The 57,671-nt window shown below is 39.7% G+C and carries 57 protein-coding genes (2 of these 57 cut by a window edge); 17 read left to right on the forward strand and 40 right to left on the reverse strand.

Annotated features, from left to right (window positions below):
• A protein-coding gene (locus tag C0T34_RS14230; protein WP_098941644.1) for a DUF4291 domain-containing protein crosses the window boundary here: on the forward strand, nucleotides 1–370 show its 3' portion. It extends 221 nt beyond the left edge of the window; only the last 370 of its 591 coding nucleotides appear in the window; its start codon lies beyond the left edge, outside the window; the stop codon is at nucleotides 368–370.
• Between the two features lie 50 nt (nucleotides 371–420).
• Here C0T34_RS14230 and metF read toward each other — a convergent pair whose 3' ends face one another.
• Entirely contained in the window at nucleotides 421–1,320 is a 900-nt protein-coding gene (gene metF / locus C0T34_RS14235) for a methylenetetrahydrofolate reductase (RefSeq protein ID WP_098941645.1), read from the reverse strand.
• Between the two features lie 278 nt (nucleotides 1,321–1,598).
• On the opposite strand from metF, the gene C0T34_RS14240 reads away from it, so the two are divergent.
• Entirely contained in the window at nucleotides 1,599–1,958 is a 360-nt protein-coding gene (locus C0T34_RS14240; RefSeq protein ID WP_098941646.1) for a DUF488 family protein, read from the forward strand.
• Between the two features lie 116 nt (nucleotides 1,959–2,074).
• Here C0T34_RS14240 and glpD read toward each other — a convergent pair whose 3' ends face one another.
• The 6 genes from glpD to gntX all read right to left on the reverse strand — a co-directional run bounded on the left by glpD (nucleotide 2,075) and on the right by gntX (nucleotide 7,370).
• The gene (gene glpD, locus C0T34_RS14245; RefSeq protein ID WP_098941647.1) at nucleotides 2,075–3,568 is read right to left on the reverse strand and encodes a glycerol-3-phosphate dehydrogenase; all 1,494 of its coding nucleotides are present in this window, start codon (nucleotides 3,566–3,568) and stop codon (nucleotides 2,075–2,077) included.
• 308 nt (nucleotides 3,569–3,876) lie between these two features.
• Entirely contained in the window at nucleotides 3,877–4,635 is a 759-nt protein-coding gene (locus C0T34_RS14250) for a DeoR/GlpR family transcriptional regulator (RefSeq protein WP_006534541.1), read from the reverse strand.
• 38 nt (nucleotides 4,636–4,673) lie between these two features.
• Entirely contained in the window at nucleotides 4,674–5,513 is an 840-nt protein-coding gene (gene glpG / locus C0T34_RS14255) for a rhomboid family intramembrane serine protease GlpG (protein ID WP_098941648.1), read from the reverse strand.
• A 19-nt stretch (nucleotides 5,514–5,532) separates the two neighbouring features.
• The gene (gene glpE, locus C0T34_RS14260; RefSeq protein WP_069369522.1) at nucleotides 5,533–5,859 is read right to left on the reverse strand and encodes a thiosulfate sulfurtransferase GlpE; all 327 of its coding nucleotides are present in this window, start codon (nucleotides 5,857–5,859) and stop codon (nucleotides 5,533–5,535) included.
• Nucleotides 5,860–6,038: 179 nt separating this feature from the next.
• Complete coding sequence (gene nfuA / locus C0T34_RS14265; protein ID WP_023583208.1) at nucleotides 6,039–6,617, reverse strand: Fe-S biogenesis protein NfuA; 579 nt, start codon at nucleotides 6,615–6,617, stop codon at nucleotides 6,039–6,041.
• A 60-nt stretch (nucleotides 6,618–6,677) separates the two neighbouring features.
• Nucleotides 6,678–7,370 carry a DNA utilization protein GntX gene (gene gntX, locus C0T34_RS14270; protein WP_098941649.1) on the reverse strand — a complete coding sequence of 231 codons (693 nt, stop codon included), beginning with the start codon at nucleotides 7,368–7,370 and terminating at the stop codon, nucleotides 6,678–6,680.
• Between the two features lie 37 nt (nucleotides 7,371–7,407).
• Between gntX and bioH the strand changes: the two genes are divergently transcribed.
• The gene (gene bioH, locus C0T34_RS14275; protein WP_109850360.1) at nucleotides 7,408–8,181 is read left to right on the forward strand and encodes a pimeloyl-ACP methyl ester esterase BioH; all 774 of its coding nucleotides are present in this window, start codon (nucleotides 7,408–7,410) and stop codon (nucleotides 8,179–8,181) included.
• A gap of 51 nt (nucleotides 8,182–8,232) precedes the next feature.
• On the opposite strand, the gene C0T34_RS14280 is transcribed toward bioH, so the two are convergent.
• The 6 genes from C0T34_RS14280 to yihI all read right to left on the reverse strand — a co-directional run bounded on the left by C0T34_RS14280 (nucleotide 8,233) and on the right by yihI (nucleotide 14,308).
• Nucleotides 8,233–8,694 (reverse strand): OsmC family protein, encoded by a 462-nt coding sequence (locus C0T34_RS14280; RefSeq protein WP_109850361.1) that lies wholly within the window; start codon nucleotides 8,692–8,694, stop codon nucleotides 8,233–8,235.
• Nucleotides 8,695–8,879: 185 nt separating this feature from the next.
• On the reverse strand, nucleotides 8,880–9,110 hold the full coding sequence (locus C0T34_RS14285; RefSeq protein ID WP_109850362.1) for a FeoC-like transcriptional regulator: 231 nt from the start codon (nucleotides 9,108–9,110) through the stop codon (nucleotides 8,880–8,882).
• A gap of 19 nt (nucleotides 9,111–9,129) precedes the next feature.
• Entirely contained in the window at nucleotides 9,130–11,457 is a 2,328-nt protein-coding gene (feoB, locus tag C0T34_RS14290; RefSeq protein ID WP_109850363.1) for a Fe(2+) transporter permease subunit FeoB, read from the reverse strand.
• A 48-nt stretch (nucleotides 11,458–11,505) separates the two neighbouring features.
• Nucleotides 11,506–11,742 (reverse strand): ferrous iron transporter A, encoded by a 237-nt coding sequence (feoA, locus tag C0T34_RS14295; RefSeq protein ID WP_036914344.1) that lies wholly within the window; start codon nucleotides 11,740–11,742, stop codon nucleotides 11,506–11,508.
• A gap of 398 nt (nucleotides 11,743–12,140) precedes the next feature.
• Complete coding sequence (locus tag C0T34_RS14300; protein ID WP_109850364.1) at nucleotides 12,141–13,586, reverse strand: DUF4026 domain-containing protein; 1,446 nt, start codon at nucleotides 13,584–13,586, stop codon at nucleotides 12,141–12,143.
• A 224-nt stretch (nucleotides 13,587–13,810) separates the two neighbouring features.
• On the reverse strand, nucleotides 13,811–14,308 hold the full coding sequence (yihI, locus tag C0T34_RS14305) for a Der GTPase-activating protein YihI (RefSeq protein ID WP_098941654.1): 498 nt from the start codon (nucleotides 14,306–14,308) through the stop codon (nucleotides 13,811–13,813).
• 188 nt (nucleotides 14,309–14,496) lie between these two features.
• Here yihI and C0T34_RS14310 point away from each other — a divergent pair, with 188 nt between their 5' ends.
• Together C0T34_RS14310 and C0T34_RS14315 are read left to right on the forward strand one after the other, a co-directional pair.
• A complete protein-coding gene (locus C0T34_RS14310; RefSeq protein ID WP_109850365.1) occupies nucleotides 14,497–15,969 on the forward strand; it encodes a glycosyltransferase family 39 protein in 1,473 nt (490 codons plus the stop codon).
• Between the two features lie 2 nt (nucleotides 15,970–15,971).
• Nucleotides 15,972–16,520, forward strand: coding sequence for a GNAT family N-acetyltransferase (locus C0T34_RS14315; protein ID WP_098941656.1), 549 nt, complete (start codon nucleotides 15,972–15,974; stop codon nucleotides 16,518–16,520).
• A gap of 49 nt (nucleotides 16,521–16,569) precedes the next feature.
• On the opposite strand, the gene C0T34_RS14320 is transcribed toward C0T34_RS14315, so the two are convergent.
• The 15 genes from C0T34_RS14320 to greB form a co-directional block, all read right to left on the reverse strand.
• On the reverse strand, nucleotides 16,570–16,881 hold the full coding sequence (locus C0T34_RS14320) for a monooxygenase (RefSeq protein WP_098941657.1): 312 nt from the start codon (nucleotides 16,879–16,881) through the stop codon (nucleotides 16,570–16,572).
• A gap of 80 nt (nucleotides 16,882–16,961) precedes the next feature.
• On the reverse strand, nucleotides 16,962–18,320 hold the full coding sequence (locus C0T34_RS14325) for an NCS2 family permease (RefSeq protein WP_075671246.1): 1,359 nt from the start codon (nucleotides 18,318–18,320) through the stop codon (nucleotides 16,962–16,964).
• Between the two features lie 156 nt (nucleotides 18,321–18,476).
• Nucleotides 18,477–18,731 carry a Txe/YoeB family addiction module toxin gene (locus C0T34_RS14330; RefSeq protein ID WP_075671248.1) on the reverse strand — a complete coding sequence of 85 codons (255 nt, stop codon included), beginning with the start codon at nucleotides 18,729–18,731 and terminating at the stop codon, nucleotides 18,477–18,479.
• Complete coding sequence (yefM, locus tag C0T34_RS14335; RefSeq protein WP_072068851.1) at nucleotides 18,728–18,979, reverse strand: YoeB-YefM toxin-antitoxin system antitoxin YefM; 252 nt, start codon at nucleotides 18,977–18,979, stop codon at nucleotides 18,728–18,730. Before yefM ends, C0T34_RS14330 begins: the two co-directional genes overlap by 4 nt.
• A gap of 230 nt (nucleotides 18,980–19,209) precedes the next feature.
• Nucleotides 19,210–19,962 carry an amino acid ABC transporter permease gene (locus C0T34_RS14340; RefSeq protein WP_109850366.1) on the reverse strand — a complete coding sequence of 251 codons (753 nt, stop codon included), beginning with the start codon at nucleotides 19,960–19,962 and terminating at the stop codon, nucleotides 19,210–19,212.
• A 1-nt stretch (nucleotide 19,963) separates the two neighbouring features.
• Nucleotides 19,964–20,701, reverse strand: a complete 738-nt coding sequence (locus C0T34_RS14345; protein ID WP_109850367.1) for an amino acid ABC transporter permease — start codon at nucleotides 20,699–20,701, stop codon at nucleotides 19,964–19,966.
• Between the two features lie 106 nt (nucleotides 20,702–20,807).
• The gene (locus C0T34_RS14350; protein WP_036933789.1) at nucleotides 20,808–21,647 is read right to left on the reverse strand and encodes an ABC transporter substrate-binding protein; all 840 of its coding nucleotides are present in this window, start codon (nucleotides 21,645–21,647) and stop codon (nucleotides 20,808–20,810) included.
• 214 nt (nucleotides 21,648–21,861) lie between these two features.
• The gene (phoU, locus tag C0T34_RS14355) at nucleotides 21,862–22,596 is read right to left on the reverse strand and encodes a phosphate signaling complex protein PhoU (RefSeq protein WP_075671254.1); all 735 of its coding nucleotides are present in this window, start codon (nucleotides 22,594–22,596) and stop codon (nucleotides 21,862–21,864) included.
• Between the two features lie 14 nt (nucleotides 22,597–22,610).
• The gene (gene pstB / locus C0T34_RS14360) at nucleotides 22,611–23,387 is read right to left on the reverse strand and encodes a phosphate ABC transporter ATP-binding protein PstB (RefSeq protein WP_006534565.1); all 777 of its coding nucleotides are present in this window, start codon (nucleotides 23,385–23,387) and stop codon (nucleotides 22,611–22,613) included.
• Nucleotides 23,388–23,418: 31 nt separating this feature from the next.
• A complete protein-coding gene (gene pstA / locus C0T34_RS14365; RefSeq protein ID WP_109850368.1) occupies nucleotides 23,419–24,321 on the reverse strand; it encodes a phosphate ABC transporter permease PstA in 903 nt (300 codons plus the stop codon).
• A 1-nt stretch (nucleotide 24,322) separates the two neighbouring features.
• Nucleotides 24,323–25,282: a phosphate ABC transporter permease PstC gene (gene pstC, locus C0T34_RS14370; protein WP_098941662.1), complete on the reverse strand. Its 960-nt coding sequence runs from the start codon at nucleotides 25,280–25,282 to the stop codon at nucleotides 24,323–24,325.
• A 77-nt stretch (nucleotides 25,283–25,359) separates the two neighbouring features.
• Complete coding sequence (pstS, locus tag C0T34_RS14375) at nucleotides 25,360–26,400, reverse strand: phosphate ABC transporter substrate-binding protein PstS (protein ID WP_098941663.1); 1,041 nt, start codon at nucleotides 26,398–26,400, stop codon at nucleotides 25,360–25,362.
• A gap of 215 nt (nucleotides 26,401–26,615) precedes the next feature.
• Complete coding sequence (envZ, locus tag C0T34_RS14380; RefSeq protein WP_098941664.1) at nucleotides 26,616–27,956, reverse strand: two-component system sensor histidine kinase EnvZ; 1,341 nt, start codon at nucleotides 27,954–27,956, stop codon at nucleotides 26,616–26,618.
• Nucleotides 27,953–28,675 (reverse strand): two-component system response regulator OmpR, encoded by a 723-nt coding sequence (gene ompR, locus C0T34_RS14385; RefSeq protein WP_036933800.1) that lies wholly within the window; start codon nucleotides 28,673–28,675, stop codon nucleotides 27,953–27,955. The genes envZ and ompR overlap by 4 nt, the downstream gene beginning before the upstream one ends.
• 150 nt (nucleotides 28,676–28,825) lie before the next feature.
• Complete coding sequence (gene greB, locus C0T34_RS14390; protein WP_098941665.1) at nucleotides 28,826–29,305, reverse strand: transcription elongation factor GreB; 480 nt, start codon at nucleotides 29,303–29,305, stop codon at nucleotides 28,826–28,828.
• A gap of 181 nt (nucleotides 29,306–29,486) precedes the next feature.
• Between greB and C0T34_RS14395 the strand changes: the two genes are divergently transcribed.
• The 6 genes from C0T34_RS14395 to hemN all read left to right on the forward strand — a co-directional run bounded on the left by C0T34_RS14395 (nucleotide 29,487) and on the right by hemN (nucleotide 36,247).
• Nucleotides 29,487–31,826, forward strand: a complete 2,340-nt coding sequence (locus C0T34_RS14395; RefSeq protein ID WP_109850369.1) for a Tex family protein — start codon at nucleotides 29,487–29,489, stop codon at nucleotides 31,824–31,826.
• A complete protein-coding gene (locus tag C0T34_RS18155) occupies nucleotides 31,810–31,965 on the forward strand; it encodes a hypothetical protein (RefSeq protein ID WP_162556833.1) in 156 nt (51 codons plus the stop codon). Before C0T34_RS14395 ends, C0T34_RS18155 begins: the two co-directional genes overlap by 17 nt.
• 341 nt (nucleotides 31,966–32,306) lie before the next feature.
• Complete coding sequence (locus tag C0T34_RS14400; protein WP_075671346.1) at nucleotides 32,307–32,981, forward strand: CsgG/HfaB family protein; 675 nt, start codon at nucleotides 32,307–32,309, stop codon at nucleotides 32,979–32,981.
• A 24-nt stretch (nucleotides 32,982–33,005) separates the two neighbouring features.
• Nucleotides 33,006–33,359: a DUF4810 domain-containing protein gene (locus C0T34_RS14405; RefSeq protein ID WP_098941667.1), complete on the forward strand. Its 354-nt coding sequence runs from the start codon at nucleotides 33,006–33,008 to the stop codon at nucleotides 33,357–33,359.
• Nucleotides 33,356–34,012 (forward strand): DUF799 domain-containing protein, encoded by a 657-nt coding sequence (locus C0T34_RS14410; protein ID WP_109850370.1) that lies wholly within the window; start codon nucleotides 33,356–33,358, stop codon nucleotides 34,010–34,012. The genes C0T34_RS14405 and C0T34_RS14410 overlap by 4 nt, the downstream gene beginning before the upstream one ends.
• An 861-nt stretch (nucleotides 34,013–34,873) precedes the next feature.
• Nucleotides 34,874–36,247, forward strand: a complete 1,374-nt coding sequence (gene hemN / locus C0T34_RS14415; RefSeq protein ID WP_098941669.1) for an oxygen-independent coproporphyrinogen III oxidase — start codon at nucleotides 34,874–34,876, stop codon at nucleotides 36,245–36,247.
• 20 nt (nucleotides 36,248–36,267) lie between these two features.
• Here the strand turns inward: hemN and glnG are convergent, their stop codons facing one another.
• The 3 genes from glnG to glnA all read right to left on the reverse strand — a co-directional run bounded on the left by glnG (nucleotide 36,268) and on the right by glnA (nucleotide 40,345).
• Complete coding sequence (gene glnG / locus C0T34_RS14420) at nucleotides 36,268–37,692, reverse strand: nitrogen regulation protein NR(I) (protein WP_098941670.1); 1,425 nt, start codon at nucleotides 37,690–37,692, stop codon at nucleotides 36,268–36,270.
• 10 nt (nucleotides 37,693–37,702) lie between these two features.
• On the reverse strand, nucleotides 37,703–38,749 hold the full coding sequence (gene glnL, locus C0T34_RS14425) for a nitrogen regulation protein NR(II) (protein WP_098941671.1): 1,047 nt from the start codon (nucleotides 38,747–38,749) through the stop codon (nucleotides 37,703–37,705).
• Nucleotides 38,750–38,935: 186 nt separating this feature from the next.
• Nucleotides 38,936–40,345, reverse strand: coding sequence for a glutamate--ammonia ligase (gene glnA / locus C0T34_RS14430; RefSeq protein ID WP_098941672.1), 1,410 nt, complete (start codon nucleotides 40,343–40,345; stop codon nucleotides 38,936–38,938).
• A gap of 359 nt (nucleotides 40,346–40,704) precedes the next feature.
• On the opposite strand from glnA, the gene typA reads away from it, so the two are divergent.
• The 5 genes from typA to rluF all read left to right on the forward strand — a co-directional run bounded on the left by typA (nucleotide 40,705) and on the right by rluF (nucleotide 46,130).
• Nucleotides 40,705–42,540: a ribosome-dependent GTPase TypA gene (typA, locus tag C0T34_RS14435; RefSeq protein WP_088494327.1), complete on the forward strand. Its 1,836-nt coding sequence runs from the start codon at nucleotides 40,705–40,707 to the stop codon at nucleotides 42,538–42,540.
• A gap of 460 nt (nucleotides 42,541–43,000) precedes the next feature.
• Complete coding sequence (gene yihX / locus C0T34_RS14440) at nucleotides 43,001–43,618, forward strand: glucose-1-phosphatase (protein WP_109850371.1); 618 nt, start codon at nucleotides 43,001–43,003, stop codon at nucleotides 43,616–43,618.
• 67 nt (nucleotides 43,619–43,685) lie between these two features.
• Complete coding sequence (gene dtd / locus C0T34_RS14445) at nucleotides 43,686–44,123, forward strand: D-aminoacyl-tRNA deacylase (RefSeq protein ID WP_072064855.1); 438 nt, start codon at nucleotides 43,686–43,688, stop codon at nucleotides 44,121–44,123.
• Between the two features lie 36 nt (nucleotides 44,124–44,159).
• Nucleotides 44,160–45,074 carry a fatty acid biosynthesis protein FabY gene (gene fabY / locus C0T34_RS14450; protein ID WP_098941674.1) on the forward strand — a complete coding sequence of 305 codons (915 nt, stop codon included), beginning with the start codon at nucleotides 44,160–44,162 and terminating at the stop codon, nucleotides 45,072–45,074.
• 174 nt (nucleotides 45,075–45,248) lie between these two features.
• Nucleotides 45,249–46,130, forward strand: coding sequence for a 23S rRNA pseudouridine(2604) synthase RluF (gene rluF / locus C0T34_RS14455; RefSeq protein ID WP_098941675.1), 882 nt, complete (start codon nucleotides 45,249–45,251; stop codon nucleotides 46,128–46,130).
• Nucleotides 46,131–46,222: 92 nt separating this feature from the next.
• Here rluF and C0T34_RS14460 read toward each other — a convergent pair whose 3' ends face one another.
• The 4 genes from C0T34_RS14460 to C0T34_RS14475 all read right to left on the reverse strand — a co-directional run bounded on the left by C0T34_RS14460 (nucleotide 46,223) and on the right by C0T34_RS14475 (nucleotide 50,406).
• Nucleotides 46,223–46,462, reverse strand: a complete 240-nt coding sequence (locus C0T34_RS14460; protein ID WP_098941676.1) for a hypothetical protein — start codon at nucleotides 46,460–46,462, stop codon at nucleotides 46,223–46,225.
• Between the two features lie 87 nt (nucleotides 46,463–46,549).
• Entirely contained in the window at nucleotides 46,550–48,226 is a 1,677-nt protein-coding gene (locus C0T34_RS14465) for an AsmA family protein (protein WP_098941677.1), read from the reverse strand.
• Between the two features lie 100 nt (nucleotides 48,227–48,326).
• Nucleotides 48,327–48,860 carry a hypothetical protein gene (locus tag C0T34_RS14470; protein ID WP_109850372.1) on the reverse strand — a complete coding sequence of 178 codons (534 nt, stop codon included), beginning with the start codon at nucleotides 48,858–48,860 and terminating at the stop codon, nucleotides 48,327–48,329.
• Between the two features lie 154 nt (nucleotides 48,861–49,014).
• Nucleotides 49,015–50,406, reverse strand: coding sequence for a uracil-xanthine permease family protein (locus C0T34_RS14475; protein ID WP_098941679.1), 1,392 nt, complete (start codon nucleotides 50,404–50,406; stop codon nucleotides 49,015–49,017).
• A 241-nt stretch (nucleotides 50,407–50,647) separates the two neighbouring features.
• On the opposite strand from C0T34_RS14475, the gene gltS reads away from it, so the two are divergent.
• Nucleotides 50,648–51,865 carry a sodium/glutamate symporter gene (gltS, locus tag C0T34_RS14480; protein WP_098941680.1) on the forward strand — a complete coding sequence of 406 codons (1,218 nt, stop codon included), beginning with the start codon at nucleotides 50,648–50,650 and terminating at the stop codon, nucleotides 51,863–51,865.
• Between the two features lie 162 nt (nucleotides 51,866–52,027).
• On the opposite strand, the gene recG is transcribed toward gltS, so the two are convergent.
• The 5 genes in view from recG to gmk are tightly spaced (at most 54 nt apart) and all read right to left on the reverse strand, a layout consistent with a single transcriptional unit that may run on beyond the window.
• Entirely contained in the window at nucleotides 52,028–54,115 is a 2,088-nt protein-coding gene (gene recG / locus C0T34_RS14485) for an ATP-dependent DNA helicase RecG (protein ID WP_098941681.1), read from the reverse strand.
• Nucleotides 54,116–54,119: 4 nt separating this feature from the next.
• Nucleotides 54,120–54,842 (reverse strand): tRNA (guanosine(18)-2'-O)-methyltransferase TrmH, encoded by a 723-nt coding sequence (trmH, locus tag C0T34_RS14490; RefSeq protein ID WP_088494336.1) that lies wholly within the window; start codon nucleotides 54,840–54,842, stop codon nucleotides 54,120–54,122.
• 2 nt (nucleotides 54,843–54,844) lie between these two features.
• On the reverse strand, nucleotides 54,845–56,971 hold the full coding sequence (gene spoT / locus C0T34_RS14495) for a bifunctional GTP diphosphokinase/guanosine-3',5'-bis pyrophosphate 3'-pyrophosphohydrolase (RefSeq protein ID WP_098941683.1): 2,127 nt from the start codon (nucleotides 56,969–56,971) through the stop codon (nucleotides 54,845–54,847).
• 29 nt (nucleotides 56,972–57,000) lie between these two features.
• Nucleotides 57,001–57,276, reverse strand: a complete 276-nt coding sequence (rpoZ, locus tag C0T34_RS14500; RefSeq protein WP_006534607.1) for a DNA-directed RNA polymerase subunit omega — start codon at nucleotides 57,274–57,276, stop codon at nucleotides 57,001–57,003.
• Between the two features lie 54 nt (nucleotides 57,277–57,330).
• Nucleotides 57,331–57,671, reverse strand: the 3' portion of a protein-coding gene (gene gmk, locus C0T34_RS14505; protein ID WP_109850373.1) for a guanylate kinase. It continues 283 nt past the right edge of the window; 341 of the gene's 624 nt are visible here — the last part of the coding sequence; its start codon lies beyond the right edge, outside the window — the gene reads right to left on this strand; the stop codon is at nucleotides 57,331–57,333.

Raw genomic sequence — 57,671 nt, forward strand, 5'->3', positions numbered from 1 at the left:
TCAAGCTTCTATTCTTGCGGTTGATATTACGCATGAAGGCTTTCAAGAGATGCTGACACAAGGTGTTGTGAGTCATTTTGATCCAGACCGCTATACTACTGCTGAAGCTTGGAAAGAAGCGTCAGAAAACAGTAATATCCGCATTCAGTGGGATCCTGAACGTGATATTTATTTGAATCGACTCAGTTATCGTACTATCCAAATTGGTTTGCGAGATCAAGCAGTTGAAAAATATTGCAAAGAGTGGATTGTGAATATTACGGATATTACCGATAAGGTACGTAAAATTGATGCTTGTATTGCTAATGGTGATCTCGATACCGCATACAGCCTATTACCAGTAGAAAAACCGTATCACTTTGGTGAGTAATTCATCAAGATGTCACCCCGCTTAATTGGCGGGGTAATTGTAAGATTGGATCAGGCTTGCACAAGTTCAGGACGAACACCTAGCGTATGGCAAATAGCATAGGTTAATTCTGAACGATTAAGTGTATAAAAATGGAAGTCTTTGACTCCTTCACGGCTTAAAATCTTCACCATATCAATAGCAATCGAAGCGCCTACCAGACTACGGGTTTCAGGATCGTTATCTAACCCATCAAACATTTTATGCATCCAACCTGGAATTTTCACATTGGTTAAACCCGCAAAGCGTTTTAGTTGTTTAAAATTCGTGACAGGTAAAATTCCTGGAACAATCTCAACATCAATACCCGTTGAAACACAGCGGTCACGAAAACGTAAATAGCTTTCGACATCAAAGAAAAATTGAGTGATCGCGCGATTTGCTCCCGCATCTACTTTTCTTTTTAAGTTAATTAAATCGGCTTGTGCGCTTTTTGCTTCAGGATGCACTTCAGGATAAGCCGCAACAGAGATATCAAAATCACCCACCCCTTTGAGTAAGTGAACTAAATCTGTAGCGTACATATCAGGTTTTTGAGTATTGTCTGGCAAATCGCCTCGTAAGGCAACAATATGGCGGATGCCACTTTGCCAATAATCTTGCGCGATATGTTGTAGCTCTTCACGGCTAGCATCAACGCAAGTTAAATGCGGTGCAGCTTCTAATCCTGTGCGCTCTTTAATTCCTTTGATAATCGAGTGCGTTCTATCTCGCTCGCCTGAGTTTGCACCATAAGTCACAGAAACAAAGCTCGGTTTTAAGGTATTTAAGCGCGCAAGAGATTGCCAAAGAGTATTTTCCATCTCTTCGGTACGAGGCGGGAAAAACTCAAAGGAAACTTGGATCTGACCATCAAGTTCGGCAAGATTTTGATTTAATGCTTCATGTTGGCTTGCGTGATAAAAGCTCATACCTGTACCTCATCAATCATGTCACTGTGTTGTTATTCTTATTTAAGTATCACTACTTATTTACCCATCCAACCATTTAGACGTCTAGATGTAGATTCTCTTAATTAGGTTATTTAGTCAACAACTATTCACCCTGTTTTTGATGAGGATAATTCAATAGAAATGAGAGAAAACTTCATGTTGAAATCTTCTTTATAAAGAAAATCAGCTTCACCATGCATAAGCTGTATAATTTTTCTTCTACAATTAAACGAATTAACTTATTGAAGGGAGGTGAAATGATCACCTGTAAGCGAGTGTATAACGATAAAGAGGGAATTCATGAAGGTTATCGTGTATTAGTGGATAGACTGTGGCCAAGAGGCGTGAAAAAAACAGACTTTCATTATGATGAGTGGAATAAAGAGGTTGCACCTTCGACCGAGTTACGAAAATGGTTTCATGCTGGTGGCGGTGATTTTACTGAATTTACCCAACGTTATATTGAAGAATTGACAGGCGCTCCTGAACATTGGCGACCTCTTCTTGTAATAGCAAAAGAGCGACCGCTAGTATTACTTTATTCAGGTAAAGATGAGCAACAAAATAATGCAACCGTGTTAAAAGCTTTTCTAGAAAAACAGTTAGCACACGGTTAATAATGAACAATTTGAGCGTTTTGGTAAAAAAAGCAAAAAAAAGTGGCGCAGTATTAGGCGCCACAAAAATTGCTAATAAAAACATCGAACAGAGTCAGAGAATATTTTTACTACTCTTATGCTGTGTGTGTATTTGCCGCTAACCATTGACTAATACGTTGTTTTTGTTCGTCATTTAGCCACATGCCGAGTTTGGTACGACGCCAAATGGCATCATCAACTTCGATAACCCACTCATGTTTCACTAAATAACGTAATTCTGCTTCATACAGATTATGACCGAAGTTTTCACCCATACCTGCTAAATCAGTAATACCTTCAAGCAGTAATTCAGTGTTGCTACCGTAAGTACGGGCAAAACGCAGTGCCAGTGCTTCTGGTAACCAAGGGTGACGTTGACGAATTAAACGAGAATAACCATCACGATCACAACCTTCTAAATTACCACCCGGTAATTGACCATTTTTAGTCCACGGTTTACCCATGTTAGGGAAGTAGCTCACGAGTTTATCAACAGCGTGTTCACCTAATTTGCGATAAGTCGTTAATTTACCACCAAATACAGATAACAGTGGTGTTTGGCCATTATCATCGTGAACATCTAAGGTGTAATCACGGGTGATCGCTTGTGGAGAATCTGATTCATCGTCACATAATGGGCGCACGCCAGAGTAATTCCAAACCACATCTTCTTTCGTTAACTGCTTCTTAAAGTGATCGTTATAGACTTTTAGTAAGTACTGAACTTCGTTGTCATCAATCGCGACATCTTTAGGATCACCTTTATATTCAACATCCGTAGTACCGATGATAGAGAACTCATCCATCCAAGGAATAACGAAAACAATACGGTTATCTTCGTTTTGTAAAATATAAGCTTGTGGTTCGTTATGAGCGCGAGGAATAACAATATGGCTACCTTTAATTAAGCGGATGCCATAAGGTGATTTCAGTTTTAAGCCTTCATCAAACAGCGTTTTAACCCAAGGGCCCGCGGCATTGACAAGTGCTTTTGATTGATAGAGCGATGTTTCACCCGTGCGTAAATCTTGTGCTTCTACCATCCATAAATTATTTTCACGCCAAGCGCGAGTGACTTTAGTGCGAGTACGTACTTCACCACCACGACGAACAATTTCTTGTGCGTTGAGCACCACTAAACGTGCATCATCAACCCAGCAGTCTGAGTATTCAAAGCCACGTGTTAATTCCGGTTTTAAAACAGAGTTTGCACCGAATTTAATACCTTTACTACTCGGTAGGCTGACACGTTTTCCTAAATGATCATAAAGGAATAGACCAATACGGATCATCCAAGCTGGGCGTAAGTGTGGCTGATGTGGCAGGCGAAAGCGCATTGGAAATGCAATATGTGGCGCTAAGCGTAATAATACTTCACGCTCCGCCAGTGCTTCGCTTACTAAGCGAAACTCATAATGTTCTAGATAACGTAAGCCACCATGAATAAGTTTAGAGCTCGCGGAAGATGTCGCACTTGCTAAGTCTTGAGCTTCCAGCATAAGTACTGAAAGGCCTCGGCCAGCTGCATCCGCCGCAATTCCAGCGCCGTTTATTCCGCCGCCGATGACAATCAAGTCTTGAGTTTTCATAACATCCTCCTACGAATGCGCGAAACAATTCTTTAATGTTCGTTTTCGCTCATAATTGTAATGAAGTTTGATGAAAATGCCAACTATATAACTGATAAAAAACATAACCGCGTGATATGGATAACAATTTATTATCATATCCATATATTTTGTGGGTTTATTAAAAATAAACAACATTGTTAATATATTAATAAAAAAGAAAGTCGGTATATCAGAAAAGAGAGTAAATAGAGTGAGTTAACTTAATTTCAGTAGAAGATAGGCAAAAAAAAGTACCTAAGAAGGTACTTTTTGAGGAATTTATTCAATTAACATAATTCGAGTTGAACGTTGTGTTGCTCAACAATTTTTTGGATCCCTGCTGGTGGTTCTTGATCGGTAAATAAGTAGTCGATCAAATTCATATTGCCTAAATTCACCATTGCATTACGGCCAAACTTAGAATGGTCAGTCACCAACATTACACAGCGTGAGTTTTCGATAATTGCGCGTTTAGTTCGAACTTCATGGTAATCAAACTCAAGTAGAGAACCATCCATATCGATGCCACTTATCCCTAAAATGCCGTAATCAAGACGGAATTGAGAGATAAAATCAAGTGTGGCTTCACCGACAATACCACCATCTCGTGTACGCACTTCACCACCCGCAAGAATTAAGCGAAAGTCTTCTTTGCCCATCAGTAACGTTGCCACATTGAGATTGTTGGTCACGATACGTAGGTTTTTGTGGTTAATTAAAGCATGTGCAACGGCTTCAGGTGTTGTACCGATATCAATGAACAGTGTTGCACCATCAGGAATTAAGCTTGCGACTCGTTGTGCGATACGTGATTTTTCATCAGACCACATGATTTTACGATCATGATAAGCCGTATTCACTGAGCTTGAAGGTAATGCAGCACCACCGTGATGACGTTGGATTTTGTTCTTTTCCGCTAATTCGTTTAAATCACGTCGGATTGTCTGTGGGCTGACTTCAAAATGCTCCACCAATTCTTCAGTGCTGACATAGCCTTGTAGGCGTACCAGTTCAATGATGGCATCATGTCGTTGCGTTTGCTTCACAGGTATCCCCTAATGTTAAAAATATCATGTTAATTTTATTATGATCTACGAGATAATTGATGTCGATTATCCCACAAAGCCATCAATAAGCCGATAAGGAAGCCTGCAAAATGTGCAGTATTTCCGATAGAGTCACCTAAAACGCCCATATAACCCGCAACAATCCACAAAATCGAAAAGCCGATTAAGCCCGTTGGAGCACCAATACCCTTCTCTGGATTACGTATTCCCGTTAAGCCTACATAGCCAATTAATGCGTAAACAACACCGGAAAGCCCACCAAAATTAGAGTCTGTAAACAGTGATTGTGCCCAATTACTAAAGAGCGCAGAAACGAGCATGATGACAAATAATTTACCCGTACCTAATCGTTGCTCTGTTTGACTTGCGAGATACCACCACATCGCAAGGTTAAAGGCGATGTGCATCAGTGAGAAGTGAACAAACGCAGGGGTGATATAGCGCCAAACTTCAAAGTTCAGGCTCTCTTTATAAGGCCATGCCAAATGGAGCATAACGTTATAATCGCCTACGACTTGTTGCCAAATAAAAATAAGGACACATAAAATGACCACCAGCACCGTTAATGGGCCTGAATGTTGCACCATATTTTTTATCGAAAAGGTAGGGCGATATTTTATACCCGTGTTTTTCGGATCTCCGGTTTGCCAACTTGCAGCTTGGTAACGTGGGTGAAAAGGCTCACGTAAAAAAGTATTTAGTTCTTTTTCAACCATATCCAGCTGATGTTGGTCTTCTAACCAAAGTGAGATCTGCTGATTTTCATTTTTTGCGTGAATTCGTACACCTTTCGTTGTCATATAATTGACAAACAAATCAGCTACTTGAGGGTTAGAAAGCGTAATAATGTGGATCATTAACAAAACTCATCTGTAGTTATTGCAGAGAAGTTATCGCTTGTGGAAACTCTCTTAGCCATGCTTCGAAACCCCCGTTGATACTATAAACGGTTTCAAAGCCCATATTGACCAGATATTGAGCTGCACCTTGGCTGCTATGACCGTGATAACACATCACCATCACAGGAACATCGAAGTCAGCATCTTGTAAAAATTGGTTTAGCGTATCATTGGTGAGATGAAATGCGCCGGTAGCATGACCAATGCGGTAACTCTGAGGATCTCTAACATCAACTAAGATTGCTGATTGAGATGTCCAGAATTGATAGGCTTGTTCAATGCTGAGAAATTGAAACTTATCCATAATTGTCTTATTTATTATATTGTTAATTGATTTATTTGTTCTGAGCGAGAGAACGATACATTTATCATAACGTCAAATAGGTAAAGATGACGTTATACTTTGTAAATGATTATTTTAATAAACAAATCCCCCATGATATCAGTACAGGTGAGTATCATAGGGGATGTGATACTGAGGGATCAGTAGTAGGAGTGTTCGCCACGTTGGTGTTCAGTTAAATCTTTCACACCTTTCAATTCATCTGGGAACAGGTTTAACAGCTCTTTTTCGATACCATCTTTTAAGGTGACATCAATCATTGAACAGCCGTTACAGCCACCACCAAATTGTAAGATAGCGTAACCATCTTCAGTGATTTCCATCAGACTAACGCGACCACCATGACCGGCTAATTGTGGATTAATTTGTGATTGCAGTACGTATTCAACGCGTTCAATTAACGGTGCATCAGCATCGACTTTACGCATTTTTGCGTTAGGTGCTTTCAGCGTTAATTGTGAGCCCAGTTGGTCAGTGACAAAGTCAATTTCCGCATCTTCTAAGAAAGGTGCGCTGATGTCATCAACATACGCAGAAAGTTTTTCGAACTTAATTTCAGTATCGTTTGGCTCTACGGCATCAGGTGGGCAGTATGAAACGCCACATTCAGCATTCGGTGTGCCTGGATTGATAACGAATACACGAATTTGGGTGTTGGGTTCTTGGTTAGCCAGTAGTTTGGCAAAATGCGCCTGTGCGGCATCAGTAATAATAATCATATCGTCTTGCTCAATAGTTGACTGTTCTGGTTGGTTATCATACGCCCAATTGGCGGTTAACTACAAGGTTCGGCAAATCGCCCATACCTCAACAGAGCGTGCTCCCGCACGAAATAACAAGGGTACAATGCTCTTTAATGTCGCGCCTGTAGTGATAACATCATCAATTAGTGCCAGATTTTTCCCTGATACCGACACTGTGTTATTTAATACAAATGCATTCTTTAAATTTTGTTGCCTTTGTTTGGCATTAAGATGCGTTTGCACCAGTGTAGCACGAGTTCTTATCAGGGTATCCGGTTGATAAGCACAATTTAGCCACCTTGCCAAAGGCTTAGCGATAGCTTCTACTTGTTCAAAGCCTCTAGACCAACGGCGATGATGATGCGAAGGAACGCTAATAATTCTGTCAGGTTTCTGCACTAAATTTTCTCGCCGATGTGAAAGCCATCGCAATAGAAAAAGTCGTGCAAGACATAAAGCTATTTGAGGGCGAGGTTGGTATTTATAAAGGTGTAATAATTTATTTAATGGCGGTTGATAGTCAGTGACTGTCAACATCTGTTTCCATAATGGAGGCGATTGCAAGCAACGTCCACATAGCATCATAGAGTGAGATGAGGGGTATAAACAGCATGGGCAACGGTTATGTTGTTTAGGTAAATGTCGAATACAACTCGAACAAATACCCTTAGTATCATAATGTAAGGGTTGGCGACATAACCAACAATATCCTGCTATTGTTATCCACATAATGAAAATCCCTGTACTAAGAGAAGAGAGCATAACAATGAATAAATTGTATTGGCAGACAATGGGTGAAGGAAAAACGCATCTTGTGCTATTACACGGATGGGGATTGAATGCAAAGGTCTGGCAATCATTAATACCGCGACTAAGCTCGCATTTTACACTGCATCTTGTTGATCTCCCAGGATATGGCCGTAGCCAAAGTTTTCCTGTTCTCACATTAAAAGAGATGGCGGACATTGTTTTTGCCAAAGCCCCCGATAATGCCATTTGGTTAGGATGGTCTTTAGGTGGATTAGTCGCCAGCCGTGTTGTATTAGATAATCCTAATAATGTGCAAGCATTGATTACGGTGGCTTCTTCGCCTTGTTTTGGTGCTCATGAGGATTGGCCGGGTATCAAACCTGAAGTGTTAAAAGGGTTTGAGCAGCAGTTAAACGAGAATTTTCATCGCACAGTTGAACGTTTTTTAGCACTACAAACATTGGGTACGCAAAGTGCGCGTGAAGATATGAAGGCATTAAAGTCAGTAGTATTAGAGCAACCACTGCCTTCTGTCGAAGTACTTAATGGTGGACTAGAAATTTTGCGTACTGAGGATTTACGAGAAGAGTTAAAAACGTTGAGTTGTCCTTTTATTCGTTTTTACGGCTATTTAGATGGTTTAGTTCCTCGGAAAGTGGCTGGATTATTAGATGCTATTTATCCACATTCACCTTCTGTTATTTTCCGTAATGCGGCTCATGCGCCATTTATTTCACATCCAGATGAATTTACTCAAACGTTAATTGAGGCTTGTAAAATAACATTATAATTATCAGCCAGAACTGCTCAGACTTGAAGTTAGTTCTGAGCAGTTCTAACCTTATATTTTCAATGAAGTTTCAACACGATAAGATGTTTCAAGGAGTGGTGCATTTTTTATTGTGTCGGCAACAGGGCAAGTGCGTTCAATAAAAGCGATAAATGCAGCGATCTCTTCCTCACTATTATCTGCTTCAATAAAGAACTCGGTCGTAATTTTGCTAAAACCAATTTTGGCTTCTTTATTTTTTCCGGTAAAACCATCGGTATCTAATTCGCCTCTGACTTCAATGCGAATATTTTTAAGATTAATTTGGTGCATATGTGCAAAGCTTTTTGCCACGATACCTTTACAAGCACCTAACGTACCTAATAGGGCTTCCACAGGGTTCATTGCACTGTCTTTACCTCCCAGTGATACAGGTTCATCAAGTAAAAATTGAAATTGGCGCGACGCGCATTGCATTTGTAATTTGCCTTGCTCGCCTGTGGTGATCGTTGATGAAAATTCAGTTATTGGCATAATTTTTATATTCTTATAAAGTGAAATTAAATAGACGTCTTTACGTCTATAGTTAATGGATTATGCCGTGATAGTTAGGAAAGTAAATCATTAAATAGGAAGATGAAAATGATTCATCTTGCGCATTAGATAAAAAAATCCCCTACATAAAGTAAGGGATTTTCATGATGGTATTTATCAACTTGTTAGACTATTTGATAAAGCTTTGTCTGGCAGGCGGTGGCTTCTGGGCAACTTTTACAGCTACCCGTAAGACAATCCTCGACATCGACTTCTTGAAGCTTCCCCATCAATGTGAGCCGCTCTAACATTGCTTGCACCAACGCTTCAGGCATATTGAGTTGATGGCTGATAAGACGGGCATCGGCTCGACCATTAAGGGCGATACAATCACGTACTTCTATCAAACTGGCCATCTTACTTTTCCTTTGTCACTTAGTGACAGCTACCTTTTGAACAACATTGTTTAGCCAATGATGGCTTATTGCTTAAGTTAATTGTTAGACGATTACGAGCATTACGCAACAAGATAAATAGAACAAAGTTAAATATCACAACCGTAGCAATGGTGATTGTACTGCTTTGTGGATGCTCGCTAAAGGTTGCGGTTTGATAGAACAGCGCAGCCAGTGAGTAAGCAATATTTAATCCCCAAAGAATAGAGAAGGTCATCCAGCCACGACTGGTTTCACGAGCGATAGCACCCATTACTGAAACACAAGGTACATACAGTAAAACAAAGATTAAGTAGCTATAAGCTGCAATGCCTGAGCCAAATTTAGCACCCATGGTTCCCATTGTGCCAGTATCCATTTCACCATCACCTTTGCTAGCTTCAATTGGGTTAGAAAGTGCAGCTAAAGTGAAGGTCTCTTTTAAGCTATCCCATGTTTCACCAAAGGCATCACCAATTTCTCCCCATAGGTCGAATTCTTCAGGATCAAATGGCTCATTAACGATGCTTTCTGCGGTATAGAGGGTATTTAATGTTCCCACAACCACTTCTTTTGCCATCGCACCAGTAACTAAACCAACCGTTGCTTGCCAGTTATCATTGTGAACACCAATAGGTTGTAGTAATGGTGTGATCACTTTACTGACAGACGCTAATGCAGAATCATTGATGTTATCCGCAGGTTTACCAGAGAAGGTAAAGCTATTTAGCGCACCAATAAACATACTCGCAATAATGATGACTTTACCAGCTCGTACAACGAAACCTTTTAGACGTTGCCATGTTTGCATGAGTAACGTTTTTAGGTGAGGAACGTGATAAACAGGCAGTTCCATCACGAAAGGTGACGCTTCACCGCGCATAATGGTGTGTTTTAGCAGTAAGCCTGTGAAGATAGCAACCACAATACCGAGAAGATAAAGTGAGAAAACAACACTCGCACCGTTTTTACCAAAGAAGGCTGCCGCAAATACCGCGAAGATAGCTAAACGAGCACCACAAGACATAAACGGTGCCATTAATACGGTGATCAATCGTTCTCTTGGTGCATCGAGAGTACGCGCACCCATAATAGAAGGTACGTTACAACCAAAACCGACAATCAGTGGTACGAATGATTTGCCCGGTAAACCCAGAGCCTGCATCAATCTATCCATAACAAACGCGGCACGAGCCATATAACCCGAGTCTTCAAGGATAGATAAAAAGAGATACATCATCCCGATTTGTGGCACTAATGGAAGAACCGTATTGATACCACCACCGACACCTTGAGCAAGGAAAATTGTCAGCCATTCAGGGAAGTTAAAAGTTGCGCCAATCCATTGAATACCATGAATAAAGATAGCTTCAGAGCCACCTTCAAAAGCAGGTTGTAATGCACCACCGATGTTAATTGCGAGTACGAACATTAAATACATGACAAATAGGAAGATAGGCACGCCTAACCAACGGTTTAATATCACTTTATCGATATTTTGTGTCAGGATATTGGGCTTAATGGACTCCATATTAATCACAGCATGACAGATGCGCTCAATATTTTGATAACGGGCATCAGCAATGACTAATTCTGGCTCATTATTATGTTCGTCTTGAATTCGTTGACGAATGGCTTTGATATCTTCACTGGTGACTTGAGCGCGTTGATGGGTATAGATATCCCCTTCTAAACACTGTAATGCCATCCAACGACGTTGCTGTAAATTAAACTCATCATGATTAATTTTTTCAGCAAGTGTTTCAACTTCATTCAATAACCATAGTGGATAAGAAGTCAGTAATTCTTGTGGTTTTTTCTTTTCAGCAGGGAAGGTATCAATGGCTTCTTTGAGTTTATCAATACCAGATGCTTTGGTTGAAATCATCGGAATAACAGGGCAACCCAGTTGCTCTGAAAGTGCGTTGATATCAATTTGCATATCTTGGTGTTCTGCAATATCGAGCATGTTTAATGCCACAATACATGGAATGCCAAGCTCAAGTAGTTGCAATGTCAAATAGAGGTTACGCTCAAGATTTGATGCATCAACCACGTTAATCAGCATGTCTGCTTCATTACTTAAAATGAAATGGCAGGCAATTTGCTCATCAAGAGATGTCTGTTCTGAAATTGTCGTTAAAGAGTAAGTCCCGGGTAAATCGACGAGCTCAATTTTATGATTTGCAGTTGTGAAACGACCAACTTTGCGTTCGACCGTTACACCTGCCCAGTTACCCACACGCTGACGAGAGCCTGTTAACTGATTAAAGAGTGTTGTTTTACCGGCATTGGGATTACCGATAAGGCCTATAGTGAGAGGAGTCATAATAGTGATGCCAATAGTTGTCTTGCCTGGTTGAATGAGAAATAACGATTATTTTTCGTTATGAACCACTTCGCTAAGATTAATGAGTGCGAGATCTTTTTTTCTCAAAATTAAGGACACTCGGTGCGTTTCTATTTGAATAGGATCACCCAGTGGTGCGATACGAATAACGTTAAACACAGCGCCAGGTAACATACCTAAAGATAATAGTTTCTGTCTGTATGCAGGGCTAATCTGAGGTGAGTAGCTCAAGATTTTATAACTGTGATTTGGGATCAGAGACATAATCGTCCTTCCACGAATATTGATACAAAAAATAATGATACTGATAATTATTAACACGTATGAGAATTCACACAATAATAGTCAGGGTAATTATAATAAATATTTTTAATGCTAATGAGAATTATAATTATCCTTATTGGGTATAATTTAGCCTAGTCTACGCTTATCTACACTTGATTTAAATCAACCAGAGAAAAGATATTGAGATGAAAATGGGCTGTTTACCGTATCTGTTACTAGACAAAAACAGAATGTGAAGAGTTGAAATGTCAACGTAGCAACAAAATAACAATCAGTTAATGATGTTAACGAGTAATAATATAAAAGTAGATTTCAAGAATATGAAGGACGCGAGCTTAAGTAAAAAGCTCGCGTTGTCATGGTGAAATACCCGCTAATTAGTGAGTTTGCTGGTGGCTAAAAAGTTGGTAAATATTATTAGGGGTATAACTATCATCTTCGTATGAAACGACCCAATCAGTTATTAGTGCGGTGTTGATAGGATAGGTTTCACCTTCTTGCATATCCTCAACATAAAATGGCACGTTGAGTAATTTCGCATAAATGGTATCTCCATCACGAGATTGTGGCACAAACCACATATGCTCTAGCTCTTTTTCTTCCCCTTCACCATAAGGAATGCCGAACTTGATCATAAACTGCCAAGGGTTTTCGGTCTCTTCAGATTTGTCTTTTCCTAATAACTTAGAAAGGAAACCACTCTTTTTCTCAACAGGTGGTTGATTGTAGTTATCAAACATAGAAACGAAGTATTCCCAGCGTCGCTTGGCTTTTTCAGACATCTCGTAGGTTTCTTCATTACTGCGCAGTAGCATCATCGCTTGTTGTTCTTCATAACCTCTAAAGAAGGTTTCTAAAACAGGGTTTTCTTCATTGGTTCTAAATAGCATAGAAGAAGGATGTTGATGATATTCATCACGATCAGCTAAATCACCCAAGAAAATACCATTTGGTGCGCCTTCCGTGTCATAACGCATTTCCTCTAAAGATCTAAGGTTTTCAAGTGGTGTTGATTGATTAACATGGCGAATACCTTCTTCAAAAGGTAATGCGACAAGATACTCCAAGCCTGATGATGTTTGACCACAAAGCATCGGTTCACCAAATTCGATTTGGCGATGATTAATGCTGTTGTTAACAAAGCAGCGGAAGAGATCAGGAATACCATAGTAAGACTCAAGCATACTTGGAATAACTAAATCGACTTCGGTTAAGCCACAGCGCGCTAACCCATGAGTGTGAAACCAGAACATGGTTGGTGGGTCATTTTCTGTGTCATAGACAGCATGAATAACATATAAGCTTTCTACTTCAGGATAGAGATCTGGGGTCTCTAATTGAAAGCGGATCCACTCAGGCGTTAATGCCTTACCTGCTGCTGATTCATCTAATGCCAAGACTATTTCCGGTGCGATGATATTGAGAAAGTTCAGCTGATGGCGATAACTTGCCAAAGGATGCAAGGATTCAGTAAAGAGTGTTTCTAATAATAAATCTTGAGTTGTCGCATTCGCATGTATCAGTAGTTGTGGTGTGAGTTCGTCAGTCGAATACATTGGACGTATTTCGTAATCTTCATCACGAGGGTAAAGACAGACGAAAAAATGTAACTCGTCATCACCATGCTGGCAGCGATAGAAAAAACCGTCATCAATATTTTCACTTAGATAATTTATCTCACCATCAGTGTAATCGGTTTGTTCTTCTAGGCGTTGTTCAATAAGCGCATAGTTTAGTGGCTGTGCAGGGAAAGCCACTATACGAGAGGGCACTTTTTCTCCTTGCCCGGCTGCGATATCTAAGTACTGCTGTCTGTTATCCATATTTTTTATCACTCGTATATTAAAGATAGAAAAATAGGATATCAGGGATAACAAGGGAGGAATAGATGGAGTTATCTGAGCTTGAGGTGGTTAATTAATCTATTGTTAATGTTGAGGATTAATGAAAAATAAAAAGCGAACGTCTTATAAAAAATAATGGATATCAATAACTTATTGATATCCATTAGATGTAAGGTAATCAAGGCAAATGATTAGCCTTTTGATTATTTACCTTTCAGTAATTGCATGATGTCTTCAGTTTTTTCTTCATCGTCATCATCTTCAAACTCAATACCTAGCTCAACCATTAATTCGTCAATACGATCAAGGGTTTTCTCAGTATAAGTCTGCTCTTCTGCATTGAGTTTTTCACCGTTTTCAAGACGAGACAGTAATTCATCTAAACGAGCATCGTTTTCTAACAGGTCTAATTCTTGTTCAGGCGTTAAACGAACCGGCTCTACTTTAACTGGCGCAGGTTTTTTCTTCACAACTTTTGGTGCATCGCCCACAATCAGAGGGATCGGTTTTTTGCTACCAATGCGTGGATCTTTCGGCGCTGTATTTTGAGCTTGCTGTTTATTTTCCGCTTCCTGCTGACGGTTACCGGCAGGATTGCCACGGTGTTTCTTTTGACGTTTACGTTCACGTCCTTCCGCGTTCAGCTCTTCACGCGATTTTTTACGTGCTTTAGCTGCGGGCTTTCTTTTAATCATATTCATAATGGTAACTCGATAGTGATCTTCTTGGTTGCGCAATCTATCAGAAACAAATTTTCAATAAAAGCGCAAATTTAAGACAATTTAATTTTTGCTCACGTACAATGTGCGGTTCGTTTCACTATACTTTACTGTGTTGTGACGTCAATTAATGACCAAACTAAATTAATCAACTTAAATTTCTATTTATTATGACATTATCATCTACACAATTACGTAAACCAGTATATTGGTGGGTTATTGGTTATGCGGCACTTTGGATCTTAGTGAGTTATCTCTTTGACCCTACTGTGCCTTATGATGCCGTAGAGGCTGTCAATTGGGGCACTAACGGAGGGTGGGGTTCCCCTAAAAATCCTTGGTTTGTTGGCTTTATAATGACACCTGCTATTTACGGCGGTATTGATTTTAGCTTTTATTGGTATTTTATCCACTTTATTGTCATTGCTGTTGGGTTACTAGGGGTTTGGAACTTAGCTTATAAATTGACGCAAAATACTAACTTAGCTTGGTTTGCTATGTTGGCGCTTAATTTATCTGGCGTTATCAACTTTGATATTATCCCTTATAACGATAACTATATTCTAGTTGGTTGTTGGGCATGGGCGTTCTATTTTTTCCTTTGTGCTATTAATGACAATCAAAAATATTGGATTGGTTTTGCGATTACGATGGGTATTGCCACAATGGGGAAATATTCATCATTAGCTTTTATTGGTTCTGTATTTTTATCAAGCCTTTTTGTGCCTAAAGTTCGAGCAAGTTATTGTTCACCTTATTTCTATTTAGCGTTGGCTATTTGGTTTGCTTTTGTTATTCCCAACTTTATTTGGTTATGGCAAACCGATTTTGCCGCTTTTAAGTGGGTCGATTCCCAAATCGAAAACCGTTTTAATTTACGCACCACTCGTGCTGCACTCACTGTTTTTTACCCTGTGATTTTAATGTGGGGGATTTTACGTTTTTATGGTGGACGTGTTAGTTGGTCTGCTTCTAAGGATAGCCAATTACTCAATTTTATTTTTCTGTTTCCATTAATGATTATTTTTATTTGGTTTAGTTTTCATGAAGGGGGGCGTATCAGCGAGTGGCTACAACCCTTTATGTCGATTGCGACTGCGCTTTTTGTTGGCTCAATTAGTGTCATGCCCAAACGTTCATTACGTGGCGCACTATATGGTTTAGGTGTTTTCGGGATGTTGGTTATTTCTGGTTATACCGTCGTTCAAGCCGCTAATGTGCGTAATGCAGGTCAAAAATTTATTGGTGTAAAAACCTTTGTGCAAGATGTTGAACAAGCTTGGTATCAGCATTATCACACACCACTTGTGTATGTGGGCGGCGAGTATATGCATGAGTGGGTAACTTTTTATGGCAAAGATAGACCATTATCTTCACAGCCTTGGATATTAGAAGCGAATGTGCAGCCCCCCAATATTTATAATCGACATATTACACTTCAGCAATTAGAAGAAAAAGGTGTCGTATTGATCAGTAAAGTCGGCTATTACTGTGAGAAAGCACATTTTACTGAAGGTTTAAAGCACTGGCCGAGTTTAAAAATAGCCGATACTCAAGAGATAATGTTTCGCGCTGAGCCCGATGCCATTGCCGAGCCAGTTTGTATTGCTTTTGTGGCGCCCAAAATACATAAGGAAAAGTAGAAATGCGTTACGCTGATATTCAGGTTGAAACAGAAAGATTAAGATTGCGTCCTTTTGAAATGGGGGATGCTGACGATTGGTTTAAGATCATGAGTTCAGCAGAAGTGACGCGTTATTGGAGCCATCTCCCTTGGCAGTCACTGCAAGAAGCGCAAGAAGATATTATTCAAGATATTACGCATATGGAAAGAAAAGAGTATCTGCGCTTAGCGGTGATAGATAAAGCAACAAATGCACTGATGGGCATGTGTGTTTTCTTTAATCATTACCCAAATTCACGACGTGGTGAAATTGGGTATTGCCTTGATACAGCTTATCAAGGTAAAGGTGTTATGAAAGAAGCGATGGTGGCGTTTATTGCGTATCTTCAAACACATCTATCTGTTCGCCGTTTAGAAGCGGATATCCACCCTGATAATAAAGCATCTGCTGCGTTGTTAGCGAAATTAGGTTTTGAGCAAGAAGGGTATTTAAAACAGCGCTGGATAGTCGGTGATGAAGTTTCTGATTCTATTATTTTTGGTTTGCTGTTGCCCACAAAAGCAGAGTAATTGCAGAAAATAGAAAGGCACAAGTGGCATATAACACTTGTGCTTTTAGCTACTTAGCCAAAAAACAGGCTTGATTTTTTAAGCTTAAAGCTTGGTTTACTGCAAAAATATCACCACGTACTTCTGGAATACCAAACGATTTTAACCGAGCGCTGTGTTTCTCTAAATAAGCTTGAGCATTTTCTTTTGAATCAAAAAGATAAATCCCACCTGCTTTTTGGGTTTCTTTATTTTCAGTCCAAATTTTCCAAATAAAGCCAGGCTCTTGATTGATTGATGCAGATAATGCATCCATAGCTTGTGTCATTTCATCACCGAAAGGACCATGATAAGGGAAATCTACTTGTAAAAGTACGTGCATAATCACCTCTTTTCTTATAAAAAACGGCACGTTATTGGTGCCGTTTTGTCTGTATCATGATGATCTTAATTTATTGAATATTAGAATAAAGAATTCAAATCAATCACATGAGTATCAATGAGTAATATTTTTAAAATAAATAGCAGTGAAACAATCACAACACAGAGATTAATTTCTTTCCAGCGGAAAGTACCCACTTTCATAACACAATAAGCAATAAAGCCTAGTGCGATACCTTCGGTAATTGAGAAGCTAAATGGCATCATAACTGCGGTGATAAAAGCAGGAACGGATTCTGTTAAATCATCCCATTTCACGCGTGTAAGGCTGGATGTCATTAATACACCCACATAAATCAGTGCCCCTGCTGTTGCATAGCTTGGCACCATACCTGCTAGTGGTGACAAGAAGATAGCGAGTAAGAAAAGAATACCCACAACAACGGCAGTTAAACCTGTACGACCACCAACTGAAACCCCGGAAGTACTTTCGATAAAGGCAGTTACAGAAGATGTTCCCATTGCAGAGCCTGCAACAGAACTTAAGCTATCGACATATAACGCTTGTTTCATTCGTGGAAACTTGCCTTTGTCATCAGTTAAACCTGCTTTATCAGTAACACCAATTAATGTGCCTGAAGAGTCAAATAGGTTAACCAACATAAAAGCAAAGATCACGCCAGAAAGACCGATATCTAAGGCACCCATAATATCAACTTTACCAACAACGGTTGTGATAGAAGGAGGAACAGCGAAGATGCCTTGATATTGAACATCACCTAAAAGAAGACCAATTACAGTGGTGATAACAATTGAGATAAGAATTGCGGCATGAATATTACGAGCAGCAAGAATAGCGATAATAAAAAAGCCTAATGCACCTAATAATACGTTATGAGAAGCAAAATTACCGATAGTAACGATGGTATCGTTGTTAGGAATAATAATACCGGAGTTTTTTAAGCCCATCATGGCGATAAAAAGACCGATACCACTAGTAATACCAACACGTAAACTCAGTGGAATATGGGCAATTATCCAGTAGCGAATACGAAAGAGAGTCAGTAAAAATAGCCCTACTGCACCCCAAAAAATCGCCCCCATAGCGACTTCCCATGAGTAACCCATAGCACCAACGACTACGAAGGCAAAGAATGCGTTTAAGCCCATCGCAGGCGCAACAGCAATAGGTAAATTTGCCACTAATCCCATTAAAATACTGCCGAAAGCCGCAATTAAGCAGGTCGTCACGAAGACGGCTTTGATATCCATATTGGCAGCAGCAAGAATTTGAGGGTTAACGAAGATAATATAAACCATCGTTAAGAAAGTCGTGATACCCGCAATCAGTTCGGTGCGAGCGTTTGTGCCGTGTTCTTGTAGCTTAAACAGGCGTTGGAGCAAACCCTGTGATCCAGAATTTGGTGATGACATGCTCATAGACAAAAGATCCCAAAAAAAATGTTTTTCGCTTTATCCTACACAAATAAAACAATAACTGCACCTAAAAAAGTAATCGATTGCGTAGAAGGAAAATCTAAAGCTTAAAAATACTTTGAGATCCTTTAAGAGTTAAACTGGATAAATGTAAGGAGGCTAATAGTGGTATCGACATGATGCAATTTCTATAGCGGAATCAGTAATACGGTAGATAAGGCGATGTTCATCAGTGATCCGTCTTGACCAAAAACCTGCTAAATTATGTTTCAAGGGCTCTGGTTTACCTATTCCGCTAAACGGTGTTCTTTTAATATCTTTTATGAGTTCGTTAATGCGTTTAATTATTTTCTTGTCTATTTGTTGCCAATAAAGATAATCACTCCATGATTGCTCAGAAAAAATTAATTTCATTCCGTTATATCCTTTTCTATACCTTTACCTTGGTTCAGTTCATCAATAGAATCGAGCAAATGGCGCGCATTCGCTGGAGATCGTAACAGATAGGCAGTTTCTTCTAGTGCTTGGTATTCATCAAGAGATAAAAGAACACATGGAATACCCTTTTGCCTTGTGATCATGATGGGTACTCTATCATCAATTGTTTCATTCATAATTGAAGTTAAGTTTTGTCTTGCTTCTGTATAATTTATCGTTTTCATCTTGTTATCCAGAGAGTTATATCTACTTTGGTCGAATTATACACGATTTAGTATTTAAGTACAGAAGTAAGTACTTGATGGGTGTGTGTGGAGATTATTTAGTAAGGCATGATGATAGGTATTTAGTTTTGTCTAGCAAATAATAATTAAAGCCAACACACTAATTATATTGGTAATTTTACTTTTTTCTATTATTTAAAGAAGGCCAAATATTTTTAGCCTTCTTTGCATTAACCTAAACTCTTCTCAACAAATTGTCTCTTTTTTATCGGCAACACCATCTGCCAAAAAGGGCGCTTTTCTTTTTGTGTGGAAAATAATTTCGCTACTCTATTGGCAATAATTTCCAATGAAAAACAGAGGATAAAATAGATAAAAGCCACGAACAGAAAAACTTCCATTGGATAAACCATACTGCGGTTATTAACTTGGGTTGCTAAGAAAGAAAGCTCACCTACACCCACCACATAAGCTAGTGAAGTATCTTTAATTAAGGCTATCCACTGATTAATAAATGAAGGCACCATCATGCGTAATGCTTGTGGCAATACGATATGCCATAACACTTGCCAGCGATTAAAGCCTAATGATAACCCTGCTTGCCATTGCCCTTTTCCAATCGCCAAAATACCGGCTTTAACGCCATGTGCAATATAAGATGATGTAATTAAAGCTAACGCACAAATTACCGTGGTGATTTCAGGTATTTCCATCCCTAATACAACAGGCAATAAAAAATAGACCCAAAATATCAACATAATGACGGGAATTGCACGGAAAAAACCTAAAAAAGCCGCAAAAAGGTTAACCCAGACGCCCCTAAACATAGCCAAAGCAATGCCACCTAATGTACCCAAAATAATTGATGCAATACCTGCAATAATACTGATAAAGATGGTTAGTGCTGCACCTTCTAAAGGTCCGTCAGGATAAGCACCAAAGAGTAAGTACTGCCAGTTATCAGCAATAACAGTAAAGTCCATATTAATACCCTTGTGCTAGTTTACGTTGCTGATGCCATTGTCCCCAAGCTTCCATCAATGCGATTGCTGCAATATAGAGAACCGTTGCAACACCAAAGGCTTCAAAGGTGCGTAAAGACTCTGTTTCAACTTGTCTTGATGCGTAAGAAAGCTCTGCAACACCAATAGCCATAGTCAGTGATGAGTTTTTTATCACATTCATGTATTGACCCAATAAAGGGGGCAGAGCAATACGAAAGGCTTGGGGTAAAATCACATAACGCATAGATTGCCATTGCGTTAGACCTAATGCCAAAGAGGCATACTTTTGCCCTTGTTTAACACCTTGAATACCGGCTCTTAGCTCTTCGGCAATAAATGGCGTTGAGTAAAATGTCAGACCCACAATGCCCGCTAAAAACTCAAAAGAAGGCCAAGAAAGCGTTATACCTAAAAATGCAATCTCATGAGACGTGTTTAACCATATCATGGCGCTTTGTGGCAGAATTTCGCCTGATGCGAAATACCAAAAGAATAACTGTACTAACAGCGGAGTATTACGAAACAGTGAAGTATAAGCCGTGGCTAACCAGCGTAATGGTGCAAAAGCGCTATCTCTTGCAGCACTAAGGGCAAAGCTCATTAATGTTGCAATGACAATAGTCCAAAAAGAGATAAGCAAGGTGATTAGAAAACCACTCCAAAGCCAACTTAAATAGTGTGGCTCAAGAAGGTAATGTGAAAGAAATTGCTCAAACATATAATAGACCTATTGTAGACACCAAACCCCGCAAAGGCGGGGTAGGTGTTTTAATAAAGGAATAACTTTGTTTTGATGAAAGAAGAGAGTTATTACGCTTTAAAGATCAAGATTGTGGTGTTTGCTCTGATAGCGGGGCAAATTTAAAATCACCACGAGGTTGAGCCGATTTTGTTTCAGGGCCAAACCAACGATTGTAGATCTCGTCTGCTTTACCTTCTTTTTCCAATCTTAATAGGGTGTTATTGATTTCGTTAATTAAACGCTCTTCACCTTTAGCTGCTGCAACTGCTTGATATTCACGGGTGATGCTAAATGATGACACTTCAAAATCGGCTTTAATGGCATCAGGAAGATTTGCTAATAAACCCACTAATTTCGCATCGTCTTGTGTGATGGCTTGTACGTTACCGTTACGTAATGCAGCGAAGGCCAGAGGTGTATCGTCATAAGAGATAACTTTGGTGTCAGGATAGCGTTCACGTAATGTGATTTCTTGAACGGTACCTTTATCAGCCCCAATACGCAGTGAGTGAATTTGTTCTGGGTTGGTTAAAACCCCTTTACGTGCAATAAATTTTTGTCCAGTTGCAAAGTAAGGAACAGAGAAGTCAACTTGCTTAGCGCGTTCATCGGTAATGGTGAAGTTTGCTGCGATTAAATCGACTTTTTTAGAACTTAAAAGTGGAATACGGTTTGCTGGGTTTGTTGGACGCAGTTCCAGTTTTACACCTAGATCTTTGGCGATCTCATTGGCGATATCTGCATCATAACCTGCGAGTTTTTTGGTTTGAGGATCAATAAATCCAAATGGAGGATTACTGTCAAAAATCGCGATACGTACTACACCTGCTTTTTTTATATCGTCGAGCTTATCTGCTTTTGCAATACCAGAGAAAAGCACAGAGCCTGCTATTAATGCGGTTGCCAAGACACGTAATTTCATTATTCACCCCAAAGAAAAGAATTATCATCGTTATGTTGGATATCACGCTATCAAGTTGATCTAAGTTCATAAAATAATAAAAATTGATATGGATATGCTTTTAAGGAATAAGGTGAGAAAAAGTGTTGAGCTAGAACGGTATTCATTTATGGGTGAATAAAAAAACAGCGACATAAGTGTCGCTGTTTTGAAGAGAAGAAAAAGAGAGATAAATTTATTTAGAAGCGTTGCTGTCGTCACTTCTTGTTAGCATTTTTTCTACTTGGTCGCCCCCTAAATGGCGGAAATCATGACCTTTTACATAATAGAAAATAAACTCACAAATGTTCTGACAACGGTCGCCGATACGTTCAATTGAACGGGCACAAAATAGTGCGGTTAGTACACTAGGAATGGTGCGAGGATCTTCCATCATATAAGTCATCAATTGACGGACAATACCTTCATATTCGTTATCAATTTTAGCATCTTCACGATAGATACGTACTGCTTCATCCAAATCCATACGCGCAAATGCATCAAGAACATCGTGAAGCATTTGTATAGCGTGTTGACCTAAAGATTCTAAGCTCACGAGCAGTGGTTGATGCTGGTGTGAAAACTTTTCAAGTGCAGTTTTACAGATTTTTTCAGCAACATCACCAATACGTTCTAGCTCAGCGATCGTTTTTGATATCGCCATAATTAAACGTAAGTCACTCGCTGTTGGCTGGCGTTTAGCAATAATTCGCATACACGCATCATCAATGGCGACTTCCATCATATTGACGTTATGGTCACCTTGAATAACTTCGTTTGCCAATGCTTGGTCTTGATTATGCATTGCCATAACAGCTTTTTTCAGTTGCTCTTCAACAAGCCCACCCATAACCATCAGCTCAGTACGGATATGCTCTAACTCAGCATTAAATTGACCAGAAATATGCTTATTGTGATTTAAATTATCCATTTATTGCCTCGTTATCAGCCATAACGCCCAGTGATGTAATCTTCAGTTTGTTTTTTCGCAGGACGCGTAAATAACGTATCCGTATCGCTAAATTCAATTAACTCACCTAAATACATAAATGCAGTGTAATCAGAACAACGTGCTGCTTGTTGCATGTTATGTGTCACGATAACCACGGTATATTCTGATTTTAGTTCACTGATAAGTTCTTCAATACGACCTGTTGAAATAGGATCAAGTGCCGAACAAGGCTCATCAAGCAATAACACTTCAGGACGAATAGCGATACCGCGTGCAATACATAAACGCTGTTGCTGACCGCCAGATAGACTATATCCACTCTGATGCAATTTATCTTTAGTTTCGTTCCATAATGCGGCTTTAGTCAAAGCCCATTGAACACGTTCATCCATATCAGCGCGAGATAACTTTTCGAATAAACGTACACCAAAGGCGATGTTGTCATAAATCGACATCGGGAACGGTGTTGGCTTTTGGAATACCATTCCGACTTTGGCGCGTAATAACGCAATATCTTGTTTATCTGTTAGGATATTGTTGCCATCTAGCAGAATTTCACCTTCTGCACGTTGTTCACCATAAAGCTCATACATTTTATTAAAAGTACGCAGTAAGGTTGATTTACCACAGCCAGAAGGGCCGATAAATGCAGTCACCTTATTTTTGGCAATATCTAAAGAGATATTTTTCAGCGCATGGAATTTACCGTAGTAGAAGTTCAAATCACGAACTTGGATTTTATTTCCTGCGTTATCATTAGCCATAATCATTTAACGTTCTCTCTTGCTTAACTTACTGCGGTTAACCGTGCTTGCGTTTAGCAAACAGCACGCGCGCGATAATATTGATAAATAGAACACAGAGGGTGATAAGTAATACGCCAGCCCAGGCAAGCTCTTGCCATTCAGCGAAAGGACTCATGGCGAACTTAAAGATAGTCACAGGCAAGTTAGCTATCGGTTCGTTTAAGTCTGTGCTCCAGAATTGATTTGATAGTGAAGTAAATAACAGTGGTGCAGTTTCGCCTGCAATACGCGCAATCGCTAATAACACACCTGTGATAATGCCTGATACCGAGGCTTTTAAGGTGATTTTAGAGATCATCTTCCACTTTGGTGTTCCTAATGCGTAAGCGGCTTCGCGTAAGCTATCAGGTACTAACTTCAACATATTTTCAGTGGTACGAATAACGATAGGAATTTGCAGTAACGCTAATGCGATAATTCCTGCCCATCCTGAAAAGTGCTGCATCTGTGCGACAACAATGGTGTAGACAAAGAGCCCGACAACAATGGATGGCGCTGACAGCAAGATATCGTTAATAAAACGTGTGGTTTCAGCAAGCCATGAACGACGACCATATTCAGCAAGATAAATCCCTGCAAGAATACCTAATGGTGTTCCAATCACAGTTGCCCAAAGGATGAGTAATCCACTACCAACAATAGCATTTGCCAATCCACCACCTTCCGTATTAGGTGGCGGAGTCATCTCTGTGAAAAGAGCTAATGACATACCATCAAAGCCTTTGGTGAAAGTGGAGAATAGGATCCACGTTAACCAAAAAAGACCAAATGCCATGGTTGAGACAGACAAAAACAGTGCAATACGGTTTTTTTGACGACGCCAAAGTTGGCGTTTATTGCGTACATGCAGTTCGTTTTCTGTTTGAACTCGCAATGAAGAAGAGGATGTTTTAGACATATCAGCGCGCCCCTTCATTTTTTGATAAACGTAATGTCATAAACTTAGAAATCGCAAGGACGATAAAGGTGATGACAAACAGGATAAGCCCTAATTCCATTAATGCAGCGGTGTGTAATCCTGTCTCTGCTTCAGCAAATTCGTTCGCTAATGCAGACGTGATACTGTTACCCGGCATAAACAGCGAGGCGGAGTCTAACTGGTAGGTATTACCGATGATAAAGGTTACTGCCATGGTTTCACCTAAGGCGCGTCCTAATCCCAGCATCACACCACCGATAACACCATTTCGGGTATAAGGTAGAACGATATTCCAAATCACTTCCCATGTTGTACAGCCAATGCCGTAGGCAGACTCTTTCATCATGACAGGTGTCTGTTCAAATACATCACGCATAACAGAAGCGATATAAGGAATGATCATGATGGCGAGGATCACACCCGCCGCTAAGATACCGATACCAAAAGCAGGGCCAGAGAAAAGCTCACCAACGATAGGAATGGAAGAAAGCACATTGCCTACGGGCTCTTGGAAATAGGTTGCAAAAAGCGGCGCGAAGACAAACAGCCCCCACATACCATAAACAATACTAGGAATAGCGGCGAGTAACTCAATAGCGATACCTAACGGGCGTTTTAACCAGTTAGGGGCTAATTCAGTTAAGAAAAGAGCGATACCAAAACTGACAGGAACGGCAATAACCAGCGCGATGATTGACGTTACAATGGTGCCGTAAATAGGCACTAATGCACCGAATTCCTGCGCAGGAGGATCCCATTCTTTTGTCCATAAGAATGAAAGGCCGAATTGTTGAATACTTGGCCATGAGGCGAAAATCAGTGAAACAATGATACCTGTTAAAAGCAAAAGTGTAATCAACGCAGCTAGACGAACCAGTGCGCTGAAAATAACGTCCCCTCGTTTACTAGGGGCCTTTATTACCGTTGTATGCTCGGCCATAAAGCCTCTTTTAATTTATTACCCCCTGTTTAGCAGGGGGTGAACGTTAACTTATCTCTTAATGGCTACCGATTTTATTAGTAAATCGGCTTACCATTACTGTCTTTAATACTTGTTTTCCATGCGGCACGAATTTGTTCTACAACTTCTGTGGGTAATACTGCGTAATCTAGATTTTTCGCTTCTTGATTACCTTTGTCGTAAGCCCAGTTGAAGAAATTCAGTACTTCTTTACCTTTTTCTGCATTTTGCTGTTTTTGATGCACTAAGATAAAGGTAGTAGAAGTAATCGGCCATGCGTTTTCACCTTTCTGATTAGTCAGGTCTTGTGCAAAGCTTTTGCTCCAATCAATTTTTCTTGCCGCAGCACTAAAACTGTCTGCTGTTGGTGCGATTACTTCGCCGTCAGCGGTGACTAATTTAGTATAAGCAAGATTGTTTTGTTTCGCGTAAGCATATTCAACATAACCAATTGAACCCGGTACACGTTGAACGAATGCTGCGATACCATCATTCCCTTTTCCACCTAAGCCTGTCGGCCACTTAACAGTAGAGCCAGCGCCGACTTCATCTTTCCATGCGCTATTTACTTTTGATAAGTAGCTAGTGAAAACGAAAGATGTTCCTGAACCATCAGCACGACGAATAACCGCGATATTCTGGTCTGGTAATTTTACGCCCGGATTAAGTTTCGTGATGGCAGGGTCGTTCCATTTTTGGATCTTACCTAGATAGATATTACCGATAGTATCGCCATCTAAGGTCAATTCACCTGATTTGATACCAGGAATATTGACTGCCATAACAACGCCACCAATCACGGTAGGGAATTGGAATAAACCGTCAGCTTGTAATTTATCGTCTGCTAATGGCGCATCAGAAGCACCAAAATCAACGGTATTTGCAATGATTTGTTTTACACCACCAGAGGATCCAATACCTTGGTAGTTAATTTTGTTACCCGTTTCTTTCTGATAGGAATCTGCCCATTTAGCATAAACCGGGGCAGGGAACGTTGCGCCAGCACCAGTCAGCGAGGTCGTTGCCTGTGCAGAAAGAGCGGTCATTGAAAACGCAGCGGCAATGACACTAGTCAGGGTGGTACGCATCAGTTTCATAATCCCTCCTGTGGGATAGGTAGAATAATTTTCGACATCTATCAACTTCGGTTACGGTACGCACAGACAATAGGTCAGTTTGATGACAATTAAATGTCTTAATTGTGACAGTTTTATGACAAAGCAAAAAAATGATGAAATATTTATAGGAGGAGAGAAATTAGAATGGAAATAGCGTAATAAAAAAGCACTTCAATACTTGAAATAGAGAGGGATTAATCATCCTCATCTTCACGCTCTTTTAATGGGAAGTTAGCACGGATAAGTAATCCGCCTTTAACGCTATCATCAAGCTCAACATAACCACCGTGAGCATCCATAATACGGCGAATAATAGATAAACCTAAGCCCGCACCTGTTGAGCTACGCGCTTGTTCACCTTGAACAAAAGGTTGGAAAAGACGTTGTCTATCTTCTTGTGGGATACCGGGGCCATCATCTTCAACTTGGAACCAAGCATATTCTTCATTTTTGCCACTTGAAACGCTTATCCAACCATTACCATAGCGAGTGGCATTTACAACCATATTGGTGAGTGCTCGTTTTACTGCAATAGGGTTAGCTGTGATGTTAATCGGTCCAGGATGAAGATGTTCTTCACTGATTTTTCCTGAATTAGATTCGGCCGAAATGACTTCTTGTAATAGATTATTCATATCACACAGTTCTAAAGACATCTCTTTACCTGTGCGCATATAGTCTAAGAATTGCCCAATAATGGCATCACAATCTTCAATATCTTTATTGATAGAGTCTGCGAGGTAACTATCTTCGGGACTCATCATTTCAGTTGCCAGACGAATTCGAGTCAATGGTGTACGCAAATCATGACTGACGCCTGCCATAACGAGTGTTCTATCATTATCTAATGAGCGAATTCCTGATGACATCTGGTTAAAGGCACGAATAATTGAGCGCATTTCAGAAGAGCCAGATTCAGGAATAGGAGGAGGAATAACCCCTTTTCCGATGCGACGCGCTGCATATTCCACTTCATTTAGTGGGCGATTTTGAAAACGACTATAGAGCCAGAAAAAAGCGACAACGATAATAATAAAAATGATCGTTTGTCGGTAAACAGGGAGTAAGAAATTTTGCCCTAATTCGGTCAACGGAACACGTATCCAAAGCGAGGGAGACATATGCGTATTGACCCATAAAACAGGGTATTCCAATGTATTCTCAATCCAAATTTCGGTTTCTCTCCCCAGATGTTCAGTCATCTGCTCACTTAACTCATCATCTATTTTTGCCCAATAAAGGCCTTCTTCAAGTGCTGCTTTTTTATCAAAGAAAGAAATGCCTAATTCGTTATAGATTTTATTGCGTAAAGCAGGGGAGATTTTTAGTGGGGTGCCATCAACTAGGATCAATTCTTCAGGTATCAAAGTGCGTATTTCATACGCTAATACTTTATTAAATTGCTGAAGGCTTGGCCCAACAATAAGGTGTTGCACAACGATATAACTGGCTATCAAGCTAAAAAAAAGTAGCGAGATAACCAGAAATAACGAACGTGTCAGTTTATTGTGAGGGGAAAGCCTCAGCCTTCTCATTGAGCGCTGGTTCCATCAGGAACAAAGACGTAACCAAGACCCCAAACCGTTTGAATGTAACGAGGGTGTGTTGGATCTTCTTCAATCATGCGACGTAAACGAGAGATTTGAACGTCAATTGAACGCTCCATAGCACTGTATTCTCGACCACGAGCAAGGCTCATTAATTTGTCACGAGAAAGTGGTTCACGAGGGTGTGATACCAGTACTTTCAATACAGCAAATTCACCACTAGTCAGAGGCATATGCTCTTCTTCGTGGAACATTTCGCGTGTACCAAGGTTCAGCTTGAACTTACCAAAAGAGATAATGGCGTTATCTTGTGAAGGAGCGCCTGGTAATTCATTTGCTTGGCGACGAAGAACTGCGCGAATACGTGCCAGTAGTTCTCTTGGGTTAAATGGTTTTGAGATGTAATCATCAGCTCCAATTTCAAGCCCAACAATTCTATCAACCTCTTCCCCTTTCGCAGTTACCATAATAATAGGGATAGGGTTATTTTGGCTTCTTAAGCGACGGCAAATAGATAGGCCATCTTCACCTGGAAGCATTAAATCGAGCACAATAAGATGGATAGATTCGCGAGTGAGCAGACGATCCATCTGATCGGCGTTTGCAGCAGTACGGATTTGAAAACCCTGCTCTGTCAAATAGCGCTCTAAGAGTGAACGCAGACGTAAATCATCATCCACGATTAGCACTTTATAACTTTCTTGCATTTTTTTAAGCTCCCGAAGTGCAAATGCTTTTATTAGCGAATTCTATCATCGATAAGAATATTAAACCAAAACCAAAGAATAAATGTTAATAATTTATAGATAAAACTTGTTCATTGACTCTAGGGAAGGACATAAAACTATTTATTTATCTTATTTCGAATGATATTTGATAGATAATACGCAGTAATTAACTTCACCACCTGGTGTTTGCACACTGATTTCATCATCAACTTGTTTACCAATAAGCGCTCTGGCAACAGGGGAATCAATAGAAATCCACTGTTTTGCTGGATCAAACTCATCGGGACCCACAAGCCTAAAGGTTTTGACGTTTTCGTCATCATCTTCAAGTGTGACCCAAGCACCAAAATAGATTTTTCCTTCTTGGCGAGGATCAGGATCAACGATTTTTAATTCATCAAGTCGTTTTGATAAAAAACGAACACGTCTATCAATTTCACGTAATCGCTTCTTTCCATAAATATATTCAGCATTTTCTGAACGGTCACCTTGTGCCGCTGCTTCTGAAACCGATTGTGTAACACGCGGTCGCTCTTCTTTCCAAAGATATTTTAGCTCTTTGTCTAAGGCATACCAGCCATCACGAGTAATATAGTTACTTTTTGCCATTACGAATAAAAACTATCATCAACATTGAATTTCATAAAGGTACTATAGCGTGAATGTTAAAATAATCTGTTAATTTCCTCATAATTGTCGAGCTAGATGGGAAATTTGCCAAATTTTTTTAGTGCTCTGCGTGTATAATAGCCATCTTTTTTAACTATTCCTCTCGGTAGGTAAATATTTTATGAATGAATCATTAAGCCGAATTATTGCAGATGAGCTCTCGGTTAAGCCCCAGCAAGTCCTTTCGGCCATAACGTTACTGGATGAAGGGAATACGGTGCCATTTGTTGCCCGTTATCGTAAAGAGGTCACAGGCGGATTAGATGATACGCAATTACGTCAATTAGAAACTCGCCTCGGTTACCTACGGGAACTCAACGATCGCCGCCAAACAATTTTAAAATCAATTGAAGAACAAGGAAAGCTGACGCCCGAATTGCACTCTTCAATTAATGAAACTCAAAGTAAAACAGAGCTCGAAGATCTCTATCTTCCTTATAAGCCTAAGCGCCGTACTCGTGGTCAGATTGCGATTGAGAATGGATTAGAACCCTTAGCGGATTTACTGTGGAATGAACCACAAAATAATCCAGAAGAAACGGCAACCGCTTATATCAACACAGAAAAAGGTGTTGATGATACGAAGGCGGCTTTAGATGGCGCGCGTTACATTTTAATGGAGCGTTTTTCAGAAGATGCCGGATTATTGGCAAAAGTTCGTCAATATTTATGGAAAAATGCGCATCTTGTTGCCAAAGTGATTGAAGGAAAAGAAGCCGAAGGTGCGAAATTTAGTGATTATTTTGATCATCATGAGCCTATCGCGAATGTTCCTTCTCACCGCGCATTAGCTATGTTTCGTGGTCGAAATGAAGGGATACTTCAATTATCACTCAATCCAGATCCACAATTTGAAGAAGCTCCTAAAGAGAGCTACGGTGAACAACTGGTCTCGGAACATTTAGGATTACGTTTAAATAATCAACCTGCTGATAGCTGGCGTAAAGCCGTTGTTAGTTGGACTTGGCGCATTAAAGTTTTGATGCATATTGAAACAGAATTAATGAGCCAATTACGAGAAAAAGCGGAAGAAGAAGCGATTAATGTTTTTGCTCGTAACCTTAATGATCTACTGATGGCGGCTCCTGCTGGCATGCGTACCACAATGGGACTTGATCCTGGTCTACGCACCGGTGTTAAAGTTGCGGTTGTTGATAGTACTGGTAAATTAATTGCCACAGATACCATTTATCCACATACAGGACAAGCTGATAAAGCGGCAGCAAGTGTCGCTGCGTTGTGTATTAAGTATAATGTTGAACTGGTGGCGATTGGTAATGGTACGGCATCTCGTGAAACAGAGCGCTTTTTCGCTGAAACAGTAAAACGCTACCCTGAAGTCAAAGCGCAGAAAGTGATTGTCAGTGAAGCAGGTGCATCGGTGTATTCAGCGTCAGAGCTTGCGGCTAATGAATTCCCTGATTTGGATGTTTCTATCCGTGGTGCAGTTTCTATCGCACGTCGCTTACAAGATCCTTTGGCTGAACTTGTGAAAATTGATCCTAAATCGATTGGGGTTGGCCAATATCAGCACGATGTTAGCCAAACATTATTAGCGAGAAAACTTGATACTGTCGTTGAAGACTGTGTGAATGGTGTTGGTGTTGATTTAAATACAGCATCAGTACCGTTATTAACGCGTGTTGCTGGGCTTAGCCAATCTATTGCTCAAAATATTATTAGCTGGCGTGATGAAAATGGTCGTTTTGTTGATAGAAAACAGCTACTCAAAGTGGCGCGTTTAGGGCCAAAAGCCTTTGAGCAATGCGCCGGCTTCTTACGTATTCGAGATGGTAAAAATCCGCTAGATGCCTCAACGGTTCACCCTGAAGCATATCCAGTAGTTGAAAATATCCTGCAATCTACACATCAAAAAATTGATGATTTGATGGGCAATAGCGCCCTAATTTCACAAGTAGATGCTAGAGCATTTATTACAGAGCAATTTGGTTTACCAACAATTAATGACATCTTAAAAGAGTTAGCAAAACCGGGACGTGACCCACGTCCAGAGTTTAAAACTGCAACTTTTGCTGAAGGTGTTGAAACAATGAATGACTTAGTCAGTGGCATGATCCTTGAAGGAACTGTGACTAATGTGACTAATTTCGGTGCATTTGTTGATATTGGTGTACACCAAGATGGTTTGGTCCATATCTCTTCGTTAGCAGACCGATTTATTGAAGATCCACACACAGTGGTGAAAACGGGCGATATTGTTAAAGTTAAAGTTCTAGAGGTTGATTTAGCTCGTAAGCGCATTGCACTGACTATGCGTTTAGATGAAGTCGCAGGTGATAGTGATAAAAAACAATCATCATCAAATAACACGAATTCAGCTAGAAACAACAAAGGACAGAAACCAGCTCGTAATAACCGTCAGACAATAAATAATGGTAATAATGCGGGAAATAGTGCAATGGGTGACGCTTTAGCTGCGGCATTTGGAAAAAAACGCTAAGAGTGTATTTATTGCTACCGTATTAGTCGGTAAAAAGAGTGAAAATAATGAGCGTGATGTAACCAATATTGGTTATATCACGTTTTTTATTACACGTTATTTAGATGTTTTTTTAGATAAAGATATTTATAAAAACTAATAAAATAGCAACATCATACAAATTCTTTTTCATTTTTTTATAAGTTCAATTTTAAACTGACTTAAGGGATATTGATAAAATAATAGATAAAGCATTCTCTATTTTATCTCTATATTTATTTGTTATTATTTTTATCACCCATCTTCTATTCTCCCCGTCGCTGATTGCCTTTATATTATAAATAAGAGCTGATTTATCTTTTAACCTTATTATTACTGAGGTTTATAAGTGTGAGCTTTATGAGCTAAAACTGAAAATTATTATTTCCGTTTATATCAACTCTACTTCAATTAATAGAATGAATATCTATAGGTTTATTTCACCTTTATTGGGTTATTAATATGAATTTAAATAAATTATCGCTTGGTTTGATCTTGGTTTCTGCATCATTACTTGCAGGGTGTGCATCAGAATCTTCACGTTCTTTAGAAGTTGCTAAAGTTGCAACCTATAACACAACTTATACAGGCACTAAGAGCGCTATTTCTATTGGTAAGTTTGATAATCGTTCTAGTTATATGAATGGAATATTCTCTGATGGAGTTGATAGATTAGGAAATCAATCCAAAACGATTTTAATGACGCATTTACAGCAAACAGGGCGTTTTAATGTATTAGATAGAGCTAACTTATCTGAATTAAAAGAAGAAGCTGGCATTAAAGGACAAAGCCAACAGTTAAAAGGTGCAACATATGTTATCACTGGCGATGTCACTGAATTTGGCCGTAAAGAAGTTGGTGACCGTCAATTATTCGGTATTTTAGGCCGGGGTAAAACACAAGTTGCTTATGCCAAAGTGAACTTAAACGTTGTGAATGTGAATACCTCAGAAGTGGTGTTCTCATCTCAAGGTGCGGGTGAATACGAGCTTTCTAATCGTGAAATCATTGGGTTTGGTGGAACAGCAAGCTATGACTCAACACTTAACGGTAAAGTGCTTGATTTAGCTATTCGTGAAGCGGTTAATAACTTAGTTGCAGGTATTGAAAGCAATGCTTGGCAGCCTTCAAAATAATGCACATTTTATAAGGATATAACGATGTCTAAATCATTAATAGGACTTGTTTTGGGTGCATTATTGCTGACGGGCTGTGCAAGTGGCCCTAAACCACTTTATAACTGGGATAGTTATCAACAAGTGGTGTATCAGCACTATCAACAAAGTGAAAGTGATCCTCAAGCACAAATCGATGCATTAAAGAAAAGTATTGAGCTTTCTCGTGCTAAATCATTAGGTATTCCACCAGGATTACATGCACATTTAGGTATGTTATACGGTGCAACGGGTGCGTTAGATTTAGCTATGGCTGAATTTAGTGAAGAGAAAGCACTTTACCCAGAATCAGCGGAATTTATGGATCGTCTGATGAAAAATAAAGGAATGCAAAAATGAGCCGCTTATTTACTTTAATTTGTTTGGCTTTTGCGCTGGTATTAACAGGTTGTGCCCAGCCTGTTAAAACAGATTACTCCGCATTTAAACAGAGTAAACCAAAAAGCATTTTAGTCTTGGTGCCTCAGAACCATACAACAGAAGTTGGAGCTGGACACAGTTTCTTATCTCAAGTGACGTATCCATTGGCGGAAGCTGGGTATTATGTGTTCCCTGTTGCTGTCGTTGAAGAGACATTTAAGCAAAATGGCTTATCTATGGCTGGGGATATTCATGCAGTAAGTCCTAATAAATTACGTGAAATCTTTGGTGCTGATGCTGTTTTATACTTAGATATCATAGAATTTGGAACGTCATATCAAATTATTTCTAGTGATACGAGAGTTACTGTTGCTGCTAAGCTTGTTGATCTTCGTAATGGTGGTGTGTTGTGGAGCAGCTCTGCAACGGCATCAAGCACAGAAACAGAAAGCTCATCGAGTAGTTTAGTCGGGATGCTGGTTTCAGCGGTTGTGAATCAAATCGTGAATACAGTATCAGATAAAAGCTATCAAATTGCAGGTATAGCCAGTGTCCGTTTACTTTCTGCTGGAAATGCGAATGGCATTCTGTATGGCCCTCGTTCTCCTAATTATGGTAAAGAAGCAGAATAAATGAATGCTATAAAATAAGTATAATAAAGAGAAAGGCTCTGCTTATTAACTTTAGAATAAGTAGAGCCTTATTTTATTTATAGGTAATAAATAATAATTATTCTTATTTGGTGTTAGGTAATGCTACATATATTTATTGTAAGATAAACGTGAAATAGAAGAGTGAATAAAAGAGATGAATTGTTATTGAAGAGATAAACCATCCTTGGTTGCTAGTCCGTTTCCTTCCGTGGTTAATAATCCATAATTCGGGTATATAAAAGAGACTGATTAAATAAGAGAAACGTCAATTAGAATAAGATAAGGTATGGGGGATGCTATCTTTCCTTGTAATATAGCGACCTTTATTCTTTAAATGAGCCTCAAATTTAAATCAAAACACGACTTAGTTGGATATTAATCAATGTTTGTCTCTAGGATATGTAATATTATAATTTAGGTAAAGATATAATTGTTACTATTATTATAATCATCGAATTAAGAGGGAATAAAAGAATAATAAAACTAATATAACGAGATATTTAATTAATTTAAATCGTATTTTGAGTAATATATCGTTTTAAACTCGGTGTGAAAGTTTTCTTCTGATATTTCACGATGAATTGAGATTACTAACATATTGAATAAACTTAATTTATTCATGAGTATCTTTAATGGATAAGATTATTTTTACATAATGTGATTTATATCACGTCGTATATTTGAGTGTTATCGCCTATCAATAAGAAGAAAGGGATTTATACGATACCCCTTTCGATCATATCCAGTTCCCGATTTATTGGTTACACTATTCTTTCAGATATTCATAATGTCTGTTTGCTGGTATGAAATATCAGCGGTTCACTTTTGGAAGGTAGAGGCATGTCAGAACAAACAATTATTTGGGATCTTGACCTGATCCATAAGTATAACTATTCAGGTCCTCGCTATACATCATACCCAACAGCATTAGAGTTTAATCAGCAATATGGCGATGATGATTTTATCAAAGCGACTCAACGTTATCTTGAGCGCCCTTTATCGCTTTATATTCATATCCCTTTCTGCCATAAGCTGTGCTATTTCTGCGGCTGTAATAAAATTATTACGCGGCATAAACATAAGGCAGATGAATATCTTGATGTTTTAGAAAAAGAAATTATTAACAGAGCTCGTTATTTTAAAGACAGAAAAGTGACTCAGATGCATTGGGGCGGGGGGACACCTACTTTTCTGGATAAGCAACAAATTAGCCGATTGGTTTCGCTATTACGCCACCATTTTCATTTTGTTGATAATGCAGAACTCTCTATTGAAATCGATCCTCGTGAAATTGAGCTAGATGTTATCGACCATCTGCGTCACGAAGGATTTAATCGCCTAAGTATGGGTGTGCAAGATTTCAATAAAGAAGTACAACAAAAAGTTAATCGTGAGCAAGATGAAGCGTTTATTTTTGCATTGGTAGAGCGTGCGCGTGAAGTGGGTTTTCACTCCACCAGCATTGACTTAATTTATGGTTTACCTAAGCAAACCAAAGAGAGCTTTGCCTTTACATTAAAACGCGTTATTGAATTATCACCTGATAGATTGAGTGTTTTCAATTATGCACATTTACCTAATTTATTCGCTGCTCAGCGTAAAATTAAAGATGAAGATCTCCCTTTAGCTGAAGAAAAATTAGAAATATTACAAGAAACAATTTCTACGCTGACAACAAACGGCTATCAGTTTATTGGTATGGATCACTTTGCTAAACCTGATGATGAATTAGCAGTTGCTCAGCGCAAAGGTATTTTACATCGTAATTTCCAAGGCTATACCACTCATGAAGAGTGTGACTTATTAGGTATGGGAGTTTCTGCAATAAGTATGTTAGGTGATAACTATGCGCAAAATGAAAAAGTATTGAAAGAGTATTATGCGCGTGTAAATAGTGAAGGGAATGCATTATGGCGAGGTTTATCTCTGACTAATGATGATTGTATTCGCCGAGATGTAATTAAAACCTTAATTTGTAATTTTAGTCTGCGTTTTTCTGATATTGAAAAAATGCACAATATTGTTTTCCATGACTACTTTAAAGAAGATTTAGAATTACTCGTGCCAATGAAGGATGACGGTTTAGTTGAAATAACAGCAGATGGTATTCAAGTTACACCACGAGGACGTTTGCTTATTCGTAATATCTGTATGTGTTTTGATACTTATTTGCGAAATCAAATGCGCCAACGTCAATTCTCGCGTGTTATTTAATCGATGAAGGGGGTTGGGGATCAATATTCCTCTATCCCTAACTCTTTTAATTTACGGGTTAATGTATTTCTACCCCAACCTAATAATCTTGCCGCATCTTGTTTATGCCCTTGTGTGTATGCCAAAGCACTAAGTAATAGCGTGCGTTCAAATTGAGGCAGGGCATCTGTTAAGATATTTTCTTTCCCTTCCCCTAATGCTTCATCTGCCCATAATGAAAGATGCTGTGACCAATGTTGAGAAGAAGCAATTCGACTGATATTTTTGGCTTTCTCATCAGGTTGGCGAATTTCTTGTGGTAAATCTTGAGGCATAATCTCTTGGCTTGCCGTCATTACCGTTAACCAGCGACACACATTCTCTAATTGTCTGACGTTACCTGACCAGTTGTATTCCATCATTATTTGCAAACTTTGCTGATGAAGCACTTTGGTTTCGACACCTAATTCTTTAGCTGTTTTTTGTAGAAAATAGCGCGCTAGGCTGGGAATATCTTCGGTTCTATCGCGTAATGGAGGTAACTGAATGCGTATTACATTGAGTCGATGATAGAGATCTTCACGAAAATCGCCTGCTTGAACTCGTTTTTCTAAATCTTGATGTGTAGCGGCAATAATACGCACATCGACTTTTACAGGAGCATAACCACCGACTCGATAGAATTGCCCTTCAGCAAGAACCCGCAGTAAACGTGTTTGAATATCAAGAGGCATATCGCCAATTTCATCAAGAAACAGTGAGCCACCGTTCGCTTGTTCAAATCGGCCTTGACGTACTTGAGAGGCTCCTGTGAATGCGCCTTTTTCGTGACCAAAAAGCTCTGATTCAATCAAATCTTTAGGGATGGCTGCCATATTTAAGGCAATAAAAGGAGAGGAAGCTCTTGGGCTGTGGCGATGTAATGCATGTGCCACTAACTCTTTCCCTGTCCCTGATTCCCCATTAATCAGCACACTAATTGAAGAGCGAGAGAGCCGACCAATAATGCGGTAAACTTCTTGCATTGCAGGTGCTTCGCCAATCATATCTGAAACTGATTGCAATGAAGTATCATTGGTATTTGGTTGTTTTTGCTCACGATAATGAGTAATGGCGCGATCAATTAATGCCAACGTTTCGTCGATATCGAACGGCTTTGGTAAGTAATCAAATGCCCCTTGTTGATAGGCATTAACAGCAGCATCCAAATCAGAATGTGCCGTCATAATAATCACGGGCAGAGTTGGATATTGTTCTTTAATTATTTTTAGAAGAGATAAACCATCAATATCAGGCATGCGAATATCTGATAACAATACATCAGGTATTTCTGCATTAAGTGCATTAAGTACATCATTCGCATGTTCAAAGGTTTTACATAACAGACCTTCACGAGAAATAGCGCGTTCAAGTACCCAGCGAATAGAGCTGTCATCATCAACAACCCATACATTTCCTTTTTGCATTGGTTATCTCCTACTTAATTGGTAAATAAATAGAAAATTCAGTATTTCCGGGCCAACTGGTAAATTCAATTTTACCTGCATGCTGATCCACTAAATTACGTGCAATAGATAACCCCAACCCATTGCCACCTTCTCGACCACTAACCATGGGATAAAAAAGTGTATCTTGCAGATGAGGAGGAATGCCATCACCAGTATCAATCACATCAATGCGAGCAACAAGGCGATGGCGTTCGCCATGAAGTGTGACTTGAAAAGCAGTACGGGTACGTAAAATAATCGTCCCTCCTGTTTTTTCAACGGCTTGTAACGCATTACGTGTAATATTTAGGAGTACTTGTTCTATTTGATCTGGGTAGTGCGATAACTCAGGTAAGCTCGGATCGTAATCTTTTAGCAAGGTAACATTTTCAGGGCATTCGAGTGAAATAAGCTGAGCAACGCGCTCAACAACATGGTGAATGCTCTGATGTGTTTTTGTCCCTGGATGTTGAGGGCCGAGTAATCTGTCCACTAGCACACGTAGGCGATCAGCTTGTTCAATAATGACTTGCGTGTATTCCGTTAAGGCAGGATCAGGTAAGGATTTTGCCAGCAACTGAGCCGCGCCTCGTAATCCTCCTAACGGATTTTTAATTTCATGTGCCAGCCCCCTAACCAATTCCCTAGCAGCCATTTGCTGGGCTTGTTGGATCTGCTCTTGGCTTAACCGGCGTTGACTATCCATAGGCGCCAGTTCCAGCAAAATATGTTGCTCGGAAATAGGTTGGGCACTGAGCGACATTGTGTGTGATTGGTTATTAACAACCAATATCACTTCATTGTCGGTAAAGCTTTGTCCATTCGCTAATGTTTCACGCATTAAATCAGCATCAAAAGAGTAATAGCTGAAAAGGGCAGTGAAAGGCGTTTCAAATAATTTTCGACGGCTTTGTGCTAAAACCTGTAACGCAGAATGATTTGCGTAGCAAATAATAAACTCTTTGTTGATAACCAATACAGAGTGTATCAATGAGTCTAAAATTAATGAGTTGTCAGGTAAGTCTGCCGTTTCCATATTGAATACCCCATTGCACCATTTTAGTGCATCTTACCTTTATTACATTAATGAACCAATGCGTAAGTGAAAAGACTGACTCCTTAAGTGGGAGAAAAGTGCCCATCCGAAGATGGGCAAAATAGCTTCACGGCAAAAAAAAACAGTTTTACATCTAGGCTTAAGTGTTTATTAGTAAAAATAGTCTTAAGCGCTGTAATACATTTCAAATTCAAGAGGATGTGGAGCCATACGTACACGTTGAACATCAGCACGTAATAACTCTAAATAAGCATCAATAGCATCATCAGTAAATACACCACCGCGAGTTAAGAATTCACGATCTGTATTTAATGTATTTAATGCTTCTTCTAATGAACCTGCGACAGTTGGGATCTCTTTCGCTTCTTCTGGTGGTAAGTCATAGAGGTTTTTATCCATAGCATCACCAGGGTGAATTTTATTGATAATTCCATCAAGACCAGCCATCAACTGCGCAGCAAACGCAAGGTAAGGGTTTGCTAACGGATCTGGGAAACGTACTTCAATACGGCGTGCTTTCATGCTAGCAACAACTGGAATACGAATTGACGCTGAACGGTTACGTGCAGAGTAAGCCAGCATTACAGGTGCTTCAAAACCCGGAACTAAACGTTTGTAAGAGTTAGTGGTTGGGTTAGTAAATGCATTTAATGCACGAGCATGTTTGATAATACCGCCGATGTAATACAGCGCCATTTCAGATAATCCGCCGTATTTGTCGCCTGCAAATAGGTTTACACCGTTTTTGGACAGTGACATATGGCAGTGCATACCTGAACCATTATCACCAACTAATGGTTTTGGCATAAAGGTTGCTGTTTTACCAAATACGTGAGCGACGTTTTGTACCACGTATTTATAAATTTGGGTTTCATCTGCTTTTTTGGTCATAGTATTAAAGCGAGTAGCCACTTCATTTTGACCCGCAGTTGCTACTTCATGGTGATGAGCTTCAACAACTAAGCCCATTTCTTCCATGATGTTACACATAGTAGAACGAATATCTTGTGATGAGTCGACAGGTGGTAGTGGGAAATAACCCCCTTTAACCATTGGGCGGTGACCTTTGTTGCCGTCTTCATATTTGGTATTTGTATTCCATGCAGCTTCAATATCATTGATAGCGTAAGAAGCGCCTGAAATATCGTTTTTGAAACGAATATCATCAAACAGGAAGAATTCTGGCTCTGGTCCAAACAGCACTGTGTCTGCGATACCACTTGATTTTAAATAGTCTTCAGCACGTTTTGAGATAGAACGTGGGTCGCGATCGTAACCTTGCATTGTGCCAGGTTCTAAAACGTCACAACGAATAATCAGAGTTGGATCTTGGAAAAATGGGTCAAGCATTGCGGTTGTTGCATCTGGCATCAGTACCATGTCTGATTCGTTAATGCCTTTCCAGCCACCAATAGAAGAACCATCGAACATTTTTCCTTCTTCAAAGAAATCATCGTTAACCTGATGAGCCGGAATAGTAAGATGTTGTTCTTTACCGCGGGTATCAGTGAAACGTAAGTCAATATATCTAACTTTATGTTCTTCAATCATGGATAACACATGTTCAAGGGACATAGGAACTCTCCTGGCGAATGGTTTTATTGAGTGCAGTGGCCTTACACATTTTTCGGTGAATTTTTTGCTCACCTAAATTCTATTGCGAAAAGCATGCCAACTTATCTAAAAAGGGATATATACTGTATTGATGAAGTTTAGTGTAGAATATCTCCTGTGATTTTTTAATTATTGCACAAAATTGGTGCAAATTAAGCCTAATTGGTTGCACTGTTTTGGTGCAATTGAACGGATGCTACTAAATTCTGAGGCGTGAAAAGGATCACAATTCAATTAATTGCATATTGTTAAGCAATCATTATTGTGATCTTGTTTAGTCTCTCGTCTAAAGCGTGTACAATACTGCGCTTATTTCTACAATGCCTGAGGCAAATTTTGTGATCGAAAACTTGCGTAATATCGCCATCATCGCCCACGTTGACCATGGTAAAACAACTATCGTCGATAAATTACTACAGCAATCCGGTACGTTCGGTGAACGTGAAACCGTTGCTGAGCGCGTGATGGACTCAAATGATCTCGAAAGAGAGCGCGGAATTACTATTCTTGCGAAAAATACAGCGATTAAATGGAATGACTATCGTATCAATATCGTAGATACCCCAGGACACGCCGACTTCGGTGGTGAGGTAGAACGTGTTATGTCTATGGTAGACTGCGTTCTATTGCTGGTTGACGCGATGGATGGCCCAATGCCACAAACTCGTTTTGTGACACAAAAAGCGTTTGCTAACAACTTAAAACCAATTGTTGTTATCAATAAAGTTGACCGCCCTGGTGCGCGTCCAGACTGGGTTGTTGATCAGGTATTTGACCTGTTCGTAAACTTAGGTGCAACTGACGAACAACTTGATTTCCCAATTATCTATGCATCTGCATTAAACGGTATTGCGGGAACAGATTACAATGACATGGCTGAAGATATGACTCCGTTATATGAAGCTATTGTCAAATATGTAGAGCCACCAAAAGTTGATCTGGAAGGCACATTCCAGATGCAAATTTCTCAGTTGGACTACAACAACTACATGGGTGTTATCGGTATCGGTCGTATCAAGCGTGGTAAGGTTAAACCTAACCAGCAAGTGACTATCATCGATAGCGAAGGTAATACTCGTAATGGTAAGGTCGGTAAAGTGTTAGGTCACTTAGGCTTAGAACGTATCGAAGTTGAAGTAGCAGAAGCTGGCGATATCATCGCAATCACTGGCTTAGGCGAACTGAATATTTCTGATACGATCTGCGAAACAGGAGCTGTTGAAGCATTACCTGCATTAGCCGTTGATGAACCAACTGTTAGCATGTATTTCTGTGTTAATACTTCACCTTTCTGTGGTCGTGAAGGTAAGTTTGTGACTTCTCGCCAGATTTTAGATCGTCTGAAAAAAGAGTTAGTCCATAACGTTGCATTACGTGTAGAAGAAACTGAAGATCCAGATGCATTCCGTGTATCAGGTCGTGGTGAGCTTCACCTGTCAGTTCTGATTGAAAATATGCGTCGTGAAGGTTACGAATTAGGTGTATCTCGTCCTAAAGTTATCTTCCGTGATATTGACGGCCGTAAACAAGAGCCTTTCGAACAAGTTACTATCGACATTGAAGAGCAACACCAAGGTGATGTGATGCAAGCGATGGGTGAGCGTAAAGGCGAAATGCGTGATATGCAACCAGATGGTAAAGGACGTGTACGTTTAGACTACATAATCCCTAGCCGTGGTCTGATTGGTTTCCGTACTGAATTTATGACCATGACATCAGGTACTGGTTTACTGTATGCAACATTCAGTCACTATGATGATGTTCGTCCAGGTGAAATCGGTCGCCGTAATAATGGTGTTATGATCTCTAATGGCCAAGGTAAAGCCGTTGCTTACGCACTGTATAGCTTACAAGACCGCGGTAAATTATTCGTTACTCATGGTGCAGAAGTTTATGAAGGCCAAGTGATTGGTATTCATACTCGCTCTAATGACTTAACAGTAAACTGCTTGACGGGTAAAAAGCTGACCAACATGCGTGCTTCTGGTACAGATGAGGCGACAACGCTGACTCCACACCTGAAACAAACATTAGAACAAGCATTAGAATTTATTGATGACGATGAGTTAGTTGAAGTTACTCCGCAGTCTATCCGTCTGCGTAAGCGTTATCTGTCAGAAAACGATCGTCGTCGTGCTTACCGTAGCAAAGACTAATTCGTTATTCTGATAACATAATTCTTAGGGCGCGTTAGCGCCCTGAGTTTATACTCGTCATACTTCAAGTTACAGAGTTGGCTGCGTTTAACTAGTCGCCTAGCTGTAACTTAAATTATTTAGAGTATGTGGTACTAGTTGTACTATAAGACGAATGCGGTGGAAAATTTGCCACCGCATAAGTTTTTCTCTTCCTGCCTCTCTTTTCTTACCTTTTATTCCTCAAGTTGCATTTACAATTTAAGTATTTTTTTCTGGTATCAATATCAAAAGTCATCATCCACCCTATTATGCATTATAGATAATGATGCTTTTAGTCTCATTTTTCGTCTTACCTATTCTGGTTTTATGTTTTACAAAAAAATTAAGTGTGATTATTGTACTTTTTTGGTGTTTAAGCCTGTTCAGTAAAGCGATTTATGATTAAAGTAAAATGAGTTTTCTATTATGGAGAGGATTTATGCTTTATATCTTTGATATGGGTAATGTGATTATTGATATCGATTTTAACCGAGTATTCGCAGTATGGAGTAAACTCAGTGGTGTTCCATTAGCGAGCCTAAAAAAGGATTTCACAGCAGGCGAAGTGTTTAAATTACATGAGCGCGGTAATATTACAGATATCGAATTTGCTGAAGAAATTAACTCAGAACTTGGCATGAGCTTAAGCTTTGAGCAATTCGCTGAAGGATGGCAGGCTATTTTTATCGCAGTACGACCTGAAGTCATTGATATAATGAATAAACTAAGAGAACAAGGACATCGGGTTGTAGTGTTATCAAATACTAACCGTTTACACCAAGATTACTGGCCAGAACACTATCCTGAAATTGCAGCCTCTGCGGATTTTCTCTACCTGTCGCAAGATCTTGGCATGAGAAAACCTGATCCTGAACTCTTTAAGTATGTTTTAGAATCTGAAGATGTTGAAGCACAAGATGCTGTTTTCTTTGATGATGTAAAAGCCAATGTTGATGCAGCTATTGCTGTGGGTATGAAGGGTGTACATGTCATTGATAAACAGACTGTCATTGACTACTTCCAAGATTATGATTTTTCTCTCCCAGTAGAAGAATAATGCTATTGTAAGGATAACAATGGATTGAATTTGTTATCCTTTTTTATTGATTTATTTTGGAGAGAGTATGATCGCGTTAATTCAACGAGTGACACAGGCAAAAGTGGATATTGCAGGTGAAACGGTCGGCGCTATTAATCAAGGTTTGTTGGTTTTATTAGGTGTAGAGAAAGACGACAACGAACAGAAAGCCAAAAGATTATGTGAAAAAGTGTGCGGTTATCGCATATTTAGCGATGAAAACGATAAAATGAACCTAAATGTGCAACAAGCAGGTGGTAGTTTATTAGTCGTCTCTCAATTCACACTGGCAGCAGAAACACAAAAAGGAATGCGCCCTGGTTTTTCGAATGGTGCGCCCCCTGAATTAGCGAAAAACCTCTACCACTATTTTATAGAACAATGTCAGCAGCAAGGTTTAGAAACACAAACAGGCCAATTCGCCGCGGATATGCAAATCACACTGACTAATGACGGCCCAGTCACCTTTTGGTTGCAGGTATAACGTCGAACATGTAGTGATGTTAAAAGGAGCTCAGATATGTACCATTTGCGAACCCCAAAAACAGAGGCGGAATTTGATGCCTATTATGCTTTTCGCTGGGAAATGCTTCGTAAACCTCTACATCAACCTGAAGGCTCTGAAAAAGACGGTTATGATACCTTTGCTCATCACCAAATGGTTGTCGATGAAACAGGACAACCTGTCGCGATTGGACGACTTTATATTAATGCGGATAACGAAGGCGCTATCCGCTTTATGGCAGTACGTACAGATGCACAAGGTAAAGGCTTAGGCACTCTTGTCGCCATGGCGCTAGAATCATTGGCTCGCCAAGAAGGTATAAAACGGATCGTGTGTAGTGCAAGAGAAGAGTCTGTAAACTTCTTTGAAAAATTGGGTTATGAAAATTGTGGTCTAGTCACTGGTCCTCAAACCACACCCATTAAGCACTTTTTTATGAAAAAAAGTATAGAGTCTTTAGATGATATTCTTCATCGACCAGATTGGTGTGCTGAGTTACAAAAACAGTGGCATCAACATATACCTTTAAGTGAGAAAATGGGATTACGTATTACTCAATATACGGGAACTCGTTTTTATACCACTATCCCAGAAGCGGGAAACCAAAATCCTCATCACACTATTTTTGCAGGCAGCCAATTTTCACTCGCAACATTAACAGGTTGGGGATTGATTTGGCTATTAATGCGAGAGCATAAGCTGCAAGGTGATATTGTGCTGGTGGATGCTCATATTCGTTATCGCAAACCTGTATCAGGGCGTCCTGCGGCCGTTGCAGATATGGAAAATTTAAGCGGGGATTTAGGGCGATTAGCGAAGGGCAGCAAGGCTCGCATTAAGCTAGATGTTGATATTTGTGGTGATGAAGGCGTGGGTGCTGTTTTTAGTGGTACTTATATTGTTTTGCCTTCACAAAATAAGCAGCGTTAAGTGTATTCTATTTAATTAATTGAATTTAATCTGTTTTTTACCTTTCCTGCGAACATTTTTGTTATTTTTTTTACGTTAAAGCGTGGAGATAATTAATCTATGCTTTGATGCTTATTTTATAGTGTTTCTATCGCTATCCAATTGATGTATATTTCGCAGTTTACGGAGGGAAGCATGGATACCAATTTATCTACTCGTCTTAATAAATATATCAGTGAAAGCGGGATCTGCTCACGCCGTGAGGCTGACCGCTATATTGAGCAAGGACTTGTCCTTATTAATGGCAAACGCGCCGGTATTGGCGACCAAGTATTTGCTGGCGATGAAGTTAAAGTCAATGGTCGATTGATTGAAGCACAGGATAACTCTGAGCTGGTTTTGATTGCACTGAATAAGCCAGTGGGAATTGTCAGTACCACAGATGATGGCGAAAAAGATAATATTGTTGACTATGTTAACCACAGTACTCGTATTTTCCCAATTGGACGTTTAGATAAAGATTCACAAGGATTGATTTTCCTGACCAACCACGGCGATTTAGTGAATAAAATCCTACGTGCAGGTAATGATCACGAAAAAGAGTACCTTGTGACAGTGAATAAGCCGATCACAGATGAGTTTATTCATGGAATGGGTGCAGGTGTTCCTATCATGGGACAAAAAACCAAGAAATGTAAGGTGAAGAAAGAAGCGCCGATGGTGTTTCGTATTACCTTAGTCCAAGGATTAAATCGTCAAATTCGTCGTATGTGTGAATATTTTGGTTATGAAGTCACTAAGCTTGAACGCATTCGTATTATGAATGTGAGCTTATCAGGATTGCCTGTTGGTGAATGGCGTGATTTGACCGATGATGAACTAATTACACTATTTGAAGCGATTGAAAAATCAACGTCTGAAGCACCACCAAAGCCAAAGCAAAATAAGCCGAAAAAACAAATTAGTAGTAATGCAAAAGCATTGGGTATTCATATTCCTCAAACAAAAACCAAAGAAACGGAAAATAATTCCCGTAAGCGTTTTGTTCAGCCTGGTCGTAAAAAGAAAAAACGCTAAGTTTATTTTTGAATGACGCGATAAAAACAAAAAAACACCTGAAAGGGTGTTTTTTGTTTGTTCTATTTAAGACAAATTATACATCGATAAAATTAGTCTAAATCAAGTTCATCTAATTTATTTTGCCGACGTTCAAGTACGATCGCTGCAAGTTCAGCATCCATAACTCGCTCAATCAATGAATCGTAGTCTTCTTTAGAAAGGCAATAGAACAACGGAGTTTTGTTGTCATCACACACAAGCAGTGTGCTGGTATCTTCAAGTGCAGTTAAAGGAGATTGTTGAAACGCATTTAAAGATATTTTTTCAGGGGAAAAATCTTCGTCAGACATGAAAACTCCACAATAAAGAAAAAGGCAATAGCGCATTGTAACGCTTTTTATAAAGGGAGCAATCCGTGCCCCTGCGAAAGATCAATATTATAGGTGATTAATTATTTCGCCATTTTGTATCACTGAGTTGAGTATTTGTTGCTCACCTTTACTTCCAGTTAATGTACCATTAAGTGTTGATTCCACTGGGCTTGAACGTAAATCACCTTTCAGTTTTAGTGTGAATTGGCCTACTTCGTCAGAGTAGGTTGTTTTGAAACCTAATGTGTAAGGTATTGATAAAGGTACATTTAGTCCATTAGCAATAAGTGAAAATTGGCGCTGTTGGTTAGATTGTACTAAACCGGCTGAGCCTCGAACAATGCCATCACCAATAAATGCTGAATATTGCTCAACGATAGCGTTGTCTTGTTGAGTGACAATTTTTAAATCAGGGCGACGTAATTCAATACGATTTAATGTACCACTATCAGCATTAAATACCGCTGAGCCTTGCCATAATCCCCATTCACCTTCTCTTGCAATCACTAAATTTTGCAATTTCCCTGTTAAGTTAGTGAATTGGAATGGAAATTCTGGCGTGATATCAATCAAAATGGATTGATTGATAGATAACTGTTCGATAGTGATATTTTGAATATTACTCTTATCATCTATTGGTTTAGTTAAAAAAGTGAGCCAATTTTCAGGTAGCGTATATAAAAGACCCGATAATGTGGCGTCTTGGATCGTGATGGTTTTGTTGTCTTTATTCCAATGACCAGCAAGCTTAATTAAGCCTTTCTCGTAGCGTAGGCTGAGGCTATCTAGATTGAGTTGATTGTTCTGCTGGTTGAGTTTTGCGATAAGATCAGTGAAGTGTTCATCTTGAAAAACAACATCATTTGTATTGAATTCACCAGTTGTAAATGAAAGCACGTTGTCCCAACTAAACTGAGAAAATTGCCCATCAAATCCACTGACTGCCCACTGTTTTCCTTCAGCAGTAAAATCAACAATATTAAGTGATCTTATATTAATATGAGGGTATTCAGAGAGAGACTGAATTAATTCGTTAAAGGTTTGCGAGGATTGCCAGCGCAAACCATTCATATAAACATCATCAAATTTCCATTGATTATCTTGATATTGCCCACTTAAAGATAGTGAGCCATTAAGTAGACGAGTACCTAATCTCTCTATTTGAATACTATTTGGCTGATATTGCCCAGAGATAATAAAATTACTGAATTCATTATTATTTATCATGCCATTAGCAATAGAAAATTGGAAATGACCCGCTCCTATCAAATCGGTTGATGTTGGGAACCATGGCGTAATACCACCTGTTACTTTCTTGGCATCAAAAGAAAAATTATTTTTTTTACTGTTTAGTGCCATATTTTTAAATTGTAAGATATCGGCACTTAAGGGTATTGAAGGTGTTTTGTCTGCGAACTCAATATTGCCATTTTCTAATGTAATTTTTTGCAGATGAGAAGGCGTGGTAAAAAATTGCCAATTAAATCGAATTTGTGCTGATTTTGCCGATACAGTGGCTTTATCTTGTTTAGGATTAACGAGGAGATCATGAACAATGACTTGCTCGGGTTGCATAAGATCATGCTCAATACCTGAGAAGCGAATATCATAGTCAGTGTATTGTGTCAGCCATTCACTGGTTTTCTGCGCGCCCCACTGAGTTTGAATAAAAGCGTAAATTATAATAATAAATAAAATAACGATAAGTATCAGAGATACCAAACTTTTCATCAGCCAGCGCATAACCCTTCTCCTGTTTTATACTCCATCAAAACATTATACAGTTATGCCTGAAAACTAGGCGATGCTCAAGTATTCATCGGATAAATCAAAGAGATTTCACTTAGTTATTAAGGATGCTAGATATTCTGGATGTCAGATTTTCCGTATTGGGTAATTGTTTTAAATGACTGTTTACTTCCCCTAGTATTTTCATAACCAACTGAGCATGTTGTGCTTCTGTTGTACTTAATTTTTGCTGATGAAGTTTGTTACTGTAGTTAATTAACTGAGAAATCAAATCATTAGGTTCAAGACTTTCAGAACGGTAAATATCGTGAAGATTAGGAGTAATGTAAGATTGATTCTGTAAGTAATTAAATGAATATTTAAGAGCATCTACTGTAGGCTTACTTATAAGATATGGATTAGTTAAAAACGTACCTAAGTCTTTTTTAATATGCTCTAAATTGAATTCAGCAACAGACTTATTTCCTAAATAAGTAAATTTATGATCACTATTAAATAATGAAAGAATAGAATCTTTGAGATAAGTAAAAAATTGCCCAACAGTTTGTATATGAAAATCTTGAGTAGATGGATGACTTTTTAAGTATTCGAGTGCAGGATTTTTAATTGGGCTCAATGGTGTAGTCATTTTATTTTCCTTTGATTTTCAGTATTGAAATAAAGATTTACCGTAACTCAAAGGATCATACTTTTATAAAAATACCATTGGCCTAAAGATGATAAATAAAGCGCTATTTTCATAATAAAAAATAGCGCTTTACTCGTTTATTGCTAATTAATAATTATTTTTCTGGTGGGAAAATCAGATTTAAAATAATGGCCGTTAAACCCCCTGCAGCAATACCTGATGACAGCAATGTTTTTAGCCAATCAGGGGCAAACTGTAATATTTGAGGCTGTTGCGAAACGCCTAACCCTACCGCCAGTGAAATAGCAAGGATCATGATGGCTCGGCGGTTTAATGCTTCTTTAGAAACAATACGTACGCCAGACGCAGCTATCGTACCAAACATCACTAATGTGGCTCCGCCTAATACTGGCTCAGGAATTCTTTGTACAAATTCAGCAACGAATGGAAATAAACCCAAGATAACAAGCATTGCTGCAACAACATAACCTACGTAGCGACTAGCAACACCCGTTAATTGGATCACACCATTATTTTGGCCAAAACAAGAGTTTGGGAAGGTGTTGAAAAATGCTGAAACCATGGAGTTAATTCCATTAGCTAATACGCCCCCTTTAATGCGCTTCATATACAAAGGACCACTAACGGGCTGCTCTGAAACATCAGAAGTTGCCGTGATATCACCAATGGTTTCTAGCGAAGTGATCATAAACACCAGCATTAAAGGAATAAGTAAATGCCAATCAAATGATAGGCCATAATAAAATGGCTCAGGGATCGTCATCAGCGGTGTTTCTTGATGTTCTGCGGGTGTGGGTAACATATCTAAAGCCCAAGCAAGAACATAACCCACAGCCATTGCAATAACTAAAGAAGCTACTCGTAAGTAAGGATTTTTTTGTCGATTAAGTAAAATAATAACGATAAGAACAGAGCCTGCTAATAACAAGTTTTGTGGTGAACCAAAGGTATTATTCTCGATGGCTGCATAACCACCACCAATAGAGGTTAATCCAACTTGAATTAAAGAGAGGCCGATTATCATCACCACGACACCTGAAACTAACGGTGTAATGATACGTCTTGCCAAGTGAAGTACACGAGAAAGAATGATCTCGGTTAATGAGGCAACCATTAGAGTACCAAAAAGGGCTGCCATCATTGTCGGAATATCTGCACCACCATTTTTAAGTGCTAATCCCCCCATAATGAGTGGAGCAACAAAGTTAAAGCTTGTTCCTTGAATTGATAACAATCCTGAACCTATCGGTCCCCAAGCTCGAATTTGAATAAGAGAGGCAATGCCTGATGCAAATAAAGACATGCTGATAATGCGTTGGGTATCGTGTGCAGGTAATCCTAATGCTTGGCAAATGAGGATCGCGGGTGTAATAACCGCGACAAACATAGCTAAAAGATGCTGGCAAGCAGCAAAAAGTGTTTGTGGTAATGGCGGTTTCTCTTCTAAAGCAAAAAGAAGTTCGCTATTTTTTTTAATTGAAACGTCACTATTTTTAGGCAAATTTTGATTTTCTGAAGTAACCATGGTGTGAATTTCTTATTCGACAAAAACGGTATTTTAATGATCTACGCCACAAAAGCAATCGTTTGCGTAAAAATGATGTTATCAAAATGCATAAGAGGTGCTCACATTTTTATATGTTTTAACTTGTGTTTGTCTCCATTTTTTTTTCTAATCGGGGATACCTGCTTTTGGCGTTGTTTATGGATGAACTTAGCGTCGTAGTATTTTTATATAAAATTAACAAATAAGACGGGGTACATAAATGTATCATCTTGATGTTTATGGCACGCTGGTTGCGGCCACTTTGGTTCTCTTGATCGGGCGTAAGTTAGTGAAATCTGTTCCTTTTTTAGAACGATATACGATCCCGGAACCTGTTGCAGGTGGGCTACTTGTTGCAGTTCTTCTATTAGCATTCAAATCTTTTATGGACTGGGAAGTGAGTTTTGATCTCTCACTTAAAGATCCATTAATGCTGGCCTTCTTTGCAACAATTGGTTTAAACGCAAACCTCGCGAGTTTAAAAGCGGGAGGAAAAGCGCTTTTTATTTTCATCTTTGTTGTTGTTGGATTGTTGTTAGTACAAAACACAGTCGGTATTGCATTAGCAAAAATGTTAGGCCTTGATCCATTAATGGGATTACTGGCTGGCTCGATTACATTATCGGGTGGTCATGGTACAGGTGCGGCTTGGGGTAAAACCTTTGTCGAAAACTATGGTTTTATGAGCGCGTCTGAAGTAGCGATGGCTTGTGCTACTTTTGGTTTAGTTTTAGGTGGTTTGATTGGTGGTCCTGTAGCTCGCTACTTAATTAAAAATATCCCAACGCCGGGATTAGGCGCCGACGACCATGAAATGCCAACTGCGTTTGAGAAGCCGACAACAGGCCGAATGATCACTTCAATGGTTTTATTAGAAACTATTGCGATGATCTCTATCTGTTTAATGGCAGGTACGTTCCTTTCTCAACTGCTAGAAGGTACGGCATTCTCACTACCGACCTTTGTGTGTGTTCTGTTTATTGGTGTTATTTTAAGTAATAGTCTTTCAATGCTTGGATTCTACCGAGTTTTTGATAGAGCGGTATCAGTCTTAGGTAACGTGAGTTTATCGTTATTCTTAGCAATGGCATTAATGAGCTTGAAATTATGGGAGCTTGCGTCACTGGCGATCCCAATGCTGGTTATCCTTGGTGTTCAAGCTGGTGTAATGGCACTGTATGCAATTTTTGTGACTTTCCGTGTCATGGGTAAAAACTACGATGCTGCGATTTTAGCAGCAGGTCACTGTGGTTTTGGTTTAGGTGCTACACCAACTGCGATTGCGAATATGCAAGCTGTAACAGACCGTTTTGGACCGTCTCATCTTGCGTTCTTAGTTGTACCTATGGTCGGTGCATTCTTCATTGATATTGTGAATGCAATAGTGATTAAACTGTATCTGATGCTACCGTTTTTTACGCCTATAGTTGCAGGGTAGTTTGGCTACTATAAATTAAAATAGCGTCAAAAACGTTAAAGAGCACCTCAATGTTGAATATCGACATTGAGGTGTTTTTCTGTGGAGTACTTAACGTATTAATATTTCGAAATCAACTTAAAGTGAGTTTAAACGCACGCTAAGCCATGCAACTGAGCAATCTTAAGCTTGGCTATATTGTGTCTTGGCAGGTAGCCAGCGTTCGATTAAGGCTTGAGAATGCTTAGGATAGTGCTGATGTAGGTAACGCGCGATGCGTTGTACTTCAGGAACAAGTCCTTGGTCACGTAATAAATCAGCGACCTTAAATTGTGCATTACCTGTTTGTTTAGTACCTAAAAGCTCACCGGGGCCACGAATTTCGAGATCTTTTTGTGCAATGACAAAACCATCATTGCTATCCCTTAATACCTGCAATCGCAAACGTGCTGTTTGAGTGAGTGGCGTTTTATACAATAAGACACAATGAGAGGCGATAGCACCTCGACCTACACGTCCACGTAATTGGTGTAATTGTGCTAGCCCTAGCCGTTCTGGGTTATCAATGATCATCAAACTTGCATTAGGTACATCAACGCCAACTTCAATCACTGTTGTTGCAACTAAAAGTTGGAGCTCATTTTCTTTAAATGCCGCCATTACAGCTTGTTTCTCTGCGGGCTTCATTCGCCCATGTACCAATCCTACTTTAATTTCAGGGAGTGCTATTATAAGTTCATCATAGATAACTTGGGCTGCTTGCGCTTCAAGTACTTCAGAATCTTCAATTAAGGTGCATACCCAATAGGCTTGTCGGTTTTCTTCTGTGCAAGCTAGTCTGATGCGTTCAATAATGTCATTACGGCGAGTATCAGGGATAGCGACAGTAGTAACAGGTGTACGCCCCGGCGGTAATTCATCGATGATAGAGGTGTCCATATCAGCATAAGCGGTCATCGCTAATGTTCGTGGGATAGGCGTTGCTGTCATCACCAATTGATGAGGGTGAAAGCCTTGTTCTTCACCTTTTTTCCATAAGGCAAGGCGTTGATGCACACCAAAACGGTGTTGTTCATCAATAATCACTAAGGCTAGAGAGTGAAATTTAACTTGTTCTTGGAAAATCGCATGTGTTCCAATAATGATCGATACTTCACCATTTGCAATGGCATTTTGCTGTGTTTCGCGGGCTTTCCCTTTCTGTTTTCCTGCTAGCCAACCTACTTGGATACCAAAAGGCTCAAACCATTTTCTAAAGGTTAATGCATGTTGCTCTGCTAACAATTCTGTTGGTGCCATTAAAGCCACTTGCTTACCATTAGCAATAGCACGTAACGCACTTAATGCGGCAACTAGCGTTTTACCTGAGCCTACATCTCCTTGGATCAATCGCATCATTGGATAGTCTTTTTCTAAATCTGTTTCTATCTCATTGACGACACGTTGTTGTGCATTAGTCGGGGTAAAGGGGAGAGAGGCGAGAAATTGCTGACGTAACGTTGATGTATTTGGCATAAACAATGGCTCTGCACGATAAGATTGTGCACCAGCTCTTGCATTGAGCATACCTAGATTGTGAGCCAGCAATTCTTCAATAATTAGCCTTTTTTGCGCAGGATGCTGTCCTTTCTCAAGTTCAGCAAAAGCGATATCAGGAGGCGGATTATGCAGTGTACGTAATGCTGTGGCTAATGGGGGTAAACCGTGAATAAATTGCTCAGGTAATAATTCGTTAATAGCGCAGGTATCAAGTAATTCTAATGCTTGTTCTATTAATTTACGTAATGATGTTTGGCGTAAGCCTTCTGTCGTTGAATAGATGGGAGTGAGTGTTTCTTGCAGTTTAACTTCAGAGCCTGCAACTTTGATTTTATATTCAGGGTGAATAATTTCAGGGCCCCGACTTCCTCGTTTAACTTCGCCATAAGCTGTGACCTGTTTACCTTGAGCAAGGTTATTTTTCATCGCCGCTGTAAAGTTAAAAAAGCGAAGTGTTAAAATTCCAGAGCCGTCAGAAATTTGGCAGGTCATCATTTTACGCCGACCAAAACTGACTTCAGTTCTTAAGATTTCGCCAGAAACAGTGGCAGGAATACCGGGAAGGAGATCACTGATAGCATAAAGGTGCGTTTGATCTTCATAACGCAAAGGAAGGTGGAGTAACAAATCCTCAATAGTCACAAGCCCTATTTTTGCCAGCTTGTCTGCCTGACTTGCACCTACGCCGTGAAGAGTGGTTAAGGGGATTGCATCAAGCAGTTTTCCTTTCATGGGATCAATACTCCGTCTTTTTTAATTTCCTAAGTTGTTTTTGTGTCATTTGCATTTCCGCCCACCATGACTCCGGTGCTTCAATTTCACCGCTGCCATTAATATAAGGGCGAGGCAGTCCTTTACGACGAGAAACTTCTGCCAATACCGGATATCCGCCTTCAAAGAGAAGAATTTGTTGTTCTTCTTCTGTTAAGGTGCTCTCCGTTCGATTATACATACCCGCAGCCTGACGTTGGCGTTGTGCTTCATATAAAATTAGTGCACTGGCGACAGAAACATTCAGGGATTGTACCATTCCCATCATTGGTACAATAATATCTTGATCTGCAAGCGCGATAGCATCTTGTGAGATACCCGTTTTTTCTTGTCCCATAATAATACAAGTTGGGCGAGTGTAATCAATCTCACGAAAATCAACCGCTTTATCTGAGAGGTGAGTCGCAAGAACTTGCATACCTTGGGCACGAAAGGCGTTAACTGCTTCTGTGATAGTAGGATGAGTTTCTACATTGACCCAGCTATTACTTCCTGCTGCGGGGGAAACTAACATCCGCATTTTTTCTTCAGGCCAAATAGCATGAATTTTAGGAATGCCCACAGCATCAGCCGTTCTTATAACGGCTGCAACATTATGGGATTTATGCACTTCTTCAAGGCAAACGGTAAGATCAGGTTGCCGCATCGCCATCATTTGGCAGATGCGGGCATATCGAATTGAATTCATGACTAGTTTTTATTACGGCTAACGCGCAGAACGTCTGGCATGATGCGAAGTTTACGCATGATATTGGCTAATTGAATTCTGTCTTTCGCAGTTAAGCGAATAAAAGCACAATACACGCGACCATCTTTCTCTTCTGTATTCATGCTTTGAATACTTGAGTTAGCATCGTTAATAGCTGCGGTTAAGTTTGCTAAAGCGCCTTGGTGGTTGATCATATCGACTTTAATTTCAGTAATGAAATCGCTGTTGATCTCTTTATCCCACTCGACAGGCATGAATTTTTCAGGCTCTTTTTGGTAACCACGAATATTACGACAAGATTCATGGTGAATAACCAAACCTTTACCTGGGCTAATATGTGCAACGATAGGATCACCCGGAATAGGGCGGCAACATTTAGCGAAGGAGATTAATACGCCATCAGCGCCTTTAATTGGGAGTTTAGGTGTTTCATTATTGGTTGTTTCTGTTTGTGCGTTTTCATCTTGATTTTGACTATCAATCAATAAATTACGTGCAACAACAACGCTCATGGTATTACCTAAACCAATTTCAGCCATTAAGTCGTCGATTGAATGAAGTTTCATACGCTTCAACTCGCGCTCAATATTTTCAGCTGAAATATCAGCAAGCTTGTGCTCACCTAATGCGTGATTGAGTAAACGACGACCTAAATTAATAGAGTCTTCACGTTTTAAGTTTTTCAGCAGTTGTCGGATTTTAGAGCGAGCTCTTGAACTGACGACAAAGTTTAGCCAAGCCGCATTGGGTCTTGCACCTGGAGCGGTAATAATTTCAACCGTTTGTCCGGTGCGTAGCGATTGTGAAAGTGGGTAAGGTTGTCTATCAACCCTTGCACCCACACAGGCATGACCGATATCAGTGTGTACAGCATAAGCAAAATCGACAGGAGTAGCACCTGTTGGCAATTCAACAATGCGACCTTCTGGCGTGAAAACGTAGATTTCATCAGGAAAGAGATCTGATTTTACGTTCTCAATAAATTCAAATGAGCTACCTGCACTTTGCTGCAATTCAAGTAAACTTTGCATCCAGCGTTGAGCTCTAACTTGTGCTGTTGTGCCTGGTTGCTCACCTTGCTCTTTATAAGCCCAATGTGCAGCAACCCCCATTTCTGCCATTTGATCCATATCTTCAGTACGAATTTGCACCTCAACAGGCACCCCATGAGGGCCAATAAGTGAAGTATGAAGAGATTGATAGCCGTTGGCTTTTGGAATTGCAATATAGTCTTTAACTCGACCAGGACGCGGTTTATAAAGGCTGTGCATTTGACCTAAAACGCGATAACAGGTATCGACTTCTTTCACGATCACGCGAAAGGCGTAAATATCCATAATTGAGTGAAAACGTTGCTCTTTTAACAACATTTTCCGATAGATAGAGTAAAGGTGTTTTTCACGACCGTTAACTTTGCATTCGATATGTGCTTCTGTCAGGCGTCCCTCAATTTCAGAGAGGATTTTATTAATCATCTCTTTACGGTTGCCCCGAGCTGCTTTAACGACTTCTTTGATTACACGATAGCGATTAGGATGTAGCGCCTCGAAACCCAGCTCTTCAAGCTCTGTTTTGATATGATGTATACCTAAACGGTGTGCGAGAGGACTGTAAATTTCGAGTGTTTCGCGAGCAATACGGCGACGTTTATCTGGGCGTAATGATCCCAGTGTGCGCATATTGTGAGTTCGGTCTGCCAGTTTGATCAAAATGACGCGGATATCTTTTACCATCGCCATAATCATCTTACGGAAGTTTTCAGCCTGAGCCTCTTTTTTATCTCTAAACTTCAATTTATCAAGTTTAGACACCCCTTCAACAAGATCGGCTACCGTACTACCAAAGAGGCTTTCGATATCTTGGAAGGTTGCAGGTGTATCTTCGATAACATCATGCAACAGCGCCGCCATCAGCGTTTGCTGGTCTAATCGCATATCTGCGAGGATACACGCAACCGCAACAGGGTGAGTAATATAAGGCTCACCACTTGAACGAGTTTGTCCCTCGTGGGCATTTCGGGCGACGATAAAGGCTTTTTTAAGTTGTTCAACTTGCTCCGATGGCAAGTATTTTTGAACGATTTGATTCAGGCTTTCAAACAGGTACAAGGCAGACCTACCCCTATTTTATAAAACGATTAACGACGGCCTTCCGCAATCGCTGAAACAGCTTGTAATTCTGCTGCTTCTTGCTCTTGCTGCTCTTGGCGTTCACGAGCATCAAGAATTTTACCGTTAATCAGGCCTTCTTCAATTTCACGTAGCGCGACAACAGTCATTTTATCATTTTCTTCTGGAACTAAAGGATCTTTAGCGCCAACTTGTAACTGACGCGCACGACGTGCTGCGACCAGAACGAGGTCAAAACGGTTACCAATTTTCTCTACAGCGTCTTGAACGGTTACGCGTGCCATATTTGTGTTACTCCACCATTAACGAAATGACTGGGCATAATACTGAAAGTTAACTCAGTCTGCCAATAATTTGCTGATTAAATCACCATGTCGTAGCGTTTGACGATCAAGGCGTAATTTTTCTGAACGAATAATTGATTGTAAATCAGCAAGCGCAGTATTGAAATCATCATTAATCAGCAAATAATCATACTCATCAAAATGTTCCATTTCCGATACAGCTTGCGACATACGTTTTGTAATCACTTCTTCGCTATCTTGCCCACGTCCACGAAGTCGGCGGTAAAGCTCTTCTTTTGACGGTGGCAGAATAAAAATACTGCGAGCTTCAGGCATCGCTTTACGCACCTGCTGTGCGCCTTGCCAGTCGATATCTAAAAAGACATCTACACCAC

It is taken from the genome of Proteus sp. CA142267, from assembly GCF_003336825.1.
GTDB classification, from domain to species: Bacteria; Pseudomonadota; Gammaproteobacteria; order Enterobacterales; family Enterobacteriaceae; genus Proteus; species Proteus terrae.

Excerpts from the sequence above, each read along its gene's own strand:
- metF (WP_098941645.1), bottom strand. The coding sequence starts at position 1,320 with ATGAGCTTTTATCACGCAAGCCAACATGAAGCATTAAATCAAAATCTT.
- C0T34_RS14240 (WP_098941646.1), top strand. The coding sequence starts at position 1,599 with ATGATCACCTGTAAGCGAGTGTATAACGATAAAGAGGGAATTCATGAA.
- glpD (WP_098941647.1), bottom strand. The coding sequence starts at position 3,568 with ATGAAAACTCAAGACTTGATTGTCATCGGCGGCGGAATAAACGGCGCT.
- glpG (WP_098941648.1), bottom strand. The coding sequence starts at position 5,513 with ATGATCCACATTATTACGCTTTCTAACCCTCAAGTAGCTGATTTGTTT.
- glpE (WP_069369522.1), bottom strand. The coding sequence starts at position 5,859 with ATGGATAAGTTTCAATTTCTCAGCATTGAACAAGCCTATCAATTCTGG.
- nfuA (WP_023583208.1), bottom strand. The coding sequence starts at position 6,617 with ATGATTATTATTACTGATGCCGCACAGGCGCATTTTGCCAAACTACTG.
- gntX (WP_098941649.1), bottom strand. The coding sequence starts at position 7,370 with ATGTGGATAACAATAGCAGGATATTGTTGGTTATGTCGCCAACCCTTA.
- bioH (WP_109850360.1), top strand. The coding sequence starts at position 7,408 with ATGAATAAATTGTATTGGCAGACAATGGGTGAAGGAAAAACGCATCTT.
- C0T34_RS14280 (WP_109850361.1), bottom strand. The coding sequence starts at position 8,694 with ATGCCAATAACTGAATTTTCATCAACGATCACCACAGGCGAGCAAGGC.
- C0T34_RS14285 (WP_109850362.1), bottom strand. The coding sequence starts at position 9,110 with ATGGCCAGTTTGATAGAAGTACGTGATTGTATCGCCCTTAATGGTCGA.
- feoB (WP_109850363.1), bottom strand. The coding sequence starts at position 11,457 with ATGACTCCTCTCACTATAGGCCTTATCGGTAATCCCAATGCCGGTAAA.
- feoA (WP_036914344.1), bottom strand. The coding sequence starts at position 11,742 with ATGTCTCTGATCCCAAATCACAGTTATAAAATCTTGAGCTACTCACCT.
- C0T34_RS14300 (WP_109850364.1), bottom strand. The coding sequence starts at position 13,586 with ATGGATAACAGACAGCAGTACTTAGATATCGCAGCCGGGCAAGGAGAA.
- yihI (WP_098941654.1), bottom strand. The coding sequence starts at position 14,308 with ATGAATATGATTAAAAGAAAGCCCGCAGCTAAAGCACGTAAAAAATCG.
- C0T34_RS14310 (WP_109850365.1), top strand. The coding sequence starts at position 14,497 with ATGACATTATCATCTACACAATTACGTAAACCAGTATATTGGTGGGTT.
- C0T34_RS14315 (WP_098941656.1), top strand. The coding sequence starts at position 15,972 with ATGCGTTACGCTGATATTCAGGTTGAAACAGAAAGATTAAGATTGCGT.
- C0T34_RS14320 (WP_098941657.1), bottom strand. The coding sequence starts at position 16,881 with ATGCACGTACTTTTACAAGTAGATTTCCCTTATCATGGTCCTTTCGGT.
- C0T34_RS14325 (WP_075671246.1), bottom strand. The coding sequence starts at position 18,320 with ATGAGCATGTCATCACCAAATTCTGGATCACAGGGTTTGCTCCAACGC.
- C0T34_RS14330 (WP_075671248.1), bottom strand. The coding sequence starts at position 18,731 with ATGAAATTAATTTTTTCTGAGCAATCATGGAGTGATTATCTTTATTGG.
- yefM (WP_072068851.1), bottom strand. The coding sequence starts at position 18,979 with ATGAAAACGATAAATTATACAGAAGCAAGACAAAACTTAACTTCAATT.
- C0T34_RS14340 (WP_109850366.1), bottom strand. The coding sequence starts at position 19,962 with ATGGACTTTACTGTTATTGCTGATAACTGGCAGTACTTACTCTTTGGT.
- C0T34_RS14345 (WP_109850367.1), bottom strand. The coding sequence starts at position 20,701 with ATGTTTGAGCAATTTCTTTCACATTACCTTCTTGAGCCACACTATTTA.
- C0T34_RS14350 (WP_036933789.1), bottom strand. The coding sequence starts at position 21,647 with ATGAAATTACGTGTCTTGGCAACCGCATTAATAGCAGGCTCTGTGCTT.
- phoU (WP_075671254.1), bottom strand. The coding sequence starts at position 22,596 with ATGGATAATTTAAATCACAATAAGCATATTTCTGGTCAATTTAATGCT.
- pstB (WP_006534565.1), bottom strand. The coding sequence starts at position 23,387 with ATGATTATGGCTAATGATAACGCAGGAAATAAAATCCAAGTTCGTGAT.
- pstA (WP_109850368.1), bottom strand. The coding sequence starts at position 24,321 with ATGTCTAAAACATCCTCTTCTTCATTGCGAGTTCAAACAGAAAACGAA.
- pstC (WP_098941662.1), bottom strand. The coding sequence starts at position 25,282 with ATGGCCGAGCATACAACGGTAATAAAGGCCCCTAGTAAACGAGGGGAC.
- pstS (WP_098941663.1), bottom strand. The coding sequence starts at position 26,400 with ATGAAACTGATGCGTACCACCCTGACTAGTGTCATTGCCGCTGCGTTT.
- envZ (WP_098941664.1), bottom strand. The coding sequence starts at position 27,956 with ATGAGAAGGCTGAGGCTTTCCCCTCACAATAAACTGACACGTTCGTTA.
- ompR (WP_036933800.1), bottom strand. The coding sequence starts at position 28,675 with ATGCAAGAAAGTTATAAAGTGCTAATCGTGGATGATGATTTACGTCTG.
- greB (WP_098941665.1), bottom strand. The coding sequence starts at position 29,305 with ATGGCAAAAAGTAACTATATTACTCGTGATGGCTGGTATGCCTTAGAC.
- C0T34_RS14395 (WP_109850369.1), top strand. The coding sequence starts at position 29,487 with ATGAATGAATCATTAAGCCGAATTATTGCAGATGAGCTCTCGGTTAAG.
- C0T34_RS14400 (WP_075671346.1), top strand. The coding sequence starts at position 32,307 with ATGAATTTAAATAAATTATCGCTTGGTTTGATCTTGGTTTCTGCATCA.
- C0T34_RS14405 (WP_098941667.1), top strand. The coding sequence starts at position 33,006 with ATGTCTAAATCATTAATAGGACTTGTTTTGGGTGCATTATTGCTGACG.
- C0T34_RS14410 (WP_109850370.1), top strand. The coding sequence starts at position 33,356 with ATGAGCCGCTTATTTACTTTAATTTGTTTGGCTTTTGCGCTGGTATTA.
- hemN (WP_098941669.1), top strand. The coding sequence starts at position 34,874 with ATGTCAGAACAAACAATTATTTGGGATCTTGACCTGATCCATAAGTAT.
- glnG (WP_098941670.1), bottom strand. The coding sequence starts at position 37,692 with ATGCAAAAAGGAAATGTATGGGTTGTTGATGATGACAGCTCTATTCGC.
- glnL (WP_098941671.1), bottom strand. The coding sequence starts at position 38,749 with ATGGAAACGGCAGACTTACCTGACAACTCATTAATTTTAGACTCATTG.
- glnA (WP_098941672.1), bottom strand. The coding sequence starts at position 40,345 with ATGTCCCTTGAACATGTGTTATCCATGATTGAAGAACATAAAGTTAGA.
- typA (WP_088494327.1), top strand. The coding sequence starts at position 40,705 with ATGCCTGAGGCAAATTTTGTGATCGAAAACTTGCGTAATATCGCCATC.
- yihX (WP_109850371.1), top strand. The coding sequence starts at position 43,001 with ATGCTTTATATCTTTGATATGGGTAATGTGATTATTGATATCGATTTT.
- dtd (WP_072064855.1), top strand. The coding sequence starts at position 43,686 with ATGATCGCGTTAATTCAACGAGTGACACAGGCAAAAGTGGATATTGCA.
- fabY (WP_098941674.1), top strand. The coding sequence starts at position 44,160 with ATGTACCATTTGCGAACCCCAAAAACAGAGGCGGAATTTGATGCCTAT.
- rluF (WP_098941675.1), top strand. The coding sequence starts at position 45,249 with ATGGATACCAATTTATCTACTCGTCTTAATAAATATATCAGTGAAAGC.
- C0T34_RS14460 (WP_098941676.1), bottom strand. The coding sequence starts at position 46,462 with ATGTCTGACGAAGATTTTTCCCCTGAAAAAATATCTTTAAATGCGTTT.
- C0T34_RS14465 (WP_098941677.1), bottom strand. The coding sequence starts at position 48,226 with ATGCGCTGGCTGATGAAAAGTTTGGTATCTCTGATACTTATCGTTATT.
- C0T34_RS14470 (WP_109850372.1), bottom strand. The coding sequence starts at position 48,860 with ATGACTACACCATTGAGCCCAATTAAAAATCCTGCACTCGAATACTTA.
- C0T34_RS14475 (WP_098941679.1), bottom strand. The coding sequence starts at position 50,406 with ATGGTTACTTCAGAAAATCAAAATTTGCCTAAAAATAGTGACGTTTCA.
- gltS (WP_098941680.1), top strand. The coding sequence starts at position 50,648 with ATGTATCATCTTGATGTTTATGGCACGCTGGTTGCGGCCACTTTGGTT.
- recG (WP_098941681.1), bottom strand. The coding sequence starts at position 54,115 with ATGAAAGGAAAACTGCTTGATGCAATCCCCTTAACCACTCTTCACGGC.
- trmH (WP_088494336.1), bottom strand. The coding sequence starts at position 54,842 with ATGAATTCAATTCGATATGCCCGCATCTGCCAAATGATGGCGATGCGG.
- rpoZ (WP_006534607.1), bottom strand. The coding sequence starts at position 57,276 with ATGGCACGCGTAACCGTTCAAGACGCTGTAGAGAAAATTGGTAACCGT.